This window comes from Streptomyces sp. SP18BB07, assembly GCF_036322545.1.
Taxonomy (GTDB): domain Bacteria; phylum Actinomycetota; class Actinomycetes; order Streptomycetales; family Streptomycetaceae; genus Streptomyces; species Streptomyces deccanensis.
The window spans coordinates 112,528-169,490 of the sequence record NZ_JAQYWT010000333.1 but is presented as its reverse complement, the minus strand read 5'-3'; the positions used below and the strand labels follow the sequence as shown (position 1 = coordinate 169,490).

The following is a 56,963-nucleotide window of genomic DNA, read 5'->3' as shown; positions in this document are numbered from 1 at the left end:
TCGCGCCGTGCGTCGGCCAGAGGCTGGTTCGGGGCCGGTTCGAGTGCGAGGTGGGAGGCCGGAGGAGGAGCGTCCACGATGAGGGGCGATGGCGAGCACATCGACGAGTTCGCGGCCTGGATGGAGGGCCTCATACGGGCGCGCGGCTACGACATCGACAGCCCGCGCGGTGGTGGCAAGACCCGGCTGGCCGAGGAGGCGGGGGTGCACCGGGCGGCCATCACCCGGCTGTTGCAACGGCGGAGCATGCCCGACCTGGAGACGATGCGCGGTCTGTCCCGGGCCCTCGGCGTCCCGCTGCGCGACGTCCTGATCCGCTCGGGCAAGCTGACCGAACAGGACCTGCCCCAGGCCCCGGCCCCGGCGCCCGAGACCGGCCCGCTCTCCCCAGAGCAGGCGGCGTCCGCCCTGGGCATCCCGGAACACCGCAGGACGGCCTTCATCCAACTCACCGAACGACTCAGACAGCCCCCGCCTCCCGCTTCCTGACCTCCCCTTCTCCGGAACTCTCCCGAGCCCGCCTCAAGGCCGCACGGCAGCCGCGCCGTGCGGCCTTGCGCATGCCCACGCTGGAACATCGTTCCGAGCTTGCGAACACTGTGCGCAATGCGTACGGTGTTCCATGTCGCCGCGCAGCACAGCGACAGCCCCTCACCACGCTCCCGGAGGACACGTCATGTCTCAGCCCACCGCCACCACCCCCGCCACCACCCCCGCCCCCTCCCTCGACCTCGACCACTGGCAGCGTCGGCTCGACACCCTCCGCGCCGCCCACGACGTGCCCGGCGCGAGCCTCGCCTTCGTCGTCGGCGGGGAGGTCCACGAACTCGCGAGCGGCGTGCTGAGCCGCGCGACCGGCGTGGAGGCCACCCCCGACTCCGTCTTCCAGCTCGGCTCGATCGCGAAGGTCTACACCGCCGCCCTCGTCATGCAGCTGGTGGAGTCCGGCGAACTCGACCTCGACGTCCCGGTGGTGAAGGTGCTGCCGGAGTTCGCGACCGTCGACCCGGCAGCCACCGAAGTCATCACGCCCCGCATGCTGCTCTCCCACACCAGCGGCCTGACCTGCGACTTCCACATCGACACCGGGCGCGGCGACGACGCGATCGCCCGGTACGTCGAGGCCGCGAAGGGCGTGGCGATGGACTGCCCGCCGGGCACGGCGGTGTCGTACAGCGGCATCGGCTACGTCGTCCTCGGCCGCATCGTCGAGGTGCTGACCGGGCTGACCTGGGACCAGGCGCTCAAGGAGCGGGTGTTCGCCCCGCTCGGCCTGACGCACTCCATGACCCTGCCGGAGGAGGCGCTGCCGTTCCGCGCGGCGATGGGCCACATGGCGGGCGAGGACGGAACGCAGATCCCGGCACCGGTCTGGGACCTGATGCCGCGCGCGGCCGGACCGGGCGCCCGCGTGCTCGCCACCGCCGGCGACGTCGTCCGGTACGCGAAGGCACACCTCGACGGAGGCGCCGGCATCCTCCGCCCCGAGACCGTGACGGCCATGCAGAACCGGGAGACCGACGTCCCCGACAAGTGGACGGTCAGCGCCGACGGCTGGGGTCTCGGCTGGACCCTGTACGACTGGGACGGCGTCCCGGGCTACGGCCACGACGGCGCCGCGACCGGCCAGTACGCCTTCCTCCGCGTGGTGCCCACCGAGGGTGTCGCCGTCGCGTTGCTCACCAACGGCGGCGCCTCCCGCCTCCTCTACGCCGACCTGCTGCGCGAGTTGCTGGCCGAGCTGGCCGGGATCACGCTGCCCGCCCCGTTCGCCCCGCCCGCCGAGCCGCCCACCGTCGACATCACGCCCTGGACCGGTACGTACAAGAGGGAGGGAGTAGTCATCACGATCGGCGAGAGGAACAGCACACCGCACCTCACGTACGCCTTCGTGGACGGCATGGTCGGCTATTCGCCGGACCTGGAGATGGAGCTCGTGCCCCTGTCGGAGACGGTGTTCGCCGGGGCGGGCGGCGGCGCCTCGTTCGCGGAGGACTGGATGCCTGTGGTCTTCGCCACGCTGAGCGACGGCACCCGATGCGCCTACATTGGCATGAGGGCCGCGCCGAAAGTGGCGTGACCACCAGGTATCCGCCAGGTATCCACCCGGTATGACGCCCTGCTCACCGATTCCTCACCGGCCGGGCGACCCGCTCGTGAGAGCAAAGTTCCTTTCCGGTCACCCAGTGCCACAGCCAGGAAACGCGCCCTCCCTACCTTCGGGACTCATCACCCCTCATCACCGCATCGCGACACCGGAGCCCGGAGAACGTGGAGGCGTCATGACAGCCCCGAGCACTGCCCCCGCATCGAGCAGGGGAGGCCGCTGGATTCAGCACTGGGACCCTGAGAACGAAGCCTTCTGGAACGAGACCGGCGAGAAGGTCGCCCGGCGCAACCTCTTCTTCTCGGTGCTCTCGGAGCACATCGGCTTCTCCATCTGGACCGTCTGGTCGGTGATGGTGCTCTTCATGGGCCCCGAGTACGGGCTCACCCCGGCCGACAAGTTCTTCCTCGTCTCGATGGCCACGCTGGTCGGCGCCATCGTCCGCATCCCGTACACCTTCGCGGTGGCGATCTTCGGCGGACGCAACTGGACGGTCGTCTCCGCGAGCCTGCTGCTGATCCCGACCGTCGCGGCCTTCGTCGTGATGGAGCCGGGTACCTCGTTCAACACGTTCCTGATCTGCGCGATGCTCGCCGGTATCGGCGGCGGCAACTTCGCCTCCTCCATGACGAACATCAACGCCTTCTTCCCGCTGCGGAAGAAGGGCTGGGCGCTCGGTCTCAACGCGGGCGGCGGCAACATCGGTGTCCCGGTCGTGCAGCTCATCGGTCTCGCCGTCATCGGTGCCGCCGGCGGCCCCCGCGTCCTGCTCGGGATCTACATCCCCTTCATCGTCATCGCCGCGGTCCTCGCCGCCGTCTACATGGACAACATCGCGTCCGTGAAGAACGACACCGGTGCCGCGAAGGACGCCGTGAAGGAGGGCCACACCTGGATCATGTCCTTCCTCTACATCGGCACCTTCGGCTCCTTCATCGGCTACAGCTTCGCCTTCGGCCTCGTCCTGCAGACCCAGTTCGGCCGTACGCCCCTGGAGTCCGCGTACGTCACCTTCATCGGCCCGCTGCTCGGCTCGCTGATCCGGCCGGTGGGCGGCGCGCTCGCCGACAAGTACGGCGGCGCCAAGATCACCCTGTGGAACTACGTCGGCATGGCCGCCGCCACCGGGATCATCGTCATCGCCTCCATGCAGAAGTCGCTGCCGCTCTTCACCACCGCGTTCATCGTGCTCTTCGTCCTCAGCGGCCTGGGCAACGGCTCCACCTTCAAGATGATCCCGGGCATCTTCCAGGCCAAGGCCCTCGCCAAGGGGCTGGAGGGCGAGGAGGCCGCGGCCTACGGGCGCCGTCTCTCCGGTGCCTCCATGGGCATCATCGGCGCGGTGGGTGCCCTCGGCGGCCTCGGCATCAACCTGGCCTTCCGCCAGTCCTTCCTCACGGTCGGCTCCGGCACCGGCGCCTTCGTCACCTTCCTCGCCTTCTACGGCGTCTGCTTCGCGGTGACCTGGGCCGTATACCTTCGCCGCCCGGCTTCGAACGCCTCTGCGACGACGACGGCGACGGACTCGAAGCCGCAGCTCAGCTACGCCGAGGTGTGACATCGCCCATGCCGTGACACGTGTGACGTAACACCAGCGACATCAAGCCGAACCGAGCCTGTCACGCACCGTTGACAGGCTCGTTCGGCATGTGGGCGCGCCAATCGGTGTACCCGCACGCACAGAGCTTCGACTGAGTGCAACGACTCGACTGCGGGACGAGAGCCATGTACGACGAACAGCAGCGACCCGAGCGATCAGATCGAGCCGATCGACCAGACAGGACGGTTCTGATGGATCGGATGGACCGGACGGACCCGACGGACCGGAATGAAGGTACGGACCGGGCGGCGCGGACGGAACACGGACCGCTCGCCGGGTTCACCGTGGGTGTCACCGCCGCCCGCCGGGCCGACGAGCTCGGGGCACTGCTCCAGCGCCGCGGAGCCGCGGTCCTGCACGCCCCCGCCCTGCGCATCGTGCCGCTCTCCGACGACAGCGAACTGCTCGCCGCGACCAAAAACCTGCTCGACCAGGCACCCGACATCGTGGTCGCGACGACGGCCATCGGCTTCCGCGGCTGGATCGAGGCGGCGGACGGCTGGGGCCTGGGCGAAGCCCTGCTCGACCGGCTGCGGGGGGTCGAGGTCCTGGCACGTGGACCGAAGGTGAAGGGCGCGATCCGTGCCGCCGGTCTGACGGAGGAGTGGTCCCCCTCCTCCGAATCCATGGCCGAGGTACTCGACCGACTGCTGGAGCACGGAGTCGAGGGCCGCCGGGTCGCCGTCCAGCTGCACGGCGAACCGCTCCCCGGTTTCGTGGAGTCCCTGCGCGCCGGGGGAGCGGAGGTGGTCGGCGTCCCCGTCTACCGCTGGATGCCGCCCGAGGACATCACCCCCGTGGACCGCCTCCTCGACTCGGCGATCGGCCGCGGCGTCGACGCCCTCACCTTCACCAGCGCCCCGGCGGCGGCGTCCCTGCTCTCCCGAGCGGAGGACCGGGGCCTGCTCCCGGAGCTGCTCAACGCGCTGAACCACGACGTCCTGCCCGCCTGCGTGGGCCCGGTGACGGCGCTCCCCCTCCAGGCCCACGGCGTGGACACGGTCCAGCCCCAACGCTTCCGCCTCGGCCCCCTCGTCCAACTCCTCTGCCAGGAACTCCCCGGCCGCGCCCGCACGTTGCCCATCGCCGGCCACCACGTGGAGATCCGCGGCCACGCGGTCCTCGTCGACGGAGCCCTGCGCCCCGTCCCCCCGGCCGGCATGTCCCTCCTCCGCGCGCTCTGCCGCCGCCCCGGCTGGGTCGTCCCCCGCTCCGACCTCCTCCGCGCCCTCCCCGGCGCCGGCCGCGACGAACACGCCGTCGAGACGGCGATGGCCCGCCTCCGCACGGCCCTGGGCGCACCGAAACTGATCCAGACGGTGGTCAAGCGTGGCTACCGCCTGGCTTTGGACCCGGCGGCGGACGCGAAGTACGACGCGTAGGGGTTTGAGCCGCGGAGTTCGACTGCGGCCCGGTGGGGCTATTCGCGCAGTTCCCCGCGCCTCTGAAAGGCCTCCGGCCTTTCGTGCCGAAAAAGCAGGGGCGCAGCCCGCTTTTTCAGGGGCGCGGGGAACTGCGCGACCAGCCCTCACCGGACGGACGCCTGGGGGTCAAAGGGGCGCAGCCCCTTGAGGACGGGGCGGGCGCACCCCCCTTCGGGTCACGGCTGTGCGACTTGCACGGCGTTGCCCGGATCCACGGCCGTCGGCGCGAGCCCACCACAGTGTCGACCAGTCATCGGCGTAGTGGTCGACCAGGACCGTCACCGAGGGGTTCGCGCGGATGTTGCGCAGCCGCCGCAACTGCCATGTGCTCTTGGGCTTGTGATCCACCGCGAAATACAGGAGGCCGTCCCGGACGGCGAACGTCACCGGCACCGCGTGCGGTACCCCGCTGGCGTCGGCGGTCGCCAGCCGGGCGACGGGAGCTGCGGCGAAGCGCTCCCGGGCGACAAGCGGCGAGAGTCTCATGCGCTCACCGTTGAGACCCCGGAAGGGCTGGATGCATGGGCGCTAGACGTGAAGTACGAAGTAGTTGTCAAGGCATGTGGATCGGGCGGAAGGAATTGAGTTGCCATGCCCGCATCGCAGCCCGAATGCTTGCGCCTTGTGACGACCACTGGAGAGAAGCCGCCGTTCGATGCTGCCAGGCCGGTCGCGTTGGTGACCGGGGTCGGCCGGTCCGTCGGCATCGGCGCGGGCATCGCTCACCGGCTTGCCGAGGCGGGCTGGAACGTCGCCTTCACCTACTGGACGCCGTATGACGCCCGCATGGCCTGGGGCGCCGAGACCGGTGCCGCGGACACCATCGCCAAGGCGCTGGGCGAACGAGGCGCCGACGGGGTGGCCGTGGAGGCGGACCTCGCCGATCCGGAGGCGGCGGAGCGTGTCTTTGATGAGGTCGAGCGTCGCCTCGGCGGCATCACCGCCTTGGTGATGTGCCACTGCGAGTCGGTCGACTCGGGCCTGCTCGACACCACGCTGGAGAGCTTCGACCGTCACTTCGCGGTCAACGCGCGTGCCACCTGGCTGCTGATCCGGGAGTACGGCCGTCGCTTCCATGCGGCTCCGGGGACCGGGCGCGTCATCAGCCTCACCAGCGACCACACCGTCGGCAACCTGCCCTACGGAGCGAGCAAGGGCGCGCTCGACCGCATCACCCTGGCAGCCGCCCACGAACTCTCCCACCTCGGGATCACCGCCAACGTGATCAACCCGGGGCCGGTGGACACGGGTTGGATGTCCGACGACATCCGGGAGCACGTACTGCGTCGGACGCCGCTGGGGCGTCTGGGCAGCCCGCGGGACACCGCTGATCTCGTGGAGTTCCTGTGCTCACCGCAGGGCCAGTGGATCAACGGGCAGCTACTGAAGAGCAACGGCGGGTTCGCCAACTGATCGGCGACCCGACTGCGCGGCCTCCACGTGTTGGACCAGCACGCCGTTCTTGAACCTGGCGCTGGAGCGGACCAGGGCAACCGGGGGCGCACACTCACCGGGCGAACAATTCCGGCCGGACCCCACCGAGTTCCACCCCCGGGTGCGGCCAGGCCCCGACACGGGTACGTACCCCTGAGGCGCACCCCCGCCCGGTCGTCCCCAAGGCGGTGACAGGCACATGGCACACCCCCACCCCCCTCGCTTCGACTGCGGTCACCTCTGCCTGGACTTCCTCACCACCACCCACCCCGAGGAACAACTCGACTCCCCGACCGCCCTGCGCACCTGGATCACCGCCGCCCGCCTGGTCCCCGAGGGCACCCCCCTCGACCACATCACCCCGCACTGGCTGGTCGGCTTCAGAGAACTCCGCGCCCACATAGCCCAGTTGGTACGCACCACCCCGGACCGAACCCCGGACCGAACCCCCGACCGGACCCCGGACCGCGCCTTCGACATCTCCCTCGCGAGGGTCAACGACCTGGCCCGCGCGGCGACTCCGGCCCTCCGCGCCGTCCGCGCCACCGACGGCACCCTCACCCGCGCACTGGACCGCACCCCCGAGTGCGCCGCCCTGCTCGCCCTCCTCGCCCGCGACACCGTGGAGCTGCTCACGGATCCCGTCGCCTGCGCGAGCCTGCGCCAGTGCGCCGGCGACAACTGCCCCGTGGTGTACGTCGACACCTCCCGCGGCCGGCGCCGCCGCTGGTGCTCCAGCGAGATCTGCGGCAACCGCGAACGCGTGGCCCGCCACCGCCGCCGAGCCGACCTGGCCCGCTCCCGCGCGTAGTTGGGGCTGATATGCCCACCCGCCCTACCCAGTCCAGGAGTTGGGCAAACCCCGGGTAGCCGTAAAGAAGCAGCAGTGCTGTTTTTCACATCGCGGTGCGGGTGTCTTCACAATTCCCGTCCATGGGTGCCGGTTTAAGCCCGGATATGGCCGCACTTGTCCCTCACCTGCCTCATCTTTCCCGCGTTTAATCGAGAAAGTTGTGGCTCAACTCTGAACACACAACTGGTTACCTACGTATCCCGATGTGAGCGACCGACTGGGGGAACCCCCGGACACCGGAGGTAGCCGTGCGCAAGGATTCCGCTGTGGCCGATGAACGCCCGCACAGGGCCCGACATCGCGCATCACAGCCCTCAGAGCCAGACGAGGAGCTGATGCGCGCGCTGTACCGCGAGCACGCTGGACCCTTGCTCGCGTACGTGCTGCGTCTGGTCGCGGGCGACCGCCAGCGTGCCGAGGACGTTGTGCAGGAAACTCTCATCAGGGCCTGGAAGAACGCCGGTCAGCTCAATCGAGCGACCGGATCGGTACGCCCCTGGCTGGTGACGGTCGCACGCCGCATCGTCATCGACGGCCACCGCAGCCGGCAGGCCCGGCCGCAGGAGGTCGACCCGTCGCCGCTGGAGGTCATCCCCGCGGAGGACGAGATCGACAAGGCGTTGTGGCTGATGACACTGTCGGACGCGCTGGACGACCTGACCCCTGCCCACAGGGAGGTCCTGGTCGAGACCTATTTCAAAGGGCGTACGGTCAATGAGGCGGCCGAGACGCTTGGCATCCCCAGTGGCACCGTCCGCTCCCGGGTGTTCTACGCCCTGCGGTCGATGAAGCTGGCTCTAGAGGAGCGCGGGGTGACGGCATGAGCAACATCTACGGGGGGTATGGACCGGGAATGCCCGGATCTGTGCAAGGAGCCCAAGGTTCCGGCGACAACATCCACGAGACCGTCGGCGCGTACGCCCTCGGGATACTGGACGACGCCGAGGCCACACAGTTCGAGATGCATCTCGCCACGTGCGAGTGGTGCGGACAACAGCTCGACGAGCTGGCCGGTATGGAACCGATGCTGGCCGCGCTCGCGGACCTGCCCGCCGCCCAGGGCACGCCCGCGATCGGCGAGTCCCTGTCGGCGAAACCGTCCACCGGGCTCGCGGACCGACTGGTCGGCGAGGTCGTCCAGCACCGCGCGAAGAAGAGCCGACGGAACTTCTTCATGCTGGCGGCCGGTGTCGCCCTGATCGTCGGCGGCCCGACGGCGGTGTTCGCGACGACGGGCGGCGGGGACGACACCCCGGAGAACCGGACGGTGGTCGCCAGCCCGGCCAAGGATTCCTTCATGCACATGGCCGCCAAGGACAAGGTCTCGTCCACCGACGCGTCCACCCAGGTCACCGCCACGGTCGGCATGGAGTCCAAGGCCTGGGGCACCCACGCGGTCCTGGAGCTGAAGAACGTCAAGGGTCCGGAGAAGTGCTCGCTCATCGCCGTCGGCAAGAACGGCGAGCGTGAGACGGTCACCTCCTGGTCGGTCCCGAAGTGGGGCTACGGCATCAAGAACGCCGAGACCCAGCAGGCCCGCGACCCGCTCTACGTCCACGGAGGCGCCGCCTTCACCCCCGAGGAGATCGACCACTTCGAGGTCCTGACCTTCAGCGGCAAGAAGCTCGTCTCGGTCAAGGCGTAGCCCGTCGAGGCGAAACGCCACTCCTCGCGGCAGGCAGCGGACGGACCCCGGTCGGGCACATAGCCTGACGGGGTCCTTTTCGCGTACGGTGGACGGCTGCCCAGCACGTCAGAAGGGGGCCCGGGTGGCCGTCCAGCAGGAAACGCTCGACTCCGCTCACGACTCGGTGCGTGAGAAGGAGATCGGCGTCGAACAGGAACATCTGGACCGGGTCTACCGGCGCCTCGAGGAGAAGATCCACGAGGCCGAGTTCCTGATGAACGACGCGGCCAAGCGCGGTCAGGTGGGCACTCCCGGCGCACTCGCCGAGCGGGACGCCCAGGTCTTCCGGGCGGGCATCCACCTCAACCGGCTGAACAACGAGTTCGAGGACTTCCTCTTCGGCCGGATCGACCTGCTGCTCGGCAAGGACGGCAAGAAGGGCCCGGACGGCGCGTACACCGCCGTCGAACCGGCCGAGGGCGCGGTCCGCCCCGACAACACCGCCGACATCGCCGAGACCCTCCACATCGGCCGCATCGGCGTCCTGGACTCCGAGTACGCGCCGCTGGTCATCGACTGGCGGGCCCCGGCGGCCGCCCCCTTCTACCGCTCGACCCCGGTCGACCCCGGCCGGGTCGTCCGCCGCCGGGTCATCCGCTCCAAGGGCCGCAAGGTGCTCGGTGTCGAGGACGACCTGATGCGCCCCGAGCTGAAGGCCTCCCTCGACGGCCACGAGCTGGCCGTCATCGGCGACGGTGCCCTCATGGCCGCCCTCGGCCAGGCCCGCAGCCACACCATGCGCGACATCGTCGCCTCCATCCAGGCCGAACAGGACCTGGTGATCCGCGCCCCCGCCGCCTCCGTCACGTACGTCGAGGGCGGCCCCGGCACCGGCAAGACGGCCGTCGCCCTGCACCGCGCCGCCTACCTCCTCTACCAGGACCGCCGCCGGTACGCGGGCGGCATCCTGATCGTCTCCCCGACCCCGCTGCTCGTCGCCTACACCGAGGGCGTCCTGCCCTCCCTCGGCGAGGAGGGCCAGGTCGCCATCCGCGCGATCGGCTCACTCGTCGACGGCGCCGAGGCCACGCTGTACGACTCCCCGGCCGTGGCCCGCGCCAAGGGCTCCTACCGCATGCTCAAGGTGCTGCGGAAGGCCGCCCGGGGCGCCCTGGAGTCGAGCGACGCGCCCACCCGCCTCCGGGTCGTCGCCTTCGGCCGACGCCTCGAACTGGAGGCCTCCGACCTGGACCGTGTCCGCCGCAACGCGCTCAGCGGCACCGCCCCGGTCAACCTGCTGCGCCCCCGCGCGCGCAAGCTGCTGCTGGACGCCCTCTGGGACCGGTCGGGGGCGGCGGGCCGCCACACCGACCCGGAGCTGGCCGCCGAACTGCGTTCCTCCTTCGACGAGGACATCTCGAGCGAGGACGAGTTCATCGCCTTCCTCGACGCCTGGTGGCCCGAGCTGACCCCGCGTGGTGTGCTCACCGCGATGGCCGACGAGCGCCGCCTCGGCCGCTGGGCCCGCCGCATCCTCAACCCGGGTGAGGTCCGCCGTGTCGCCCGCTCCCTGAAGCGGGACGGCCTCTCGGTCCACGACATCGCCGTGCTCGACGAACTCCAGGCGATCCTCGGCCTCCCGGCCCGCCCCAGGAAGAGACGCGAACTCGACCCGCTGGACCAGCTCACGGGCCTGGAGGAACTGATGCCCGTACGCGAGGAGACCCAGCGGGAACGGGCCGAGCGGCTGGCGCAGGAGCGCACCGAGTACGCGCACGTCATCGTCGACGAGGCGCAGGACCTGACGCCGATGCAGTGGCGGATGGTGGGCCGCCGCGGCCGCCACGCCACCTGGACGGTCGTGGGCGACCCCGCCCAGTCCTCCTGGTCCGACCCCGACGAGGCGGCCGAGGCCCGCGACGAGGCCCTCGGCACCCGCCCGCGGCGCCGCTTCACCCTCACCGTCAACTACCGCAACCCGGCCGAGATCGCCGAACTGGCGGCGAAGGTACTGGCCCTGGCCATGCCGGGCTCCGAGTCCCCGTCGGCGGTCCGCTCCACCGGGGTGGAGCCCCGCTTCGTCACGGCCGCCCGCGACACCCTCGCCCGCACGGCCCGCGCGGAGGCCGCCCGGCTGCTGGACCTCGTCGACGGCACGGTGGGCGTGGTGGTCGCCATGAACCGCCGGGAGGAGGCCGCCCGCTGGCTGGCCGGCCTCGGCGACCGGGTGGTGGCCCTCGGCAGCCTGGAGGCGAAGGGTCTGGAGTACGACGCGACGGTGGTCGTCTCCCCGGCGGAGATCGCGGACGAGTCCCCGGCGGGACTGCGTGTGTTGTACGTCGCACTCACCCGGGCGACGCAGCAGCTGACGGTCGTCTCGGCGGACCGCGACGACCCGGACCCGAACGGAGTCCCCGACCTGTTGCGGGACTGAGCTGAGAAGCAGGGGCCGCAGCCCCTGCTTCTCAGGGGCGCGGGGAACTGCGCGAGCAACCACGAACCACCCGCACCCGCCGACGCACCGGCAACTCCCCGAACTCCGAGGCGCCTGTTAGCCTTGGGGGTGGCACCGGCTCGATCCAAGCCCCCGGGCCCAACCTTCGTCGCTACGAGCGACCACTTGCCGCGAGGCGAGCATGGCGGGTCGGTGCCACTGAACTGAAGAGGAACACCGAAGAGGTCCACGTCACCTGTGACGTGGACCTCTTCGCGTCGAGAACAAAACGTTCATAACTTCCCGCGGCTAACGCCTACCCGGCGGTAGGTGCGACGATCGGACGGCAAAACGCAGCAAACGCAGTAGCAGAAGTACGCGAAAGCAGAGGAAGTCGGCCATGGCAACGGCGCCCAGCGTCTCCTACTCGATGACGGTCCGGCTGGAGGTGCCCGCGAGCGGAACCGCGGTCTCCCAGCTCACCGGAGCCGTCGAGTCCCACGGAGGCTCGGTGACCGGCCTCGACGTGACCGCGTCCGGCCACGAGAAGCTCCGCATCGACGTCACCATCGCCGCCACCTCCACGGCGCACGCCGACGAGATCGTCGAGCAGCTGCGCCACATCGAGGGCGTGACGCTCGGCAAGGTCTCCGACCGTACGTTCCTGATGCACCTCGGCGGCAAGATCGAGATGGCGTCGAAGCACCCCATCCGCAACCGTGACGACCTCTCGATGATCTACACCCCGGGCGTGGCCCGCGTCTGCATGGCGATCGCCGAGAACCCCGAGGACGCCCGCCGCCTCACCATCAAGCGCAACTCCGTTGCGGTCGTGACGGACGGCTCCGCCGTGCTGGGCCTCGGCAACATCGGCCCGAAGGCCGCGCTGCCCGTCATGGAGGGCAAGGCGGCCCTCTTCAAGCGGTTCGCCGGCATCGACGCCTGGCCGATCTGCCTGGACACCCAGGACACCGACGCCATCGTCGAGATCGTCAAGGCCATCGCCCCCGGCTTCGCGGGCATCAACCTGGAGGACATCTCCGCGCCCCGCTGCTTCGAGATCGAGGCCCGGCTGCGCGAGGCCCTCGACATCCCCGTCTTCCACGACGACCAGCACGGCACCGCGATCGTCGTCCTCGCCGCCCTCACCAACGCACTTCGCGTCGCGGGCAAGGCGATCGGGGACATCCGCGTCGTCATGTCGGGCGCCGGCGCCGCCGGTACGGCCATCCTCAAGCTGCTCCTCGCCGCCGGTGTGAAGAACGCCGTCGTGGCCGACATCCACGGTGTCGTGCACTGCGACCGCGACGACCTGGTGGACGCCGCCTCCGACTCGCCGCTGCGCTGGATCGCCGACAACACCAACCCCGAGGGCCTCACGGGCACCCTCAAGGAGGCGGTGCGCGGCGCCGACGTGTTCATCGGCGTCTCCGCCCCGAACGTCCTCGACGGCGACGACGTGGCCGCCATGGCCGACGACGCCATTGTGTTCGCGCTCGCGAACCCCGACCCCGAGGTCGACCCCGCCGTCGCCCGCCAGACGGCGGCCGTCGTGGCCACCGGCCGCTCCGACTTCCCCAACCAGATCAACAACGTGCTGGTCTTCCCGGGTGTCTTCCGCGGTCTCCTCGACGCCCAGTCCAGGACCGTCAACACGGAGATGATGCTCGCCGCCGCGACCGCCCTCGCAAACGTCGTCACCGAGGACGAGCTGAACCCGAACTACATCATCCCCAGCGTCTTCAACGACAAGGTCGCGGGCGCGGTCGCCGGCGCCGTCCGCGAGGCCGCGAAGGCGGCGGCCTCGGCCTGAACCCCCGCTGTGACGGTGGCCACGGCCCCGCGCCGTCGGCGCGTCGCGGGGCCGGAGTGCTTGCGCCGCCCTTTAGTGTGGCGGCCAAGCTCAGGCCTGCCACGACTCCCCATGGGCGTTCGTGTGACTCCCAAGGGTGTTCGTGTGACTCCCCAGGGGTGCCGGATTGGCTTTCCCGCCGCAGGTGAGTGCAGGATGCGTTTCTGGGCGCGAGGGTCTGACGACGGACCCGGGTCCGCCTCAACGGCAAGAAGAACACGGGAGTAACAACATGAACCGCAGTGAGCTGGTGGCCGCGCTGGCCGACCGTGCCGAGGTGACCCGCAAGGACGCCGACGCCGTGCTGGCCGCGTTCGCCGAGGTCGTCGGCGACATCGTCGCCAAGGGCGACGAGAAGGTCACCATCCCCGGCTTCCTGACCTTCGAGCGCACCCACCGTGCCGCTCGCACCGCTCGCAACCCGCAGACCGGCGACCCGATCCAGATCCCCGCCGGCTACAGCGTGAAGGTCTCCGCGGGCAGCAAGCTCAAGGAAGCGGCGAAGGGCAAGTAGCCTTGCCGTCCGTCCTTCCGGGGATGGTGTGGCGCGCGTAGAACGCCTGATGGGGGCGGCACCTGGTCTTCCAGGTGCCGCCCCCATCGTCGTGCGTGGGGCCTGCCGTACCGCTAGCCGAGAGCCTTGCCCGGCAGTTCGACCTTCGCGCCGAGCTCCATGAGCTTCTCCATGAAGTTCTCGTAGCCGCGGTTGATCAGGTCGATGCCGTGGACCCGGGAGGTGCCCTGGGCCGCGAGGGCGGCGATGAGGTACGAGAAGCCGCCGCGCAGGTCGGGGATGACCAGGTCGGCGCCCTGGAGGCGGGTGGGGCCGGAGACGACGGCGGAGTGCAGGAAGTTGCGCTGGCCGAAGCGGCAGTTCGAGCCGCCGAGGCACTCGCGGTAGAGCTGGATGTGCGCGCCCATCTGGTTCAGCGCCGAGGTGAAGCCCAGCCGGGACTCGTAGACCGTCTCGTGGACGATCGAGAGGCCGGTGGCCTGCGTCAGGGCGACGACCAGGGGCTGCTGCCAGTCGGTCTGGAAGCCGGGGTGGACGTCCGTCTCCAGCGCGATCGACTTCAGCTGGCCGCCGGGGTGCCAGAAGCGGATGCCCTCGTCGTCGATCTCGAAGGCACCGCCCACCTTCCGGTAGGTGTTCAGGAACGTCATCATCGAGCGCTGCTGGGCGCCCCGAATGTAGATGTCGCCTTCGGTCGCCAGCGCGGCGGACGCCCAGGAGGCGGCCTCCAGGCGGTCCGGGAGCGCCTTGTGGTTGTAGCCGCCGAGCGAGTCCACACCGGTGATGCGGATCGTGCGGTCGGTGTCCATCGCGATGATGGCGCCCATCTTCTGCAGGACGCAGATCAGGTCCTCGATCTCGGGCTCGATCGCCGCGTTCGCGAGTTCCGTCACGCCCTCCGCGAGGACGGCGGTCAGCAGCACCTGCTCCGTGGCGCCCACGGACGGGTACGGCAGCTGGATCTTCGTGCCCCGCAGCCGTCGCGGCGCCTCCAGGTACTGGCCGTCCTCCCGCTTCTCGATCTTCGCGCCGAACTGCCGCAGCACCTCGAAGTGGAAGTCGATCGGCCGGCCGCCGATGTCGCAGCCGCCGAGACCGGGGATGAACGCGTGGCCGAGGCGGTGCAGGAGCGGGCCGCAGAAGAGGATCGGGATGCGCGACGAGCCCGCGTGGGCGTCGATGTCGGCGACGTTCGCGCTCTCCACGTTCGTCGGGTCCATCACCAGCTCGCCCGGCTCGTCGCCCGGGCGGACCGTTACGCCATGCAGCTGCAGCAGTCCGCGCACGACCCGTACGTCGCGGATGTCGGGGACGTTGCGCAGCCGGCTCGGACCGCTGCCGAGCAGCGCGGCGACCATGGCCTTGGGTACGAGGTTCTTCGCACCGCGGACACGGATCTCGCCACTGAGCGGGGTGCCGCCGTGTACAAGCAGTACGTCGTCAGAGCCGTTGACGGTCATGGATCTCGCGTTCCGTGGAGTTGGGCAGAGGCGTGTGCGGCGTGTGCGGACGGCCGACGGACCCGTGGTGCGGGGGCCGGCGCGGCGCGAGCCGGAGAGCTAGCGTAATCGCCGCCCACCCCCCTTCCGTAAGCCCAAGTGCTTCTCAGCCACGTCATGGATTCGCCACAACACGAACCGTTCACCACCGGCCACGCGGGGTCACCGTGACGGCCGCGCGCCCCGTCGGCTCCCTGCGCGCCGTGAGCTGCGCGCACACCGCTGCGCGCATTGGCTCCCCGTACCCGGGCGGGATGCGGGATCATGTCTGGCATGACCGAGGTGTCCTCGCTCACAGGGCGGCTGCTCGTGGCCACGCCCGCCCTGGCGGACCCGAACTTCGACCGCGCTGTCGTGCTGCTCCTCGACCACGACGAGAAGGGCTCGCTCGGCGTGGTCCTCAACCGGCCCACCCCGGTGGGCGTCGGCGACATCCTGGAGGGCTGGGCGGATCTCGCCGGCGAGCCCGGGGTCGTCTTCCAGGGCGGCCCGGTGCAACTGGACGCGGCGCTGGGGGTCGCGGTGATCCCCGGCGGCGGCTCCGTGGACCGGGCCCCGCTCGGGTGGCGGCGTGTGCACGGCGCGATCGGCCTGGTCGACCTGGAGGCCCCGCCGGAGCTGCTGGCGTCCGCGCTCGGCTCGCTGCGGATCTTCGCCGGGTACGCCGGCTGGGGGCCCGGCCAGTTGGAGGACGAACTGGCGGAGGGCGCCTGGTACGTCGTCGAGTCCGAACCGGGCGACGTCTCCTCCCCCTGCCCGGAACGCCTCTGGCGCGAGGTCCTGCGCCGCCAGCGCAACGAACTGGCGATGGTGGCCACCTACCCGGACGACCCTTCGCTCAACTGATGCGTGTGCGCTTCAGTACCCTTGGCGTCATGAGCACTCTTGAGCCCGAGCGCGGGACTGGTACGGGGACCCTCGTCGAGCCGACGCCGCAGACGTCGCACGGCGATGGTGACCACGAGCGCTTCGCCCACTATGTCCAGAAGGACAAGATCATGGCGAGCGCCCTCGACGGCACGCCCGTCGTGGCGTTGTGCGGCAAGGTGTGGGTCCCGGGCCGCGACCCGAAGAAGTACCCCGTGTGCCCCATGTGCAAGGAGATCTTCGAATCCCTCGGCGCGGGCGGCGACGACCAGGGCGACGGCAAGAAGTAGCCCAGGACGCGATCGGCTCGGGAGCGCCCGTGCGGCGGGTGCCCCCGGGCTTTGTCGTGCCCTTTGTGCTGAACCCCGTTGCAGGGAACGCTTCTTCCGATCACAAGGTGGTGGAGACCTCTTGTGGTCATGTTCATGTACTCCATAGCCTCCGGTGTGTTGTGTAGAGCAGAACGCCCGTTGCAGAGAATGCAACGCTCCGCTCCCCCCTCCGGAGGATTCGCTCGATGAAGCTCGCCGCCCGACTTGCCGCGCCCGTAGCGGCACTGGCCCTCGCCGGGCTGACCGCCTGCGCCCCCCAGACCTCCGACAACTCCTCCTCCGGGGAGGACGAGAAGACCGGCACCCTCCGCGTCTGGCTCTTCCAGGAGGTGAGCAACGAGCCGAAGCAGAAGGTCGTCGACAAGGTGGTCGCCGCCTTCGAGAAGGCGCACGACGGCGCGAAGGTCAAGGTCGAGTACATCCCCGTCGAGACCCGCGCCCAGCGCATCAAGGCCGCCTTCAACGACCCCAAGAGCGCCCCCGACGTCATCGAGTACGGCAACACGGACACCGCCGGCTATGTGAAGGACGGCGGACTCGCCGACATCACCGCGGACTTCAACTCCTGGTCCGAGGCCAAGGACTCCGACCCGACCGCCAAGACGTCCGTGACCGTCGAGGGGAAGGTCTACGGGGCGCCGTTCTTCGTGGGCGTGCGCGCCCTGTACTACCGCACCGACGTCTTCGAGCAACTCGGCCTCGAACCCCCGAAGACCCTGGACGAACTGGCCACCACCGCCAAGCGGATCCGCGCGGCCGAGCCCGACCTGTACGGGCTCGTCGTCGGCGGCGCCTACACCTACGGCGCCATGCCCTTCGTCTGGGCCAACGGCGGCGAGATAGCCGAGGGTAAGGGCGGCTCCTACGCCTCCACCATCGACAGCGCGGCCGCCCAGAAGGGCATCGAGGCCTACACCTCGCTCTTCGGCGACGACAACTGCCCCGCCGCCAAGTGCGCGAGCATGGGCGGCAACGACACGGTCACCGCGTTCGCCGCGGGCAAGGCGGGCATGGCGATCGGCGGTGACTTCAGCCACGCCGCCGTGGAGGCCGGCAAGGTCAAGGGCAAGTACGCGGTCGTACCGCTGCCGGGCGTGAAGCCCGGCTCGGTGGCCCCGGCGTTCGCGGGCGGCAACAACGTCGGCGTCCTGAAGAGCACCACGCACCGCACGCTCGCCGTCGACCTGATGAAGCGGCTGGCGTCCAAGGAGACCCAGGGCGAACTCTTCGACGCGATGGGCTTCCTGCCGACGTACACGGATGTGCGGGCCGAGGCGGCGAAGGAGGAGCCGTTCATCGAGCCGTTCGTGAAGACGCTGTCGTCCGGCACGAAGTTCGTGCCCGCCTCGCCGGCGTGGTCGCAGATCGACGCCTCGCTGGTGCTGCCGACGATGTTCCAGGAGGTCGTCAGCGGCAAGAAGGACGTGGCCGAGGCGTCCAAGGACGCGGCGAAGCAGATGAACGATGCGTTCGGCTCCGCTGGTTGAGCGGGGGGCGCCCAGTGGGGTGGGGGGTGCTGAGCGTGGGCGGCCTCGGGTGCGTCGTGGTTTCTCGCGCCCGCGCGGCGGTAGCCGCAAATTCAACACAGCCCCGCGCCCCTATAGGGGCGCCACCCCTTGGCTCTACCTCGCCCCCGCACTCGTCGTCCTCGGTGGGCTGCTCGTCTACCCGATCTACCAGCTCGGGCTGATATCGCTCTTCGAGTACACGCAGGCGCAGGTCAGTGGTGGGGAACCGGCCACTTTCCAGGGGGTCGGGAACTACGCCGAGTTGTTCGGTGACGCCGAGTTCTGGCGGGTGCTGCTGGCCACGGTCGTGTTCGCGGCGGCCTGCGTGGTGTCCACGCTCGCCGTCGGGTGCGCGCTCGCCGTGCTGCTGACACGAGTACGGGCCGTGCCGCGGCTCGCGCTGATGCTGGCGGCGCTCGGGGCGTGGGCGACCCCGGCGATCACCGGGTCCACGGTCTGGCTGCTGCTGTTCGACCCGGACTTCGGGCCGGTCAACCGGATCCTGGGACTGGGCGATCACTCCTGGACGTACGGGCGTTACAGCGCCTTCGTCCTCGTCCTGCTCGAAGTGGTCTGGTGTTCCTTCCCGTTCGTGATGGTGACCGTCTACGCCGGTATCCGTTCCGTGCCCTCCGAGGTGCTGGAGGCCGCGGCTCTGGACGGCGCCTCGCAGTGGCGGATCTGGCGGTCGGTCCTCGCGCCGATGCTCCGTCCGATCCTCGTCGTCGTCACCATTCAGTCGATCATCTGGGACTTCAAGGTCTTCACCCAGATCTATGTGATGACGGGCGGCGGCGGAATCGCGGGCCAGAACCTCGTACTGAACGTGTACGCCTATCAGAAGGCCTTCGCTTCCTCGCAGTACAGCCTCGGTTCGGCGATCGGCGTGGTGATGCTGGTGATTCTGCTGGTGATCACCCTGGTGTATTTGCGACTGCTGCGCAGACAGGGGGAGGAGCTGTGAATTCGCCGGGTTTCGTACGGCGGCCCTGGCGGCTCGCCGCGGAGGCGTCCGCCCTGGTCATCGCGGTCGTGGTGGCGTTCCCGCTCTACTGGATGGTGCTGAGTGCCGTCAAGCCGGCGGGGGAGATCGAGTCGTCCGAGCCCCGGCCGTGGACCCTCGCGCCGACCCTGGATTCCTTCCGCCGCGTCTTCGGGCAGCAGGAATTCGGCCGCTACTTCGCCAACAGCCTTGTCGTCGCCTGCACGGTGGTCGTCGCCTCCGCGCTCATCGCGTTTCTCGCCGCGACGGCGGTCACCCGATTCCGCTTCCGATTCCGGACCACCCTGCTGATCATGTTCCTGGTGGCCCAGATGGTTCCGGTGGAGGCGCTGACCATCCCGCTCTTCTTCCAACTGCGGGACTTCGGCCAACTCAACACCCTGGGCGCGCTGATCCTGCCGCACATCGCCTTCTCGCTGCCGTTCGCGATCTGGATGCTGAGGGGCTTCGTGAAGGCCGTACCCGAGGCGCTGGAGGAGGCCGCCCACCTCGACGGGGCGAGCCGTTCCCGCTTTCTCTGGCAGATCCTTTTCCCGCTCGTCTTCCCGGGGTTGGTGGCCACCAGCGTCTTCTCCTTCATCTCGGCCTGGAACGACTTCCTGTTCGCCAAGTCGTTCATCATCAGCGACACCTCCCAGTCGACCCTGCCGATGGCCCTCCTGGTCTTCTACAAGCCGGAGGATCCGGACTGGGGCGGCGTGATGGCGGCGTCGACGGTGATGACCGTCCCGGTGCTCGTCTTCTTCGTACTCGTACAGCGACGGCTGGTCTCCGGACTGGGCGGCGCGGTCAAGGACTGATGTGCGCGACCCCGATCTGATTCCGACGCCCCGCGCCGTCGACGCCACCGCCGGCGAAGTGCGGCTGACGGCGCGCTCCCGGCTCCACGCCTGCGACGGGACCGAGGGCGTCGGCCGCTGGCTGGGCACCGTCCTGCGGGACGCCACCGGCCTGCCGCTGCGCGAGGGACGCGAGCTCGACGACACGGAGGGAGACGGCATCGGGCTCCGACTCGACCCCGGACTCGGTCCCGAGGAGTACCGCCTGGTCAGCGATGCCTCCGGCGTCCTGGTCGAGGGCGGCGGCGCGGCCGGTGTCTTCTGGGGCGCCCAGACGCTGCGCCAACTCCTCGGCCCCGGGGCGTACCGCAGGGCCCCGATCGACGGCGACCGCGTCTGGACCGTGCCGTACGTCACCGTCGAGGACGGCCCCCGCTTCCGCTGGCGCGGCCTCATGCTCGACGTCGCCCGGCACTTCATGCCCAAGGACGGGGTCCTGCGCTATCTGGACCTGATGGCCGCGCACAAACTCAACGTCCTCCACCTGCACCTGACGGACGACCAGGGCTGGCGGGTCGAGATCAGGAGGTACCCCCGGCTGACCGAGGTCGGCTCCTGGCGGGCGCGTACGAAATCCGGCCACCGCGCCTCGCCCCTGTGGGAGGAGAAGCCGCACGGGGGTCACTACACCCAGGACGACCTCCGCGAGATCGTCGCCTACGCGGCGGAGCGGCACATCACCGTGGTCCCCGAGATCGACGTCCCGGGACACAGTCAGGCCGCCATCGCCGCCTACCCGGAGCTCGGCAACACCGATGTCGTCGACACGGCCTCCCTCGGCGTCTGGGACACCTGGGGCATCAACAAGAACGTGCTCGCCCCCACCGACCACACCCTGCGCTTCTACGAGGGGGTGTTCGAGGAGGTCCTGGAGCTGTTTCCGGCCGATGCCGCCCCGTTCTCGGCGTTCGTGCACATCGGTGGCGACGAGTGCCCCAAGGACCAGTGGCGGGAGTCGGCCGCTGCGCAGGCCCGGATGCGGGAGCTGGGGCTCGCGGACGAGGACGCGCTCCAGTCCTGGTTCGTCCGGCACTTCGGCAACTGGCTGAGTGCGCGCGGGCGTCGCCTGATCGGATGGGACGAGATCCTGGAGGGCGGGGACGGGGCGACGGGATTCGGCCTGGCGCCGGGGGCCGCCGTGTCGTCCTGGCGGGGGTACGCGGGCGGGATCGCGGCGGCGCGCGCCGGCCACGACGTGGTCATGTGCCCCGAGCAGCAGGTGTATCTGGACCACCGTCAGGACGGCGGCCCCGACGAGCCGGTGCCCATCGGCTACGTGCGCACCCTGGAGGACGTCTTCCGGTTCGAGCCGGTTCCCCCGGAGTTGACGCGCGACGAGGCGCGGCATGTGCTCGGCGCCCAGGCCAATGTGTGGACCGAGGTGATGGAGGACCAGGGGCGCGTGGACTACCAGACGTTCCCGCGCCTGGCGGCCTTCGCCGAGGTGGCCTGGAGCCGGCTGCCGGCCCCCGCCGAGCGTGACTTCGGCGACTTCGAGCGGCGGATGACGGTCCACTACGCGCGCCTTGACGCCCTGGGGGTCGGTTATCGGCCGCCTTCGGGCCCGCGTCCGTGGCAACGGCGACCCGGTGTGCTCGGACGTCCGATCGAGGGGGCGCCCCCGAACGTGTGAGGAGGCGGCCAAGACGTAGGACCGAAAGCGCGTGCCCTGCGACGGTGGCCGCACGGGGGAACGAGTGAGACAAGAGGTGCGAGAGTCGGCCGAAGGAGCCAACGCGCACCTATGGGTGATGTCGCACCAAAACGGACCATCTCTCGGGTGACGTGGGCGAATGCCTCCTAGCGGACCCCCGCGTTCGGGCCTCGCGAGAATGTGCCAGAGTTGCCACGTCCGCCCTGTCAGCACGTACCGTACGGCAACACAGGCGGGGACCAGGTGGGGCAGCGGGAAGGGGCAGCCGGTTTGACCACGCACGCACCGCAGGCGGCGCAGGCCGTGACCCTGCCCGGCTCGCTGGACGAGGCCGTGGCGGCCCTCGCCGCCATGCCCTGGGCGGTTCCGGTGGCGGGCGGCACGGACCTCATGGCCGCGGTCAACTCCGGGCAGCTCAGGCCCGCCGCGCTGGTCGGCCTCGGCCGGATCAGCGAGATCCGCGGCTGGCAGTACCAGGACGGGCATGCCCTCCTGGGGGCGGGACTGACGCACGCCCGGATGGGGCGCCCGGATTTCGCGGCGCTCATTCCGGCGCTCGCCGCGGCGGCGCGCGCCGCCGGACCACCGCAGATCCGCAACGCCGGCACCCTCGGTGGCAACATCGCGACGGCCGCCCCCACCGGGGACGCGCTGCCCGTGCTCGCCGCCCTGGAGGCCACGCTGATCATCGCGGGCCCGGGCGGGGCCCGCCGTGAGATGCCCGTCTCGCACCTGCTGGCCGGCATGGAGATGCTGCGCCCCGGTGAACTCATCGGCTTCGTGCGCGTGCCGCTGCTGCACGCCCCCCAGGTCTTCCTGAAGGCCACCGGGCGCACCGGTCCCGGCCGCGCGGTCGCCTCCGTCGCCCTTGTCCTCGACCCCGCCCGGCGCGGGGTGCGGTGCGCCGTCGGAGCCATAGCGCCGATGCCGCTGCGCCCGCTGGACGCCGAGGCGTGGGTCGGTCAGCTGATCGACTGGGACGGCGAGCGCACCCTCGTGCCCGAGGCGCTCCAGGCCTTCGGCGAGTACGTCGCCGCCGCCTGCATCCCGGACCCGGCCCCCGAGGTCGACGGTTCCGTACCACCGCTTCCGCCCGCCGTACTGCACCTGCGGCGCACCGTCGCCGCGCTGGCCCGACGAGCACTGGGGAGGGCACTGTCGTGACCGACGACCAGCACGGAGAGGGCACCCCGCAGCAGGGGGGCCAGGGCGGCTGGGAGCGGCTGCCGCAGGGCGACTACGACGACGGCGCCACCACGTTCGTCCAGCTCCCCGAGGGGGGCATCGACGCGCTGCTCGCCGCCGACAGCCCGCTGGCCGCGCCCGGCCACGGCTATGTGCCGCCGCAGATAGCGACGAACTCCATCAACCCCGCCCAGCTGGGGCAGGTCGGTGACACGGCCCACACCGCCGGTACCGACCCGTCCGTGCCGGGCACCTGGGCGATGCCGGCCGGGGGTGCCGAATGGCACGACCCGAACGCCGGGCAGCCGTCGCCGCCGACGCAGCACGGGTTCACGTACAACCCCGGCTCGACCGGGCAGTGGACCTTCGAGGAGCCGGCCGCGCCGGAAGGCACCGCTCCCGGTCACGATGTGACCGGCGAGTGGTCGATTCCGGTCGCCGGTGGTGATCTTCCGGACGAATCCGGTGAGTTCAGTACGTCGGCTCTGGTCGAGCAGTGGGGCGGGACCCCGCCCGCCACGCTCCCCGGCGGCGCTTCCGCGCCCTGGGCGACGGAGGAGATCGGCACGGCCTGGACCGCGCCGCCGCCCCCCGCCCGGCCCGACGAGCACCCGGCCGACGAGCACCCCGACGACGGGCGCACGGCGGACGGGCGCACGGTCGAGGAGCGCCAGGCCGAGGGCCGCGCGGCGGCGGAGAGCACGCCGGGTACCGCCCCGGACGCCTCCGGGGAGGCCTCCGCGGCCTCTGGGGACGCGTACGCCGGTCGGGCTCCCGAGCCCGCAGGGGAGGCCCCGGAAGCCGCCCAGGAGCCCGCTGAGCCGGTCGGCGCGGCCGATCCGGACACCCAGGGCCCGGAGCGGACCGGGGAGCCGGAGACGGCCACCGACGCACCCGGGTTCGGGAAGCCCGCCGAGGCCGCCGACTCCGTCGAGCCCTCCGGGGCCGAGGGCGACCCGGCGGCGGCCGAGGAACCCGCCCCCACCCCGCCCCCGCACGACGACCACCCCCTCGCCTCCTACGTCCTGCGCGTCAACGGCACCGAGCGGCCCGTCAGCGACGCCTGGATCGGTGAGTCGCTGCTCTACGTGCTGCGTGAGCGGCTCGGCCTCGCCGGCGCCAAGGACGGCTGCTCGCAGGGCGAGTGCGGCGCCTGCAACGTGCAGGTCGACGGCCGGCTCGTGGCGTCCTGCCTGGTGCCCGGGGTCACCGCCGCCGGCAGCGAGGTACGCACCGTCGAGGGCCTCGCCGCCGACGGGCAGCCCTCGGACGTGCAGCGGGCGCTCGCCAAGTGCGGTGCCGTGCAGTGCGGTTTCTGCGTGCCCGGCATGGCGATGACCGTGCACGACCTCCTGGAGGGCAACCCCGCCCCCACCGACCTGGAGACCCGCCAGGCGCTCTGCGGCAACCTCTGCCGCTGCTCCGGCTACCGGGGTGTCCTCGCGGCCGTCCGTGACGTCGTCGCCGAGCGCGAGGCGCACGCGGCCGCCGAGAACGAGGCCGCCGCGGACACCGACGAGGCACGCATCCCGCACCAGGCGGGCCCCGGCGCGGGCGGCGTCAACCCGGCGGCGTACAACGCCCAGCAGGCGCCCCCACCGGCCCCGCACGACCCCGACCGGTCCTACGGCGGCCAGGGGCTGTCCTTCACCGGCCCGGACGACTCGTACGGCGGCCAGGGGCAGTCCTTCGGTGGTCAGGACCAGACGTTCGGGCAGGACCAGTCGTACGGCGGTCAGGACCAGTCGCTCGGCGGCCAGGACCAGACGTTCGGCGGCCAGGATCAGACGTTCGGCGGCCAGGACCAGTCCTTCGGTGGGCAGGACCAGTCGTTCGGTGGTCCGGGCGACACCTACGGCGGTCAGGGGCAGTCCTTCGCCGGGCAGGGAGACACGTACGGCGGCCAGGGCCAGTCATTCGGCGGCCAGGACGACTCGTACGGCGGTCAGGGCCGGTCGTTCGGCCAGGACGGAGGCCAGGCGTGAGCAACGAAACCGTCATCGCGACGCCCGCGGGCCCCGGCGAGACCGCACCCGCTCCCGAGCAACTGCCGCACGGCCTGGGCGTGTCCCTGCCGTCGGCCGACTCCCGGACCAAGTCGGAGGGCACCTTCCCGTACGCGGCCGACCTGTGGGCCGAGGGCCTGCTGTGGGCCGCCGTACTCCGCTCGCCGCACCCGCACGCGCGCATCGTGTCCATCGACACGTCCCACGCGCGCGAAATGCCCGGCGTACGGGCCGTCATCACGCACGAGGACGTCCCGGGCGTCGCCCTGCACGGCCGCGGCAAGGCCGACCGGCCCCTGTTCGCCTCCGAGGTCGTACGCCACCACGGCGAGCCCATCGCGGCCGTGGCCGCCGACCACCCCGACACCGCGCGGATGGCCGCCGCCGCCGTCATCGTCGAGTACGAGGTGCTCGACCCGGTGATCGACCCGGAGCAGGCCTTCGAGGCCGAACCCCTGCACCCCGACGGCAACCTCATCCGCCACATCCCGCTGCGTCACGGCGACCCGAACGCGGCCGGCGAGATCGTCGTCGAGGGCCAGTACCGCATCGGCCGCGCGGACCCGGCCCCCATCGGCGCCGAGGCCGGCCTCGCCGTGCCCCGCCCCGACGGCGGTGTCGAGCTGTACGTGGCCTCCACCGACCCGCACACCGACCGCGACGCGGCGGCCGCCTGCTACGGCCTGGCCCCCGACCGCGTCAAGATCGTCGTCACCGGCGTCCCCGGTGCCACCGCCGACCGCGAGGACCAGGGCTTCCAGCTCCCGCTCGGCCTGCTGGCCCTGAAGACCGGCTGCCCGGTCAAGCTGACGGCCACCCGCGAGGAGTCCTTCCTCGGCCACGCCCACCGCCACCCCACCCTCCTGCGCTACCGCCACCACGCGGATGCCGACGGCAAGCTGATCAAGGTCGAGGCGCAGATCCTGCTCGACGCGGGCGCGTACGCCGACACCTCCTCGGAGGCGCTGGCCGCCGCCGTCTCGTTCGCCTGCGGCCCCTACGTCATCCCCAACGCCTTCATCGAGGGCTGGGCGGTCCGCACCAACAACCCGCCCTCCGGCCATGTGCGCGGCGAGGGCGCCATGCAGGTGTGCGCCGCCTACGAGGCGCAGATGGACAAGCTCGCGAAGAAGCTGGGCATCGACCCGGCGGAACTGCGGATGCGCAACGTGATGTCCACGGGCGACGTGCTGCCGACGGGCCAGTCCGTGACCTGCCCGGCACCGGTCGCCGAACTCCTCCAGGCCGTCCAGGAGTTCCCGCTGCCCGCCCTGCCCAAGGACACCCCCGAGGACGAGTGGCTGCTGCCCGGCGGCCCCGAGGGCGCGGGCGAGCCGGGCGCGGTCCGCCGGGGCGTCGGCTACGGCCTCGGCATGGTCCACATGCTCGGCGCCGAGGGCGCGGACGAGGTCTCCACGGCCACCGTGAAGGTCCACGACGGCATCGCGACCGTCCTGTGCGCGGCCGTCGACACCGGCCAGGGCTTCTCCACCCTCGCCCGGCAGATCGTCCAGGAGACCCTGGGCATCGACGAGGTCCACATCGCGCAGGTCGACACCGACCAGCCTCCGGCGGGCCCCAGCTGCCGGGGCCGCCACACGTGGGTCTCGGGCGGCGCGGTGGAGCGCGCGGCGAAAATGGTCCGCACCCAACTCCTCCAGCCCCTCGCCCACAAGTTCGGCATGTCCACGGAACTGCTGCAGATCACCGACGGCAAGATCACGTCGTACGACGGTGTCCTGTCGACCACGGTCGCGGAGGCGCTGGACGGCAAGGAACTCTGGGCCACGGCCCAGTGCCGCCCGCACCCGACCGAGCCGCTGGACGAGGCCGGCCAGGGAGACGCGTTCGTGGGCCTGGCGTTCTGCGCGATCCGGGCCGTGGTGGACGTCGACATCGAACTCGGCTCCGTACGGGTCGTGGAGCTGGCCGTCGCCCAGGACGTGGGCCGGATCCTCAACCCGGACCAGCTCACCGCGCGGATCGAGGCGGGCGTCACCCAGGGCGTGGGCATCGCGCTGACCGAGAACCTGCGCACCCCCCGGGGCCTGGTCCGCCACCCCGACCTGACCGGCTACGCCCTGCCCACCGCCCTCGACGCCCCCGACATCCGGCTCGTCAAGCTGGTGGAGGAACGGGACGTCGTCGCCCCCTTCGGCGCGAAGGCGGCCAGCGCGGTGCCGGTGGTCACCTCCCCGGCGGCCATCGCGGCGGCGGTACGGGCGGCCACGGGCCGCCCCGTGAACCGTCTGCCGATCCGCCCGCAGGCGGCGGTGGTGACGGGGGCGTAGGGCCGGGGGAGGCGGCTGGCCCTCCAGGACCATCGGCCCGCCTCCGGCACAGCCCCTGAGGTGCGTGTTCGCGCGTACGGCGGGCGTTGTCAGTGGGGCGGCGTATGGTTCTCGGAAGTGGGGACGACGACCGCTCGGCGGTGCTGGGCTCCGCTGGGGGTAGCACGCTGAGAACCATGTGCCGGGGGGCGCCATGAGCACAATGACGATGGGGAATATGGGCCTGACGGACCTGAACGACCTGCGCGATCCGACGCGCATCGACGACCTGGCGGTGCTGACCGGGGGACCGGTCACCCGCTCCGGGCTGGCGCTCGACCTGCCGGCCCGGCTGCTGGACGAGGAGTTCGGCCGGAGCAGGGTGTGGCGCTTCGAGGACTTCGACTTCCCGGCCACGCTCACCCACGAGCCGACCCGCCGCTTCCTGCGGGACATGGGCCTGCCCGAGGACCACGGCTTCTTCCACCTCGACACGGACTTCCCGCTGCCGACGCTCGCCGAGTACTACGCGCACGACCGCGCCGACGCGTTCGCCGCCGACCGACTCCCCTCCGGAGCGGCCCACTTGATCCGCCTCGGCCACTTCGTCGAGGGCAGCAGCGTCGTCGTCGACGGCACCACGGGCGCGATCCTCAACTGGAGCGAACCGGAGTCCACCCTCAGCCCCCTCGACGCCGACCTCTCCACCCTCGCCTTCACCCTCTGGCGCCTCCACCGCGAGAAGCACGAGGGAACGGCAACGGGTTGCTGGGTGGAACGCCTGCGCAACGAGGCCTGCGCCGAGCTCTGACCGCGCTCGCGCGTCCGCTGCCGTGGCATGTCCAGGATGGGGCGAATAGGCTGGTCGAGGGGGTCGAGAACGCTTCGATCCCCAGGAGGTCCCCATGTTCCCCATGGTCCCCATGAGGAAGAACCGCAACGGCGTTTTCCGTGCGACAGGAGTCCTCTCCGCACTCGCCACGGCCGCCGCGATCGTCTGCGTCGGCCCGGCCCAGGCCCAGTCCACCGCTCAGCTGTCCGCGTGGGTCAGTGACGGCTGGGGCGGTGGCACCATCACCAGCCAGCCCGCCGGGATCAACTGCCACCAGTCCGCGTGGGACCCCTACGCGAGCAACGAACCGCAGCCGTACCCCACGGGCACCTGCACCGCCACGTTCGAGGTCGGCACGACGGTGACCTTCACCGCCACGCCCGACACCGGGTCCTCCGTCAACGACGGCCCCACACCGAACCCCGTGACCATACGAACCGGCTACAACTACACCTGGGTGATGTTCTGCCCCAACGACGGACTCTGCTCCGCGGGTTAGCGCCGCAGGTTCTTGTTCATGGGCGACGTGTCGCGTCTGTCACGTCCATCGTGCCCTGATGCGCCCTGATTGCGCCCTCCCTGTGCCCGAGGTGCGTGCGGACGCTGGAGCGATGGGGGACACGGACAAGCCGAGCATCGTCCCGTTGCCGAGCGCGGACGGACATCGCCAGCCACCGCCGGACACACCGCGGCCGTGGGAGAACATCGACCGCGCCCAAGCCGCTCGGGAAGGCGCCATGGGTCCCGAGCCCCCCGCCCCGCCCATCTGCCCCGACTGCGGGCTCACCGGTGAGCGGCGTCCCACGTACTACGACGCCCACGTCCTCCTGGAGCCCGACCTGTCCGCGCCGGCCCACATGGTGCCGGCCTGGCACCGCTGGTACGTCGACTCCCACGGCGTCGGCTGGAACAGCCGGGAGGACGAGCCCGAACCAGGCGCGGTCTGCCGAATCCCCCACCACATCGCCTGCCCGGGCCTGAAGTTGGAGGAGATCGGCCTGTGGCGCTGGCTGGACACCGTCCGCGCGGAGAACGCCCGCCGGGCGCGGCGAAGGGCGGACGAGGAAGGCATCCCGAACGCGGGATGACCGACAGCTACAGGCTGTCGAAGGCCCGCACGACGGCGTCCCAGAAGCGGTACCGGCGACGGTGCCGCTTGCTGCAGTACCGCCGCCTGCGCCACCGCCCTAGCGGCTGCCGCACCGGCACATGACACCACCTGCACGGCCGCGTGCGGATCACGGGTTCCCCTCCCATGCCCCACACCGTAACGGCCTGCCCCCGCGGACCCGCCAGGGAGCGTCGAGATAAACAGCACCAAAGGGCGGCGCCTCGCAAGAGGCGCCGCCCTTTGGTGCTGCCTGGCCAGGCAGGTGGAGGCCGTGGCGGGAATCGAACCCACGTAACTCGCTTTGCAGGCGAGTCCCTAAACCACTCGGGCACACGGCCGGGTTGGGGGCGGGGGCCGGGTGGGCTCTCGCTCCGAACTCGATGGGTTGACCGTAGGCGGGGGGCGGGTGGGGGCTCAAGGGTGGTGGGGGTGCTGCAACGGGACTGCCATACGCCGTTCATGAATGGGGGTGCGGGGCGGCGTACGGGGTGGGCGTACAGGGCGGGCGTACCTGTGGGCTTACGACCAAGGTCCTGGGTGGTGGGGGGCTTCGGACAGGGGCGAAAGTCCATCGTGCCCCTTACGCTGGCTCGCATGGTCGATTCCGAACCGCGTGGCGCGGGTGTCACGCAGAGCCCCGCCCCGACGTCGGTCGCCGACGGTGAGGCAAGCGTGCTGAGCCGTTCCTACCGGGGGCTCAGTATCGGGATCGTCTCGGTCGTGCTGCTGATCGCCTTCGAGGCCATGGCGGTCGGCACGGCCATGCCGGTCGCGGCGCGGGAGCTGAACGGGATCTCGGTGTACGGGTTCGCGTTCTCGGCGTACTTCACGACCAGCCTGTTCGGGATGGTGCTGTCGGGGCAGTGGGCGGACCGGCGGGGACCGCTGGGGCCGTTGACGGCGGGGATCGGTGCCTTCGCGGCCGGGCTGGTGCTGTCGGGGACGGCCGGTGCGATGTGGCTCTTCGTCCTCGGGCGGGCTGTGCAGGGGCTCGGCGGCGGGCTGGTGATCGTCGCGCTGTACGTCGTGGTCGGGCGTGCGTACCCGGAGCGGCTGCGGCCCTCCATCATGGCGGCCTTCGCGGCGAGTTGGGTCATCCCCTCCGTGGTCGGCCCCCTCGCCTCGGGCGCGGTGACCGAACAGCTGTGCTGGCGCTGGGTGTTCCTGGGGATCCCGGCGCTGGTGGTGCTGCCGTTGGGGCTGGCCCTGCCGCAGATACGGCGACGGGCCTCCGGGCCGGTCACCGCTGCTTCCGCCGTAGCCCCTGGTGCCTCCGCCTCGGCCTCCGTATCGGATTCGGTGTCCGCCCCAGCCCCCTCCTTCGACCGCCGACGTATCCGGCTCGCCTTCGGGATCTCCCTCGGGGCCGGGCTGTTGCAGTACGCGGCTCAGGATCTGTCGTGGTGGTCTCTGGTGCCGGCGGCCGCGGGAGCCGGGCTCCTCGTGCCGGCCGTGTCGGGGCTGTTGCCGAAGGGGACGTACCGGGCGGTGCGGGGGCTGCCGTCGGTGGTGCTGCTGCGCGGCGTGGCGGCTGGCTCGTTCGTGGCGGCCGAGTCGTTCGTGCCGCTGATGCTGGTGACCCAGCGGGGGCTGTCGCCGACGCTCGCCGGGTTCTCGCTGGCGGCCGGTGGGGGGACCTGGGCGCTGGGGTCGTGGGTGCAGGCGCGGGCGCGGGTGGAGCCGTATCGGGAGCGGCTGATGACGGTGGGGATGGTGCTGGTCGCGATGGCGATCACCACGCTGCCGGGGGTGCTGGTCGACTCCGTCCCGGTGTGGATCGTGGCCGTCGCCTGGGCCTTCGGGTGCTTCGGGATGGGGCTCGTGATCTCCTCCACCAGCGTGCTCCTGCTCGAACTCTCCGCCCCCGAGGAGGCGGGGACCGACTCCGCCGCGCTCCAGATCTCCGACGGTCTCACCAACGCGCTGCTCCTCGCGGCGGGCGGCGCCGCGTTCGCCGCGCTGGGTGGTGGCGCGGTCGGCCATACGGCCACCACGACCGGCGCCGCCACCTCCCACCCGGCCGCGTTCGTCGCGGTGTTCCTGCCGATGGCGGGGGTGGCGTTGGTGGGGGCTTGGGTGACCACGCGGTTGCGGGCGCCCACGGGTGGGTTGTCGGCGGAGAGGTCATGACACCGCGCGGTACCGCGTAGTACCGTTGTGTCATGGCTGGACTGAACCTGCGGTTTACGGAAGAAGAACTCGACGCCCTGCGCGACCGCGCCGCGGCGGAGGGGCGCAGCATGCAGGCCTTCGCGCACGACGCGGTGATCGCGGCCATAAACGAGCATTCGAGACTGTTCAACGAGGCGGCTGAGCATGTTCTGAAGGCCAGTGCCGAGTTGAACCGGAGGCTCGCCTGATGCACTACCTCACGCTGCCCGAGGTGCTGAATCTGGCGAAGCGGCTCGGTGCGGACGAGGTGCGCGACTACGGGCTGCTGGACTCGGCTCTGGCACGCCCCCAGTCGAGTGTGTTCGGGCAGGACGCCTACCCGGACGTGTGGCAGAAGGCCGCCGCGTTGATGGAGTCCCTGGCTCGCAATCACGCTCTGGTCGACGGGAACAAACGGATCGCCTGGTACGCGACCTGGGTTTTCCTGCACATGAACGGGCACCCCTTGGACGCCGACTTCGACGTGGACGAAGCGGAGCGCTTCGTGCTGGACGTCTGCCAGGGCGCGTTGGACGTGCCCAAGATCGCTGCGCAGTTGCCGCGCTTCGCGCGATGACGGCGGGCCGCCGTCGTGTGTGAGGTGGGTCCCACCTGAGGGCGCCCCCGCGCAGTTCGCGCGTTGGCGGAACCGGGGCGCCGGTAGGGTGGCCCGGTTGTCATACGTAGCCGTGGTGTCCGAGTCGCTGCGCGAGTCGCCCGGGGCTACCCGCCGAGCCGCTCGACCCCCAGACCGGAGACCGTGACTACCACCGCCACCTCCTCCTCGAATCACCACCTCTCGCCCGCCTTCCCGGGCCGTGCCCCCTGGGGTACCGCCAGCAAGCTGCGTGCCTGGCAGCAGGGGGCGATGGAGAAGTACATCCAGGAGCAGCCGCGGGACTTCCTCGCGGTCGCGACCCCGGGCGCCGGTAAGACGACCTTCGCGCTGACGCTCGCGTCCTGGCTGCTGCATCACCATGTCGTGCAGCAGGTGACGGTCGTGGCGCCCACCGAGCACCTGAAGAAGCAGTGGGCCGAGGCCGCGGCGCGGATAGGGATCAAGCTGGACCCGGAGTACAGCGCGGGCCCGCTCAGCAAGGAGTACGACGGGGTCGCGGTCACCTACGCCGGTGTGGGCGTACGGCCCATGCTGCACCGCAACCGCAGCGAGCAGCGCAAGACCCTGGTGATCCTGGACGAGATCCACCACGCCGGCGACAGCAAGTCCTGGGGCGAGGCATGCCTGGAGGCGTTCGAGCCGGCCACCCGCCGGCTCGCGCTCACCGGTACGCCCTTCCGCTCCGACACCAACCCCATCCCCTTCGTCACGTACGAGGAGGGGGCGGACGGCATCCGGCGGTCCTCCGCCGACTACACCTACGGCTACGGCAACGCGCTCGCCGACAACGTCGTGCGGCCCGTCATCTTCCTCTCCTACAGCGGCAACATGCGCTGGCGGACCAAGGCGGGCGACGAGATCGCCGCGCGCCTCGGCGAGCCCATGACCAAGGACGCGGTCAGCCAGGCCTGGCGTACGGCGCTCGATCCGCGCGGTGAGTGGATGCCGAGCGTGCTGCGCGCCGCCGACCAGCGGCTCACCGAGGTCAGGAAGGCCATCCCGGACGCCGGCGCCCTCGTCATCGCCACCGACCAGGACTCCGCGCGCGCCTACGCCAAGCTGATCCGCGAGATCACGGGGACGAGCGCGACGGTCGTCCTCTCCGACGACTCGGGCGCCTCGGACCGTATCGACGAGTTCGCCGGCAGCACCGACCGCTGGATGGTCGCCGTGCGGATGGTGTCCGAGGGTGTCGACGTGCCCCGGCTCGCCGTCGGGGTCTACGCCACCACCATCTCCACCCCGCTCTTCTTCGCCCAGGCCGTGGGACGGTTCGTACGGTCCCGGAGGCGCGGCGAGACCGCGTCCGTGTTCCTGCCGACCGTGCCCGACCTGCTCACCTTCGCCAACGAGATGGAGGTCGAGCGGGACCACGCCCTCGACAAGCCGAAGAAGGCGGGCGAGGAGGACCCGTACGCCGAGGAGGACAAGCTTCTCGCGGAGGCGGAGAAGCAGCAGGACGAGGACACCGGCGACCAGGACATGCTGCCGTTCGAGGCGCTGGAGTCCGACGCCGTGTTCGACCGGGTCATGTACAACGGCGCCGAGTTCGGCATGCAGGCCCACCCCGGCAGCGAGGAGGAGCAGGACTACCTCGGCATTCCGGGGCTGCTGGAACCCGACCAGGTGCAATTGCTGCTGCAGAAGCGGCAGGCACGGCAGATCGCGCACAGCCGCAAGAAGCCCGACGCCGAGGCCGACCTGGTGGAACTGCCGGCCGACCGGCGGCCCGTGGTCACCCACAAGGAACTGCTCGAACTGCGCAAGCAGCTCAACGGCATGGTCGGCGCGTACTCCCACCAGAGCGGCAAGCCGCACGGTGTCATCCACACCGAGGTACGCCGGGTGTGCGGCGGACCGCCGAGCGCGGAGGCCACGGCGGGGCAGCTACGACAGCGGATCGCCAAGGTGCAGGAGTGGGCGACCCGGATGAAGTGACGCCGGGGAGCGCACTCCGGGGCGCGTATCGAGAGCGCGCTCCGGGGTGCGTGAGGGCGTGTTCCGGGGAGCGTGCCGCGCGTGGTGCGCTCGCACATTTCATGACAAAGCAAAGTAGTCCGTACCGGTCACTGCCCGGATTCTGGACGTAGTCTTCCGCTCAGCGAACCCCCTCGTCTACTGTCCCGCTACGCACACGCCCCGTGGCAGCGCCGCCGCGGAGCGCAGCCGTGAAGCGACTCCGCCCGGACCATCCGGGTTCAGCCGATCGGCGGCCTCTGTAGCGCGTCGCCGACGGGACCGGTGACGCATCAGCCGTGACAGAGGTCGCCGCCCTCACCACGAAGGAGTGGGCGTCGTGACCGCGGAGACCTCTCAGACGCTTGATCGGGGACTGCGTGTCCTCAAGCTGCTCGCCGACACCGACCACGGGCTGACCGTCACCGAACTGTCCAACAAGCTCGGGGTCAACCGGACCGTCGTCTACCGCCTGCTCGCCACCCTGGAGCAGCACTCCCTCGTCCGTCGTGACCTGGGCGGACGTGCCCGGGTGGGGCTGGGCGTGCTGCGGCTCGGGCGGCAGGTGCATCCGTTGGTGCGGGAGGCCGCGCTGCCCGCGTTGCGCTCGCTGGCCGAGGACATAGGGGCGACCGCCCACCTCACGCTCGTCGACGGCACCGAGGCGTTGGCCGTCGCCGTCGTCGAGCCGACGTGGACGGACTACCACGTGGCGTACCGGGCCGGGTTCCGGCACTCGCTGGACCGGGGGGCCGCGGGGCGGGCCATCCTGTCGGGGCGGCAGCAGCCGGGGGACTGGCCGGGGTACGCGCTCACGCACGGCGAGCTGGAGGCGGGGGCGAGCGGGGCCGCCGCCCCGCTGCTCGGGGTGACGGGGGTCGAGGGCAGTGTGGGTGTGGTGATGCTGGCCGACGCGGTGCCGGAGCGGGTGGGCCCGCGGGTGATGGACGCGGCACGGGAAGTCGCCGACGCGCTTCGGTGAGACGCCCTCGCCCCCGCGCGACACCCCCCGGGTGACACGCCTCCCCAGTCACACAGGGCGCGCCGGTCAGGGGCGAAGGTCCAGTGAGTCCAGCCACTTCAGCAGGTGTGCGGTGAAGGTGTCCGGCTGCTCCATGTTCACGTAGTGGCCGGCGCCCTCGATGGTGATGGTCCGGCCCTTCGCAGCGACCGTGGTGACCAGGCGTTCGGCCATGGCGATGAGGTCGGGGGCGTCCAGGGCGCCGTTGACGGCGAGGGTGGGGGCGGTGATGCCGGCGGCGCGGGCCCAGGTGTCCGTGACCGGGACGTGCCAGTCCGTCTCGCCGACGGTGTGCTTGAGGGCGGTGGCCCGGCTCATCTCCCGTACCCGCCGGACGATGTCGGGGTCCACGTCCTCGACCGCGCGGTGCGGACCGGCGACGGCCTCACCGACCACGTCGAGCCAGCCCTCGAGGTCGCCCGACATCAGCGTGCCGTAGTACCGGGCGACGCTGTCCTTGGTCCACGGGTCCGTGAACTCGGGCTCGCTGGTGCCGACGCCGCTGACGACGAGGGCACGTACCAGTTCGGGATGTTCCAGGGCCGTGTCGACCGCCGTGCCCCCGCCCATCGACATGCCGACCAGGATCGCCGGGCCCGTGTCCAGGTGGCGCAGCAGCGCGGCGAGGTCGTCGGTGAAGCGGAACGGCTTGCTCGCGTTGGCGGAGGCGCCGTGCCCGCGCGCGTCCGGGGCGATGACCCGGTGGCCCGCCGCCGTCAGGGCGGGTACCAGATCGCGCCACATGGTGTGGTCCGTGAAGCCGCCGTGCAGCAGCACGAGCGGGGTGCCCGAGCCGGTGTCCTGGTAGGCGAGGGGGCCGTCGTCGGACGGGAAGGTGTGCGTGAGGACCTGCGACGCATCAGTCATGACAACTAAGGTGTCATATTGCGTCAAGGATGACAACCCAGTTGTCATCCTGCGGTGGTGTGGGGCGTGGACGACACAATGAGCCCGTGACAGAGACCAATGAGCCGCTGCCGCCCGACGCGCTCGCCGGGCGGCTGTCCGAGGTGTTCGCCGTCCTGGGACCCCTGTACCGGCGGACGACCCGCGCGCTGGAACTGAAGGAACGGAAGGAGGGGTTCCCTGTCGGCGTACGCGCTGTCCTGGAGCTGTTGCGCATGGCCGAGCGGCCCATGACCGTGCCGCAGATGGGGCGGACCCTGGCGTTGAGCAGGCAGTTCGTGCAGCGGATGGTGAACGAGGCGGCCGGGCGGGACCTCGTCGAAGCCATCCCCAACCCCGCCCACCAGCGCTCCTCCCTGATCCGGCTGACCGACACCGGCCGCGAGGCCATCGACGCGCTGGTCGCCCGGGAGAGCGCGCTGCTGAAGCAGGCCGGAGGCGATCTGACGGCGGCCGACGTCGACTCCTGTGTGCGGGTCCTCACCCAGCTCCTCGCGCTCTTCGAGGACGTGGACGTCAACTGAGACCCGCGTCGGCAGACGGACCCGGCCGTCGCCGACCGTCGGCCCCGGCCGTCGCCGGCGGTCCTCGGGGTACCACCGCCCCCTGGCCGGAACTACCCCTCACGTTAGATTGATCCCGTGCTCTCTCGTCTCTCCAGCCTTTCGCGTCCCATCGCCGTAGCCGTCGGCGCCCTGCCGGTGGTGGGGCTGCTCGCCACGGTGGCGTTCGCGCCGTTGCCGTTCTCCGTGGCGCAGCCCGGGATGACGGCGAACGTGCTCGGCGAGAACAAGGGCGAGCCGGTGATCACGATCAGCGGCGCGGAGGCCCGGAGGACCAGCGGCCAGCTGCGGATGACGACGATCGAGGCGACGGGGCCGGATGCCCGTATCGGCCTCGGCGACGTGCTCGACGGCTGGTTCCGTACCGACCAGGCCGTCATGCCGCGCGAGGCGGTCTACCCCAGCGGCGACACCACCGAGGAGATCCAGGAGCACAACGCGGCCGAGATGAAGGAGTCCCAGGACACCGCCACCGAGGCCGCGCTCGCCTACCTCGGCGAGGACTCCGGTGACATCGAGGTCACCCTGCGGCTCGCCGACGTCGGCGGCCCCAGCGCGGGCCTCCTCTTCTCCCTCGGCATCATCGACAAGCTCGATGGCGACGGCAGCGGCGGCGACCTCACGGGTGGCCGGGTCATCGCCGGTACGGGGACCATCGACACCTCGGGCAAGGTGGGCGCGGTCGGCGGCGTCGCCCTCAAGACGCAGGCCGCCCGTCGCGACGGCGCGACCGTCTTCCTGGTCCCCAAGGCCGAGTGCGCCGACGCCAAGGCCGAACTGCCCAAGGGGCTGCGGCTCATCCCGGTGACGACCCTGAAGGGAGCGGTCGGCTCCCTCGTGGCGCTGGAGACGGGCAAGGGGTCCGTACCGAGCTGCTGACCTGCGCCTGACGGGCTCCCGGCTCGATCATGGCGAGGAGGGCGGTCAGGAGGACGGTCAGGAGGGCGGCGGAGGTGGTCCGCGTCAGCCGTCGGCGCGTTCGCGCAGCGCCTCCTGCTCCACCAGCGGGATGATCCGCAGCGGAACGGGGTTCTCCATGACGATCGCCGTGGCGGCCCGGACGATGCCGTCGAAACCGACGACCCGGTCGATCACCCGCTGGAGATCGGCGTTCGAGCGGGCCACCAGCCGGCACAGCATGTCCCCGCTGCCGGTCGTCGTGTGCAGTTCCAGCACCTCCGGCACGGTCGCCAAGTGCGCCCGTACGTCCGCCCCTTGGCCCTGCCGGATCTGCAGGGTCGCGAACGCGGTGACCGGATAGCCGAGCGCGGCCGGATCCACCTCGGGGCCGAACCCGCGGATGACGCCGTTCGACTGCAGCCGGTCGAGCCGGGCCTGCACCGTGCCCCGCGCGACCCCCAGCCTCCGCGACATCTCCAGCACCCCGATCCGCGGCTCGCGCGCGAGCAGGACGATCAACCGCCCGTCCAGATGATCGATCGCCACCGGACCTCCCGAGCTGGTCATGCTGTGCGGAACACCGCGCATGAGGGGCATGTCGCTAAACAGATTGTCCAGCGGATACGCCAACTGTTGCACACCTTGTGAGTGCGGAGCACTCTGCGGTCATGGCAGCCACCTCCGCGCACACGCACGACACGCACGACACGCACGGCACACACGACGTCCCCGGCGCCGCACGGCAGGCGGACCCCTTCCCGGTCAAGGGAATGGACGCGGTCGTCTTCGCGGTGGGCAACGCCAAGCAGGCCGCCCACTACTACTCCACGGCGTTCGGCATGCGCCTCGTCGCCTACGCCGGCCCCGAGACCGGCAGTCGCGAGACGGCGAGCTACGTCCTGGAGAACGGCTCGGCACGGTTCGTCCTCACCTCGGTCGTCAAACCCGCTACCACCTGGGGACACTTCCTCGCCGAGCACGTCGCCGAGCACGGCGACGGCGTGGTCGACCTCGCCATCGAGGTCCCGGACGCCCGCCGCGCGTACGCCTACGCCGTCGAACACGGCGCGCGGTCCGTCACCGAGCCGTACGAGATGAAGGACGAGCAAGGAACCGTCGTCCTCGCCGCGATCGCCACGTACGGCACGACCCGGCACACCCTCGTCGAGCGCACCGGCTACGACGGCCCGTACCTCCCCGGCTACGTCGCCGCCGAGCCCCTCGTCGAGCCGCCCGCCCAGCGGACGTTCCAGGCCATCGACCACTGCGTGGGCAACGTCGAGCTCGGGCGCATGAACGAGTGGGTGGAGTTCTACCGCCGCGTCATGGGCTTCACCAACATGAAGGAGTTCGTGGGCGACGACATCGCCACCGAGTACAGCGCGCTGATGTCGAAGGTCGTGGCGGACGGCACGCTCAAGGTCAAGTTCCCCATCAACGAGCCCGCCATCGCCAAGAAGAAGTCCCAGATCGACGAGTATCTGGAGTTCTACGGCGGCGCGGGCGTCCAGCACATCGCGCTCAACACGAACGACATCGTGCGGACGGTACGGACGATGCGGGCGGCCGGGGTCGAGTTCCTCGCCACGCCGGACTCGTACTACGACACGTTGGGGGAGTGGGTCGGCGACACGCGGGTGCCCGTCGACACCCTCCGCGAACTCAAGATCCTCGCGGACCGGGACGAGGACGGGTACCTGTTGCAGATCTTCACCAAGCCGGTGCAGGACCGGCCGACGGTGTTCTTCGAGATCATCGAGCGGCACGGTTCGATGGGGTTCGGCAAGGGGAACTTCAAGGCGCTGTTCGAGGCGATCGAGAGGGAGCAGGAGAAGAGGGGCAACTTGTGAGGGCGCGAGGGCGCCTCATGGCTCGGGGGCGCGGTTTCGTCGGCGACCGCGGCTCCGGTGAGGCTTCTCGCGCAGTTCCCCGCGCCCCTGAAAAGCCGGGGCTGCGCCCCGCGCTTTTCAGGCCCGCAGGGCCTGGTCTTTGTCTTTTAGGGGCGCGGGGAACTGCGCGAGCAACCACGAATCACCCGCACCCGACGAAACAGGCACCCCCACCCCCTCCCGCGCCTCACCCACCCCCCACCACATACGGATTCAACCGCCGCGCCTCCTCCAGATGCCGCCGCCCCGCCGCCTCCAACCCCACCGCCCGCTCGATCACCCCCCGGTGATACGCGTACACCGCACTCCGCACCTCCCCACCCCGCGCCCGATCCGTCGCCCGCCGCGCGAACCCCAGCGCCCTCTCGTCCTCCCCGGCCCGATGCAACGCCCATCCCAGCGCATCGGCCACCCGCAACCCCGGCTGCTGCTCCCACTCGGCCCGCAACGCCCGCACCGCCACCGTCGGCGACCCGTGGTCCGCCTCCAGCACCCCGAGGACGAGCGTCTCGTTCACCCCGGCCGCGGCGGACCGCGCCACCAGCGCCCGCACCACGCCGTACTGCTCCCGCGCCTCCCTCGCCCGCCCCAGCGACTCGTACAGCTCACCCAACCGCAGGGCCACTTCGGCGGACGGCCGCCGCGACAGCGCCGACCGGTACGCCCGCACCCCCTCCGCCGTCCGCCCCAGCGCGGCCAGCGCACGCCCCCGGCACGCCCCGGCCTCCGGCTCGCCCCCGGACGGGCCGGAGCCGCCGGCCTCGCAGTACCGCAACGACAGCTCCGCCTCCCCCCGCTCCCAGGCCAGCTCCCCGGCCCGTACCCACCACGCCGCACCCGCGGCCGACGGCCCCGCGGCCGAGGTCTCGGCGGCCGCCGCGTCGGAGAGCGCCGCGGCCGCGTCCTCGCGTGCCCCCTGGTCCCAGGAGACCCGTGCGGCCCGCGCCCTGGCCGCCGGCCCGGAGTCGACGGCGAGCATCCTGTCCCGGGTCGCGCGGGCGGCCTTGTACCGGCCGAGCCCGTCGTACGCGTCGATGAGCAGCGCGTACGAGGTCCAGCGCCCCGGCGCCACCCGTACGGCCTCCTCGCCCCAGCGTTGCGCCGCCCGGAAGTCGCGGCGGGCGACGGCGAGGGCGGTGAGACCTTCGAGGGCGTCCGCGTTGCCGCTCGGCCGGAGCCGCAGCGAGGTGCGCAGGGCGCGTTCGGCCCGGGGGTAGTCGCTGACGCGGCCGGTCCGGCGGGCCCGTTCGACGTACGCCACACCGAGCACCGCCCACGAGGCGTGGTCACGCGGGCGGGCCCGCACCCGGGCCTCCCGCTCCCGCACGACCGAGGCCACCTCGGACGACGCCGCGGGCACGCCGGCCGTCACGGTCGCCGTCACCCGCGCCCCCGCCTCGGCCCCCGCCGCACCCGCCACCCGCGCCTCCCGTCCGCCGCCACCGTCACCCCCGTCCGGCGGCACCACCATCAGCACACCCCCGAGCACGAAACACCCGACGACGGCCCAGACCACCCGCCGCCCCCGCCCGCCGGCCCGCCACCCGGCGGGCCACCGCCGCACCGCCCGCTCCTCGTTCTCCACAGACATGCCGTCACTGTGCGTCAATACGACGACCACATCCGGCACCCGAACGCTCGCGCCGACGGGTTCACACCGATGGCCGCGAGTGCGAACCTGTGATCATGAGCCGTATCCAAGCCCCGTCCGACGAGACGACCGGCAACCTCGTCGACCGACTGCTCAGCGGCCTGCCGCCGGAGGCGGTCCTCGTCGATCCGGACGTCACCACCTCCTACGCCAACGACATGGCGAGCTTCTGCGAGGCCGGCGTCCCCGCGGTCGTCGCCCTGCCGCGGACCGTCGAACAGGTGCAGCACGTCATGCGCACCGCCACCGAACTGCGCGTCCCGGTGGTCCCGCAGGGCGCCCGTACCGGCCTGTCCGGCGGCGCCAACGCCTCCGAGGGCTGCGTCGTGCTGTCCCTGACGAAGATGGACCGGATCCTCGAGATCAACCCGGTCGACCGGATCGCCGTCGTCGAACCCGGCGTCGTCAACGCCACCCTCTCCCGGGCGGTCAACGAACACGGCCTGTGCTACCCGCCGGACCCCTCCAGCTGGGAGATGTGCACGATCGGCGGCAACATCGGCACGGCCTCCGGCGGCCTGTGCTGTGTGAAGTACGGGGTGACCGCCGAGTACGTCCTCGGCCTGGACGTCGTGCTCGCCGACGGCCGGCTGATGTCGACCGGTCGGCGCACCGCGAAGGGCGTCGCCGGCTACGACCTGACCCGGCTCTTCGTCGGCGCGGAGGGCTCGCTCGGCATCGTCGTCCGCGCGACCCTCGCCCTGAAGCCGCAGCCGCCCCAGCAACTGGTGCTGGCGGCGGAGTTCGCGTCGGCGGCCGCAGCCTGCGACGCGGTGTGCCGGATCATGGCCGGCGGGCACGTCCCGTCACTGCTCGAACTCATGGACCGTACGACGGTCAAGGCCGTCAACGACCTGGCGCACATGGGGCTGCCGGAGACCACCGAGGCACTGCTGCTCGCCGCCTTCGACACCCCGGACCCGGCCGCCGACCTCGCCGCCGTCGGCGCCCTGTGCGAGGCGGCGGGCGCCACCCAGGTCGTCCCGGCGGACGACGCGGCCGAGTCCGAACTGCTGCTCCAGGCACGCCGGTTGTCCCTCACCGCGCTGGAGGCGGTGAAGGGCACGACGATGATCGACGACGTGTGCGTGCCACGCTCGAGGCTCGGCGAACTGCTCGACGGCGTCGACCGCATCGCCGAGAAGTACGACCTGACCATCGGGGTCTGCGCCCACGCCGGCGACGGCAACACGCACCCCACCGTCTGCTTCGACGCGGCGGACCCCGACGAGTCCCGGCGCGCCCGCGAGTCCTTCGACGAGATCATGGCCCTCGGTCTGGAACTCGGCGGCACGATCACCGGCGAGCACGGTGTGGGCATCCTCAAGAAGGAGTGGCTGGCGCGGGAGCTGGGCCCGGTGGGGCTGGAGATGCAGCGGGCGGTGAAGTCCGTCTTCGACCCGCTGGGCATCCTCAACCCGGGCAAGCTGTTCTGACGCCCGCGTTCCCGGGACACGCCCCTCACTGGGCGAGGAGTTCGGCCAGGCCGTCGTCGATGCCCAGCATGTCGAACTCCGAGCCCGGCGGGACCATCCGCAGGGTCCGCTCCAGCCAGGCGGAGACCGCGGCGGCGGGCGCTTCGAGCAGCGCGTCCCCGTCCGGCGAGCTGAGCGCCATCAGGACGACGCTGCGGCCCGACACCTTCGTCGGCCACACCCGCACGTCCCCGTGCCCGCACGGCCGGAACACCCCCTCGACGAGCAACTCCCGCGCGAACGTCCAGTGCACCGGCCGGTCGGAGTTGACGTGGAAGGTGATGTGGACGGCGTACGGGTCGTCGCTGCGATAGCCCAGCTTGGCCGGAACGGGGACGCTGCGCTCGGGCGACAGGACGAGTCTGAGCTCCAGTTCGCGCTCCACGACGGTGTGCCGCATGGTGATCGTTCCTCTCTCGTGGCGGGGCCCCGTGGGCGGGCCCGTACGAGTGAGAGGGGCGGGGGCGCCAAAGCATTACGCGGGTTCGCGAAACTTTTTTCCGATGAGCCCACCGACCGTCCTGCCGCGTCCGGCGGGCCGCCGCGCCCGTAGCAGATCCGTGCGCGAATGGGGCGGGTCCGGAGGCAGCGGTCATGGACCGTGCCGACGTCTGGTAGATCTGGATGCCTCCACCCAACCCACGAGCAGATACGGGACGACGGACATGAGCGCCCCAACCCCGGCCCCCGGCGACGACAGGCCCCGCGAAGGGTATTACCCGGACCCGTCCATTCCTGGATATGTCCGGTACTGGAACGGCGCCGCCTGGGTGCCGGGTACGAGCCGTCCGGCGCCCTCCGACGGTGAGCCGCTCGCCCCGCCGCCCGGCTCCGGCCCGTCCGGCGCCGTGGAGGAGACGGGCCCGCACTTCTTCGACGAGGACCCCGCGGGCGACGGCGACGCGGCCAGGCCGGCCGGCGACAACTCCCTGCACGGCATCCGCCCCGAGCCCGCCTCCGCGTGGGGCGCCGACCGCTCCCGCCAGACCGGGTTCGGCGGCGCCAAGGACCGCCGGGTGTCCTGGGGTTCCGCCCCCGGCGCCGACCCGCGTCTCTCCCTCTCGGCCGGCACGGGTGGTACGGGGGACACGGGCGGCACCGCCGAGGGGACCGGCGGCCCGGCGGGCCCCACCGGCCCGACGGGTTTCGGTGACCCCGGGCGGACGGCGAGCACGGACGGCACGGCGACCATCCCGCCGGCGGACAGCGACGACGAGGCCGGATCCACGCCGGGCACGGTGGTCTTCCGGCGCCCAACCGGCCCCGGGCGCCCGGAGCCGACGGCCGACGGCGCCGAACCGCCGCCGTCGGACGGCACCATGACGTTCCGCCCGTCCTCCTCGCGCACGGGGCAGCAGGACGGCGCCGCCCCCGCCGCCTTCGGCGCGCCCCTGACCCCGGCGCAGATCGCCGCCCAGCAGGCCCTGGGCCTCGCCCCGCAGTCCGCCGCGTCTGCGTCGGCACCGTCCGGCCCGCAGCAGGGCCCGCAGGCACCGCCCGGCGCGCGGGACCCCTCGGTGCCGCAGGGGCCGCAGGGTCCGCAGTCGGGCGGTACGGCCCCGGCGGCGGCCTCCGCCCCGGCCCCGGCTGCCTCGGCGGTCGCGCCGGCGGCCCCCGCCACCCCGGCCGTCCCGGTCCCGCAGCAACCACAGCCGCAGCAGCCCGCGTTCGGTGGCGCCTTCCCGCCGGCCCCGCAGGCCGACAGGTCCCCGCAGGCCGCGTCCGCCCCGCACCTCGCGCCGGGCGTGCCCCAGCAGGCCGCGGCCCCGCAGTCCGCCGACACCCCGATGGCCGTCGGCATCGGCGGCGGGCAGCCCTCCTGGGCCCAACAGGTGCAGCTGCTGGCCGGGGGCGACGGGGAGCAGCCGGTCGCGCCGTGGAAGCCGGTCGTCGAGGACCCCTTCCAGGCGGCCGCGCGGCGGCAGGCCGAGGCGAGGCCCGCGGGGCTCGGCAGACGGCTGGGCGCCCGGCTGGTGGACAGCCTGGTCGTCGGCGGTGTCACGGCCGCGGCCGCCGTGCCGTTCGGCACCAAGGCGCTCGACCACATCGACGGGAAGATCGACGCGGCCAAGCTCTCCGGCGAGAAGGTCACCGTCTGGCTGGTCGACGGCACGACCTCCGTCTACTTCGGCATCATCCTGGGCGTCCTGTTCCTCGTCAGCGCCCTGTACGAGGTGCTGCCCACGGCCAGGTGGGGCCGCACGCTCGGCAAGCGGCTCTTCGGCATCGAGGTCCGGGACATCGAGGGCCACGAGCCCCCGTCCTTCATGGGCTCACTGCGGCGCTGGCTCGTCCACACCGTCTCCGGACTGCTCGGCATCGGTGTGATCGGTGTGCTGTGGTGCGTGTGGGACAAGCCGTGGCGCCAGTGCTGGCACGACAAGGCGGCCCACACGTTCGTGGCGGGCGACTAGCGGCACCCCCGCCCACCGGCCCCGTCTCCGCCGTACTCCGGACGGCCCTCTGCCGGATGCGGAGGCGGGGGGTTCGCGGTCGACTCGGGCCATGAGTACCGAACCGCCGCCCTTCGGCTCCGGTCAGTCCCCGGACGACGACCCGTTCAGGAAGCAGCAGCCTCCGCCGCAGCAGGGCGGCGGCTCCCCGTACGACCCGCCGCCCCGGCAGCCGCCGTACGACAGCCAGCCGCCTCCCTCAGGCGGCGGCCCCTACGGCGGCGGTCCCTACGGCGGTGACCCGTACGGCGGTGGGGCGTACCCCAACGACCCGCTCTCCGGCATGCCGCCGCTCGCCGACAGCGGCAAGCGGGTGCTCGCGCGGATCATCGACATGATCCTGGTGGGCATCGTGGTGGGCCTGCTGGCCTGGGCGTTCCGGATCAGCCAGTACACGGTGGACTCGGACGACTTCGAGTTCGGCAAGTCCTTCGCCCAGGAGGCGCTCGCGGCGGTCCTCTACATCGCCTACGACACGTACTTCACCGTCAAGAACGGTCAGACCCTCGGCAAGAAGCTGATGAAGCTGCGGGTGGCGGACCTCAACGACGGCTCCACGCCCTCCGTGCGGACCGCGCTGATCCGCGCGGCCGTGCTGTGGATCCCCTTCGCCTTCTGCTGCGCCTGCATCTGGACGGCGATCGCGGGCGGCTGGAGCTTCTTCGACAAGCCCTACAAGCAGGGCCTGCACGACAAGGCGGCCAAGACGGTGGTGGTCAGCACCGGTTGAGCACGGGGGGCGCACGCACGACGACGGCGGGTCCGTGACGCACGGGCCCGCCGAAGCGTTTCATCAAGCTGTCACCCAGTGCCGGGTCAGGAACCCATCCGCTCGTGCACGGGCTCCCGTACCGCCTCGGACCGCGCGGCCACCCGGCTGCGGGCCGGGACGGCGGCGGCCTTGGGGCGTGCGGCGGGACGGGCGGAGGCGCCTGGCGCGGACTTGGGTACCGGCACCGTCAGTGCGACGAGCAGGCCCAGGGCCAGGGCGGACAGGGCGATCACCGCGATGCCCGCGCCGGAACTCGTCTGTGACAGCAGCAGCATGGCGAGGGTGGACAAGATCACGGTGCAGGAGCCGTAGGCGAGCTGTGCGGTCGTCGGACGAGGCATGGCAATCGTGTCCTCGGGTGGGAATCAAAGGTGAAGCAGTGCAGTCGGCTTGGCTTCTGCCGACCTCCGGCGCTCCGCCAATCGACTCTATTCGCCAGGGTGCCCGAGTGGAACGACGGGTAAGCGTGACCTGACACACGGTGCCGGGTGCACAGGGGGCGCACGGGTTCATGGGGTCCGGCAAGTGGACGCATATGCGCGCCGGTTCGAGAGGCGGGCGGGAGACGGGCGAGCCGTGCGCGTAACGACCGGATAACGAACAAGCGCTTCCTCTGGACGTCGATAATCCACTTGACCTGTCCAAGTCAAGATCTGTTTTTTATGTCGAAACTCCGATCGAATGACGCCACTTGACTACACGCGTATACCGCGCGCGGACTCCTCCACGTTCGGGGCCATCCCCCTTCCGCGCGAACGGTACGCGGGGGAGGAACTCAAGTGACCAGTAGACCCTGGACGTATCGAGCTGCGGCGATCGGTGTCGCACTCGCCACAGCGGCGGCGACCATGTCCGCCCTGACCGTGGCGCAGGCCGCGGACACCGCTCCGGCGGCGGCCGTCGACCGGCACGACCCGGCGGACCACGAGCACGCCGACGACCACGACCTCGAAGGCCCCCTGAGCAAGACGCAGGAGGCTCAGCGCGAGGAGGCCCTGCAGCAGGTCATATCCGGCGACGCCACGGTCAAGAACCGCGAGGGTTCGCAGGTCGTGCAGCTGAAGAGCAAGAAGGGCAAGAGCAAGTACGTCGAGCTCGGCCGCGAGAAGACCGACAAGATCTTCACGATCCTCGTCGAGTTCGGCGACGAGATCGACAGCCGCTACGGCGGCACCCCCGGCCCGCTGCACAACCAGATAGCCGAGCCGGACCGCACGCAGGACAACTCCACGGCCTGGCAGGCGGACTACGACCAGGCGCACTTCCAGGACCTGTACTTCGGCACCGGCAAGAAGACCGAGTCGATGAAGAAGTACTACGAGAAGCAGTCCTCGGGCCGCTACTCGATCGAGGGCGAGGTCTCGGACTGGGTCAAGGTCCCTTACAACGAGGCCCGCTACGGCAACAACGCCTGCGGCGACACCAACTGCGCCAGCGTGTGGAACGTGGTCAGCGACGGTCTCGACTCCTGGGTCGCCCAGCAGAAGGCAGCGGGGCGCACCGACGCGGAGATCAAGGCCGACGTGGCCGAGTTCGACCAGTGGGACCGCTACGACTTCGACGGCGACGGCGACTTCAACGAGTCCGACGGCTACATCGACCACTTCCAGATCGTGCACGCCGGTGAGGACGAGTCCGCCGGCGGCGGCGCGCAGGGCGAGGACGCCATCTGGGCGCACCGCTGGTACGCCTTCGGCACCGACGCGGGCGCGACCGGTCCCGAGGGCAACAGGCTCGGCGGCGCCAAGATCGGTGACACCGGCATCTGGGTCGGCGACTACACCATCCAGCCGGAGAACGGCGGCCTCGGTGTCTTCGCCCACGAGTACGGCCACGACCTCGGTCTGCCGGACCACTACGACACCCAGGGCGGCGACAACTCCACCGGCTTCTGGACCCTGATGTCCTCCGGGTCCTGGCTCGGCACCGGCAAGGAAGCCATCGGCGACCTGCCCGGCGACATGACCGCCTGGGACAAGCTGCAGCTCGGCTGGCTCGACTACGACACGGCGAAGGCCGCGACGAAGTCGAAGCACAAGCTCGGCGTGGCGGAGTACAACACCAAGGACAAGCAGGCCCTGGTGGTCGAGTTGCCGAAGAAGGCGGTCGCCACCGAGATCGTCCAGCCGGCGCAGGGCTCGACCCAGTGGTGGAGCGGCAGCGGTAACAACCTCTCCCACACGCTGACCCGTTCCGTGGACCTCACGGGCAAGTCCTCGGCCGCGCTGACCCTCGACGGCTGGTACGACATCGAGGCCGAGTACGACTACCTCTACACCGAGGTGTCGACCGACGGTGGCGCCAACTGGACCGCGATCGACGGCACGGTGGACGGCGCGGCGATCCCGCGCGACGCCAGCGGCAAGCCCGCGCTGACCGGTTCCTCGGCCGCGCACAAGAAGCTGTCGTACTCCCTGGACGCCTACGCCGGCCAGAAGTTCGACCTCCGCTTCCGCTACGCGACGGACGGCGGCCTGGCGCTGAAGGGCTTCGCGGCCGACTCGATCGCGGTGACCGCCGACGGTTCCGTCCTCTTCTCGGACGACGCGGAGAGCGCGGACGCGGCCTGGACCGCCAAGGGCTTCTCCCGCGTCGGTGCTTCCTTCACCAGGGATTACGCGCAGTACTACATCGCCGAGAACCGTCAGTACGTGTCGTACGACAAGACGCTGAAGGTCGGCCCGTACAACTTCGGCTTCTCGACCACGCGTCCGTCCTGGGTGGAGCACTTCCCGTACCAGAACGGTTTGTTGATCTGGAAGTGGGACACCTCGCAGGCGGACAACAACACCAGCGTGCACCCCGGTACGGGTCTCGTCCTGCCGGTCGACTCGCACCCGGCGGCGCTGAAGTGGGCCGACGGCACGGTGATGCGCAGCCGGATCCAGTCCTACGACTCGCCCTTCAGCCTCTACCGCACCGACGGTCTGAAGCTGCACAAGGCGGACGTCCTGACGAAGATTCCGTCGTCGAAGGGTGTGTCCACGTTCAACGACCGGACCAGCACCTACTACGACGAGGCGACCCCGCTCGCCGGTGTCAAGATCACTGACACCAACACCAAGATCAAGATCGTCAAGGAGGCCAAGGACGGCTCCACGATCTCGGTCCAGGTGGGCCCCGCGGTGAAGTAAACGACATTTCCGCAGGTCAGAGCACGTCCGGCCGTGACCCTCTTGGCGGGTCGCGGCCGGACGTGTTTAGGTGCGTGGTGTGGTTTTCTTATTGACACTGACGCTCACGGGGGTGTGACCTGCATGGCCGCTGGAGGTTTCTGCAAACTACCGGACGGCAATGTCGTCGTCGCCCTGAACCTGCCCGGGGCGACCACTCCGGGCACGTCGTGGGCTCCGCAGGACGACGGCTCCGTGCGGGTTCTCGTCCTGGCCGCGAACCGTGCCCGGGCCCTGACCCGGCTGCGCAACCTGGGCATGCGGGCGATCTACCTCCGCGGCAACGCGGCGCCCCCGACACTGGACGAGATCACGGCCGTGCTGCACCACCCGGACGGCCTGATATGGCGCACGTCCCCGGTCTGCCCGGCCTCGACCACCCCGGAGCTGTGGCACCCGATCAGAGCGCTCCTGAGGAGGCCGGCGGCCCGGGTGTGACCCGACATGGCCCCCTCAGGGGCTACACGACCGGCTTGCCCGACAGCTCCACGCCCGCCTCGCGCAGCTCCTCCAGGGCCCGCTCGGTGGTCTCCTCGGCCACACCGGCGGTCAGGTCCAGCAGGACCTGGGTGCGGAAGCCCTCGCGTGCGGCGTCCAGGGCGGTGGCGCGTACGCAGTGGTCCGTGGCGATGCCGACGACGTCGACCTCGGTGATGTCACGGGCCCGGAGCCAGTCGGCGAGCGAGGAGCCGTTCTCGTCGGCGCCCTCGAAGCCGCTGTACGCCGCCGCGTACGCCCCCTTGTCGAACACGGCGTCCACCGCGCCGGAGGCGATCGCCGGGGCGAAGTTCGGGTGGAAGCCCACCCCCTCCGTGCCGGCGACACAGTGTGCCGGCCAGGAGTGGACGTAGTCGGGGTTGTCGGAGAAGTGGCCACCGGGTGCGATGTGGTGGTCACGGGTGGCCACCACGTGCTGGTAGCCGGGGCCGGCCGCCTGGCCGATCAGCTCGGTGACGGCGGCGGCCACATCGGCACCGCCGGCCACCGCGAGGCTGCCCCCCTCGCAGAAGTCGTTCTGCACGTCGACGACGATCAAGGCGCGGCGCATGGTGTCGGTGTCCTTCGACTCTTCGGTGCTCGGCTGTGGGTGTGGATGCGGATGCGGTGGGAAACTGCGAACTTCCGAGCCTAGAGACTTCGAGAGCTGTTCGGGAGGGGGCATCCGGCGCTCGCCCGTGGCGCGGGCCGGAGCACGGACCCACCACGCGGGCGCTCGGGGGCTCGCGGGAGAGCGCGCCGGGCACATTCACTCCGGCCCACCCCCAGCGTGCACCCGCCCGCCCTCCCGCACGTCCCCGAGCGGCTCAGACGTACTCCGTCGGGATGACCGCCTCGCCGCGCGACAGCTGCGTCGCCGACAGCGGCAGCTTGGCCCGCGCGGTCGTGTGCCGTTCGCGTACGACGTCCAGGGGCTCGCGGTGGAGCACCCGGCCGCCCTCGACCAGCGGGACGAGCAGCTGACGCTCCTGGAGGTCGTCCGGCACGGGCCCGGTGCCGATCACCTCGGCCTCCGCCACGCCGTGCTCGTCCAGCCGCCGGGCCGCCCACTTGCGGCCCCCCACGGACGTCTTCCCGCCGCTGGACTTCTTCGCCACCGGCACCAGCGGGTCCGTGGGGTCCGCGGACTCCGCCCGGGCGACGAGCTTGTAGACCATCGAGCAGGTGGGGTGCCCCGAGCCGGTCACCAGCTGGGTCCCGACGCCGTACGCGTCCACCGGCGCCGCCGCCAGCGAGGCGATGGCGTACTCGTCGAGGTCCGAGGTCACGATGATCCGGGTGTCCGTCGCGCCCAGCTCGTCCAGCTGCTGCCGCACCCGGTGGGCGACGAGGAGCAGATCACCGGAGTCGATGCGCACGGCGCCGAGCTCGGGCCCGGCGATCTCCACGGCGGTGCGTACGGCCTCGGTGACGTCGTACGTGTCGACGAGCAGCGTGGTGTTCCGGCCCAGCGAGTCCACCTGGGCCTGGAAGGCGTCCCGCTCGCGGTCGTGGAGCAGGGTGAAGGCGTGGGCGCTGGTGCCGACGGTCGGGATGCCGTAGCGGAAGCCGGCCGCCAGGTCCGAGGTGGAGGTGAAGCCGCCGACGTACGCGGCGCGCGAGGCGGCCACGGCGGCCAGCTCGTGCGTGCGCCGGGCGCCCATCTCGATCAGCGGGCGCCCCTGGGCGGCGCTGGACATCCGGGAGGCGGCGGCCGCGATCGCCGAGTCGTGGTTGAGGATGGACAGGATCACGGTCTCCAGGAGCACGCACTCCGCGAAGGTGCCCTCGACCCGCAGGATCGGCGAGCCCGGGAAGTACACCTCGCCCTCCTGGTAGCCCCACACGTCACCGGCGAAGCGGTAGCCGGCGAGCCAGTCGAGGGTCTCGGCGTTGACGATGGAGCGCTCGCGCAGGAAGCCGAGGACGCCCGGGTCGAAACGGAAGTTCTCCACGGCGTCCAGCACCCGTCCGGTGCCGGCGACCACGCCGTACCGGCGTCCCTCCGGCAGCCGCCGGGTGAAGACCTCGAACACCGATCGCCGCTCGGCCGTGCCGGCCTTCAACGCGGCCTGCAGCATCGTGAGTTCGTACTGGTCCGTGAAGAGCGCGGTCGAGGGGACGTCGACCGGCAAACCGAGGTCCGCTGTGTTCATGGCAAGAGATCGTACTCCCATTTCGTCAGTCTGACGATTTCTGGTGGGATCTTCAGCGGATCCTCGGCGGATCCTTGGTGGACCGTTCCCGGTCGGCCCTGGTCGGAGGCTCGCATTTGTGCGGGCACCCCCCTGTGGTGGCAGCATGGGCCGTGTGACGGCAGCCGTACCCATGGAGATCGAGAAGACCGAGTCGGCGGAGGAGGTCTTCGCCGTACCCGAGCCCGACGTGCCGTGGGTGACGATCGTCCACAACGATCCGGTGAACCTCATGAGCTATGTGACGTATGTCTTCCAGTCGTACTTCGGGTACCCGAAGGACAAAGCCACCAAGCTCATGCTCGACGTCCACCACAAGGGCCGCGCGGTCGTCTCCAGCGGAACACGCGAGGAGATGGAACGCGACGTGCAGGCCATGCACGGCTACGGTCTGTGGGCCACCCTCCAGCAGGACCGGAAGTAGCGACGCACCTGATGCCAGGACAATTCGAATCGCTCCCCGGCGGCGGCGCGGCCGTCGCGCTCGACGAGGTCGAGATCTCCATCATCCGCTCGCTGGCGGTGCAGCTCCTGGAGCTGATCGGCCCGGGGCCCGCCGAGGACGCCGGCGACGACCCGCTCGCCGAGCTCTTCGCCGAGGGCCCGAGCGAACCGCCCAAGGACCCCGTCCTGCTCCGGCTGTTCCCGGACGCCTACAGCGACCCCGAGGGCACCCCGACGGCCCGGGAGGCGGAGGAGCAGCGGGCGTACTCCTCGGAGTTCCGCCGCTTCACCGAGAACGACCTGCGGGCCGGCAAGCGCGACAACGCCCTCGCGGTGATCCACTCCCTGGACGCGCTGGCCGCGACCGGCGAGGGCGGGGCCGTGCTCAAGCTGTCGGCGGAGGAGTCCCGGCGGTGGCTCGGCTGCCTCAACGACCTACGTCTGGCCATCGGCTCCCGGCTCGACGTCGTCGACGAGGAGGACACCGACCTTCTCTACCGCCTGCCGGACGAGGACCCGCGCAAGCCGATGGTGATGGCGTACCTGTGGCTGGGCGGCCTCCAGGACTCGCTCGTCGCGACGCTGATGCCCTGAGGAGCCCGTGATGTGCCCCTGACGTGGCCGTTCGGTGTTCGCCAGGTGTTCGCTCAGAGGACACTCAAATCCGGATAACGATCGCGTCACCGCGCCCGCGAGGGATGCCCTCGCGGGTGTCGTTTGTCCGGTTCTCCCTGTGCGGTGCGCCACACGACGTCCGATCGATCACTGTGGCGGCCGTGTTAAATCTTCACGACCGCCCGACGGACGCCACCCATGTCCGCTCGGGTGCGCCACCGAGTCGGCCATCTCCGACCAGGCACTGCTCCATCACATCCGGGGGGATCGGAACCCGATCCGGGGTCGACGAACGGCTCGGATCGGCCCAGCGTGGAGAAAGGCGCACCACACATGACCTCCGCTCAGGTCAACAAGAACGGCGACGAAGCCGTGCGCGGCGACGCACCCGAAGAGGGGTACGAGCGCGGGCTCGGCAGCCGTCAGGTCCAGATGATCGCGATCGGCGGCGCCATCGGCGTCGGCCTCTTCCTGGGAGCCGGGGCGAACATCGCCAAGGCCGGCCCCAGTCTGATCTTCATGTACGCCCTCGCCGGCGTCATCATCTTCTTCATCATGCGCGCCCTCGGCGAGCTGCTGCTGTACCGCCCGGTCTCGGGCTCCTTCGCGGAGTACTCCCGCGAGTTCCTCGGCCCGTTCTTCGGCTACTTCACCGGCTGGACGTACTGGCTGATGTGGGTCGTCACCGGCATGGCCGAACTCACGGCCGCCGCGATCTACGTCAACTACTGGTGGCCGGAGATCCCGCGGTGGGTCACCGCCCTGGTCTTCCTGGTGGTCCTGTTCGGCGCCAACCTGATCTCGGTGAAGATCTTCGGCGAGATCGAGTTCTGGTTCTCGATGGTCAAGGTCACCGCCCTGCTCGGCATGATCGTGGTCGGCCTCGGCGTCCTCACCTTCGGCTTCAGCGCCGCCGGCGACACCGCCGCCGTCTCCAACCTGTGGGCCTTCGACGGCTTCTTCCCCAAGGGCATCGGCTCCTCCCTGATGACCCTCCAGGGCGTGATGTTCGCCTACCTCGCCGTCGAGCTGGTCGGCGTCACCGCCGGTGAGTCGGAGAACCCGGAGAAGACCCTCCCCAAGGCCATCAACACCCTGCCCTGGCGGATCGCGCTCTTCTACGTCGGCGCCCTCACCGTCATCCTCTGCGTGGTGAAGTGGACCGAGTTCGCGCCCGGCGTGAGCCCCTTCGTCGCCGCCTTCGCCAAGATCGGCATCCCGGCGGGCGCCGCGATCGTCAACTTCGTCGTGCTGACGGCGGCCCTGTCCTCCTGCAACTCGGGCATGTACTCCACCGGCCGCATGCTGCGCACCCTCGCGGACAACGGCGAGGCCCCGCGCGTCTTCAGCAGGCTGTCGTCGACGAAGACCCCGGCGTTCGGCATCACCGTCTCCGTGCTCTTCATGGGCATCGGCGTGATCCTGAACTACATCGTCCCGGAGAAGGCCTTCGGCTACGTCGTCTCCGTCGCCACCGCCGCCGGCATCTGGACCTGGCTGATGATCCTGATCAGCCACGTCCTCTACCGCCGCGCGGTCGACGCGGGCCGCCTGCCCGCCTCGTCCTTCCCGGCCCCCGGCGGCGCGAAGTGCAGCTGGGTCGCCATCGTCTTCCTGCTCTTCGTCACCGGCCTCATCGCCTACGACGCCGAGTCCCGCGTCTGCCTCTACGTCATGGCGGGCTGGGCGGCGGCCCTCGGCATCGGCTGGGCCGTGCTGAAGACCCGAAGCCCCGAGGTCACCGAGCGCCGCGACCCGGAGTTCGAGAAGGTCGGCTGACCCGACACGCCCCAGGGCGGGTCCCAGCATGTGGGCTGTTCCGTACCACCCCCCGGTACGGAACAGCCCTTCTGCTTATGCTGACGAGCATGCTGACCATCACCCAGGACCTCGTCGACCGGATCGTCGCCCACGCGCGCAAGGACCACCCCGACGAGGCGTGCGGCGTCGTCGCCGGACCGGCGGGCTCGGACCGCCCCGAGCGCTTCATCCCGATGCTGAACGCGGCCATGTCGCCCACGTTCTACGAGTTCGACTCGGGCGACCTGCTCAAGCTCTACCGCGAGATGGACGACCGCGACGAGGAGCCCGTGGTCATCTACCACTCCCACACCGCCACCGAGGCCTACCCCTCGCGCACCGACATCTCCTACGCCAACGAGCCGGGCGCCCACTACGTCCTGGTCTCCACCGCCGACACCGACGGCCTCGGCGACTTCCAGTTCCGCTCGTACCGGATCGTCGAGGGCGAGGTCACCGAGGAGGAAGTGAAGATCGTCGACGCGTACTGAACCGTCGGCGGCCCGGGTTCGCGGCTACGGTGGTGATGCCCATGCGTACGCACGCGCACGCACCCAACGGCCCGCGACGGAGACGGTGTTGACACAACAGACGCGACGACTGCCCGGCCGGCGCCCCACCCTCGACGACGTGGCACGCGGCTCGGGGGTCTCGAAGTCGACCGTCTCACGGGTGATCAACGGCGAGGACAAGGTACGCGCGGAGGTCGTCGAACGGGTCCGGGAGGTCATCGCCGAACTGGGCTACGTACCGAACTCCGCCGCCCGCCAGCTGGTCACCCGCCGCAACAACGCCATCGCCGTCGTCGCCAGCCAGCCGCAGAACCGGCTCTTCATCGACCCCTTCTTCGACCTCCACCTCCGCGGCATCCGCAAGGAACTGGTGGCCCACGGCGCCCAGCCCGTCCTGCTCTTCCTGGAGGAGCCCGAGGAGTACCCGAGGGTCGGCGACTTCCTGGGCGGCGGCCACGTCGACGGCGCCCTGCTGTTCTCTTTGCGCGCCGACGACCCGCTGCCCGGCATGATCGACCGACTCGGTCTGCCCGCCGTCTTCGGCGGCCGGCCGCTGGTCCGCGACGGCGAACCCGCGCACGACCGGGTGTACGTCGACGCCGACAACCGGGGCGGCGCCCGCGCGGCCGTCCGCCACCTGGTCGCCCTGGGCCGCGAACGCGTCGCGACGATCACCGGCCCGGTCGACCAGGAGGCCTCGGCCCTCGACCGCCTGGACGGCTACCGGGACGTCCTGCCGGACGCGTCGCCCCTCCTGGTCGAACACTCCGACTACACCCGACAGGGCGGTGTCGACGCCATGACCGCGCTCCTCGACCGCCGCCCCGACCTGGACGCCGTCTTCGTCGCCTCCGACCTCATGGCCTCCGGCGCGCTCCAGGTGCTGCGCGAGCGGGGCCGACGGGTGCCGGACGACGTGGCCGTCGTCGGCTTCGACGACCTCGCGCCCATCGCCGAGCACACCGATCCGCCGCTGACCACCGTCCACCAGGACATCGAGGGCATGGGCCGACTGATGGCCCGGCTGCTGTTCGACCACACGGACGACGGCCCGGCGGCCGGCGGGGCCACGGCACCCGGCCCCCAGTCCTCGGTGGTCACCCCGACCCGGCTGGTCGTACGGCGCTCCGCCTGAAGCCGTACGGCAGTCCGCCCGAGCGGGTGACCGTACGGCCGCTGAGGTGCGCGGTCTCACTCCCCGGCCCGAAACCGTCCGGCATGTGGGATCACACTCCGGGACCCGGACCGGGAATCGATACGATGAGCGCATGGTTTTTGACGACGTGAGCGAGAAGACGCCGGGCGCACTGCTCGTGGCGCGGCTGCACGTCGACCTGTGCAGGCTTGCCAGCGCCATCTGTTGACGCCGATCCTGCCGCCGTACGGCCGTGAGCCGCGGCGCCCTCACCCGTGTGACCACGCACCTCGCACATCGCGCCGCCGCGCGCCCACCGACCCGACCACTCCCGACAGGAGCCGCACACCATGGCCATCGAGGTCCGCATCCCCACCATCCTCCGCCAGTACACCGACGGTCAGAAGGCGGTGGAGGGGGCCGGTGCCACCCTCGCCGACCTGTTCACCGACCTGGAGACCCGGCACACGGGCATCCACGCCCGCATCGTGGACGGCGGTGAACTGCGCCGCTTCGTCAACGTCTACCTCAACGACGAGGACGTCCGCTTCCTGGAGGGCATCAACACCAAGCTGTCCGACGGCGACAACGTGACGATCCTGCCGGCCGTGGCCGGCGGTATGGCCTGAGCACCCATGCGCTACGACTCCCCGCTGGCCGCGGTGGGCAACACCCCTCTGGTGTGCCTGCCGCGGCTGTCGCCGTCCGCCGACGTCCGGATCTGGGCGAAGCTGGAGGACCGCAACCCGACGGGTTCGGTCAAGGACCGTCCTGCCCTGCACATGATCGAACAGGCGGAGAAGGACGGTCGGCTGACCCCCGGCTGCACGATCCTGGAGCCCACCTCGGGCAACACGGGCATCTCCCTGGCCATGGCGGCCAAGCTCAAGGGCTACCGCATGGTCTGCGTCATGCCCGAGAACACCTCCCAGGAGCGGCGTGAGCTGCTCGCCATGTGGGGCGCCGAGATCATCCCGTCCCCGGCCGCCGGCGGCTCCAACACGGCCGTACGCGTCGCCAAGGAACTCTCCGCCGAGCACCCCGACTGGGTGATGCTCTACCAGTACGGCAACCCGGACAACGCGGGCGCCCACTACGCCACGACCGGCCCGGAGATCCTCGCCGACCTGCCCTCCATCACGCACTTCGTGGCGGGCCTCGGCACCACCGGCACCCTGATGGGCGTCGGCCGCTTCCTGCGCGAGCAGAAGCCGGACGTCAGGATCGTCGCCGCCGAGCCGCGCTACGACGACCTCGTGTACGGCCTGCGCAACCTCGACGAGGGGTTCGTGCCGGAGCTCTACG

53 protein-coding genes and 1 tRNA gene (1 of these 54 running past the window's edge) are annotated in these 56,963 nt (G+C 71.0%); 44 read left to right on the top strand and 10 right to left on the bottom strand.

The window, feature by feature from the left end:
• Nucleotides 1-78: 78 nt before the first annotated feature.
• The 4 genes from PUR53_RS26420 (at nt 79) to PUR53_RS26405 (ending at nt 5,089) form a co-directional block, all read left to right on the top strand.
• Nucleotides 79-489, top strand: a complete 411-nt coding sequence (locus PUR53_RS26420; RefSeq protein WP_329895305.1) for a helix-turn-helix domain-containing protein — start codon at nt 79-81, stop codon at nt 487-489.
• 187 nt (nt 490-676) lie between these two features.
• Nucleotides 677-2,080: a serine hydrolase domain-containing protein gene (locus PUR53_RS26415; RefSeq protein ID WP_329909836.1), complete on the top strand. Its 1,404-nt coding sequence runs from the start codon at nt 677-679 to the stop codon at nt 2,078-2,080.
• A 202-nt stretch (nt 2,081-2,282) separates the two neighbouring features.
• Nucleotides 2,283-3,665: a nitrate/nitrite transporter gene (locus PUR53_RS26410; protein ID WP_329895303.1), complete on the top strand. Its 1,383-nt coding sequence runs from the start codon at nt 2,283-2,285 to the stop codon at nt 3,663-3,665.
• Nucleotides 3,666-3,907: 242 nt separating this feature from the next.
• On the top strand, nt 3,908-5,089 hold the full coding sequence (locus tag PUR53_RS26405; protein WP_329895334.1) for a uroporphyrinogen-III synthase: 1,182 nt from the start codon (nt 3,908-3,910) through the stop codon (nt 5,087-5,089).
• A 168-nt stretch (nt 5,090-5,257) separates the two neighbouring features.
• Here PUR53_RS26405 and PUR53_RS26400 read toward each other — a convergent pair whose 3' ends face one another.
• A complete protein-coding gene (locus PUR53_RS26400) occupies nt 5,258-5,617 on the bottom strand; it encodes a TIGR03668 family PPOX class F420-dependent oxidoreductase (protein WP_329909834.1) in 360 nt (119 codons plus the stop codon).
• A gap of 138 nt (nt 5,618-5,755) precedes the next feature.
• Here PUR53_RS26400 and PUR53_RS26395 point away from each other — a divergent pair, with 138 nt between their 5' ends.
• From PUR53_RS26395 to PUR53_RS26365, 7 genes are all read left to right on the top strand, one after another.
• Complete coding sequence (locus tag PUR53_RS26395) at nt 5,756-6,544, top strand: SDR family oxidoreductase (RefSeq protein ID WP_329909833.1); 789 nt, start codon at nt 5,756-5,758, stop codon at nt 6,542-6,544.
• 220 nt (nt 6,545-6,764) lie between these two features.
• Nucleotides 6,765-7,376, top strand: a complete 612-nt coding sequence (locus PUR53_RS26390) for a CGNR zinc finger domain-containing protein (protein ID WP_329902407.1) — start codon at nt 6,765-6,767, stop codon at nt 7,374-7,376.
• A 290-nt stretch (nt 7,377-7,666) separates the two neighbouring features.
• On the top strand, nt 7,667-8,242 hold the full coding sequence (locus PUR53_RS26385) for a sigma-70 family RNA polymerase sigma factor (protein WP_013003188.1): 576 nt from the start codon (nt 7,667-7,669) through the stop codon (nt 8,240-8,242).
• Nucleotides 8,243-8,271: 29 nt separating this feature from the next.
• Nucleotides 8,272-9,063, top strand: coding sequence for an anti-sigma factor family protein (locus PUR53_RS26380; protein ID WP_329902408.1), 792 nt, complete (start codon nt 8,272-8,274; stop codon nt 9,061-9,063).
• Between the two features lie 124 nt (nt 9,064-9,187).
• Nucleotides 9,188-11,479 carry a HelD family protein gene (locus PUR53_RS26375; RefSeq protein WP_329902409.1) on the top strand — a complete coding sequence of 764 codons (2,292 nt, stop codon included), beginning with the start codon at nt 9,188-9,190 and terminating at the stop codon, nt 11,477-11,479.
• Between the two features lie 400 nt (nt 11,480-11,879).
• Nucleotides 11,880-13,292: an NAD-dependent malic enzyme gene (locus PUR53_RS26370; RefSeq protein ID WP_329902410.1), complete on the top strand. Its 1,413-nt coding sequence runs from the start codon at nt 11,880-11,882 to the stop codon at nt 13,290-13,292.
• A gap of 271 nt (nt 13,293-13,563) precedes the next feature.
• Nucleotides 13,564-13,845, top strand: a complete 282-nt coding sequence (locus PUR53_RS26365; RefSeq protein ID WP_005486790.1) for an HU family DNA-binding protein — start codon at nt 13,564-13,566, stop codon at nt 13,843-13,845.
• A gap of 113 nt (nt 13,846-13,958) precedes the next feature.
• On the opposite strand, the gene murA is transcribed toward PUR53_RS26365, so the two are convergent.
• Nucleotides 13,959-15,305, bottom strand: a complete 1,347-nt coding sequence (gene murA / locus PUR53_RS26360; protein ID WP_046915072.1) for a UDP-N-acetylglucosamine 1-carboxyvinyltransferase — start codon at nt 15,303-15,305, stop codon at nt 13,959-13,961.
• Between the two features lie 312 nt (nt 15,306-15,617).
• On the opposite strand from murA, the gene PUR53_RS26355 reads away from it, so the two are divergent.
• The 12 genes from PUR53_RS26355 (at nt 15,618) to PUR53_RS26300 (ending at nt 28,928) form a co-directional block, all read left to right on the top strand.
• Complete coding sequence (locus PUR53_RS26355) at nt 15,618-16,190, top strand: YqgE/AlgH family protein (protein WP_329902411.1); 573 nt, start codon at nt 15,618-15,620, stop codon at nt 16,188-16,190.
• Between the two features lie 29 nt (nt 16,191-16,219).
• The gene (locus tag PUR53_RS26350) at nt 16,220-16,501 is read left to right on the top strand and encodes a DUF3039 domain-containing protein (RefSeq protein WP_005486786.1); all 282 of its coding nucleotides are present in this window, start codon (nt 16,220-16,222) and stop codon (nt 16,499-16,501) included.
• A 227-nt stretch (nt 16,502-16,728) separates the two neighbouring features.
• Complete coding sequence (locus PUR53_RS26345) at nt 16,729-18,030, top strand: extracellular solute-binding protein (RefSeq protein WP_329902412.1); 1,302 nt, start codon at nt 16,729-16,731, stop codon at nt 18,028-18,030.
• Nucleotides 18,008-19,015 (top strand): carbohydrate ABC transporter permease, encoded by a 1,008-nt coding sequence (locus PUR53_RS26340; protein WP_329909831.1) that lies wholly within the window; start codon nt 18,008-18,010, stop codon nt 19,013-19,015. The genes PUR53_RS26345 and PUR53_RS26340 overlap by 23 nt, the downstream gene beginning before the upstream one ends.
• The gene (locus tag PUR53_RS26335; RefSeq protein WP_329902414.1) at nt 19,012-19,854 is read left to right on the top strand and encodes a carbohydrate ABC transporter permease; all 843 of its coding nucleotides are present in this window, start codon (nt 19,012-19,014) and stop codon (nt 19,852-19,854) included. Before PUR53_RS26340 ends, PUR53_RS26335 begins: the two co-directional genes overlap by 4 nt.
• Before the next feature lies 1 nt (nt 19,855).
• Nucleotides 19,856-21,526 (top strand): beta-N-acetylhexosaminidase, encoded by a 1,671-nt coding sequence (locus PUR53_RS26330; protein WP_329909830.1) that lies wholly within the window; start codon nt 19,856-19,858, stop codon nt 21,524-21,526.
• A 291-nt stretch (nt 21,527-21,817) separates the two neighbouring features.
• A complete protein-coding gene (locus PUR53_RS26325; protein ID WP_329902416.1) occupies nt 21,818-22,711 on the top strand; it encodes an FAD binding domain-containing protein in 894 nt (297 codons plus the stop codon).
• Complete coding sequence (locus tag PUR53_RS26320; protein ID WP_329909829.1) at nt 22,708-24,717, top strand: 2Fe-2S iron-sulfur cluster-binding protein; 2,010 nt, start codon at nt 22,708-22,710, stop codon at nt 24,715-24,717. The genes PUR53_RS26325 and PUR53_RS26320 overlap by 4 nt, the downstream gene beginning before the upstream one ends.
• A complete protein-coding gene (locus PUR53_RS26315; protein ID WP_329909827.1) occupies nt 24,714-27,029 on the top strand; it encodes a xanthine dehydrogenase family protein molybdopterin-binding subunit in 2,316 nt (771 codons plus the stop codon). Before PUR53_RS26320 ends, PUR53_RS26315 begins: the two co-directional genes overlap by 4 nt.
• A gap of 217 nt (nt 27,030-27,246) precedes the next feature.
• Nucleotides 27,247-27,819 (top strand): SUKH-4 family immunity protein, encoded by a 573-nt coding sequence (locus PUR53_RS26310; RefSeq protein ID WP_329902419.1) that lies wholly within the window; start codon nt 27,247-27,249, stop codon nt 27,817-27,819.
• A 94-nt stretch (nt 27,820-27,913) separates the two neighbouring features.
• Nucleotides 27,914-28,339: a hypothetical protein gene (locus PUR53_RS26305; RefSeq protein WP_329902420.1), complete on the top strand. Its 426-nt coding sequence runs from the start codon at nt 27,914-27,916 to the stop codon at nt 28,337-28,339.
• A 112-nt stretch (nt 28,340-28,451) separates the two neighbouring features.
• Nucleotides 28,452-28,928 (top strand): DUF6083 domain-containing protein, encoded by a 477-nt coding sequence (locus PUR53_RS26300; RefSeq protein ID WP_329909826.1) that lies wholly within the window; start codon nt 28,452-28,454, stop codon nt 28,926-28,928.
• Between the two features lie 286 nt (nt 28,929-29,214).
• Here PUR53_RS26300 and PUR53_RS26295 read toward each other — a convergent pair.
• Nucleotides 29,215-29,289: transfer RNA gene (locus PUR53_RS26295), tRNA-Cys, on the bottom strand.
• A 256-nt stretch (nt 29,290-29,545) separates the two neighbouring features.
• Between PUR53_RS26295 and PUR53_RS26290 the strand changes: the two genes are divergently transcribed.
• The 5 genes from PUR53_RS26290 to PUR53_RS26270 all read left to right on the top strand — a co-directional run bounded on the left by PUR53_RS26290 (nt 29,546) and on the right by PUR53_RS26270 (nt 34,659).
• Nucleotides 29,546-31,081, top strand: coding sequence for an MFS transporter (locus PUR53_RS26290; RefSeq protein WP_329909825.1), 1,536 nt, complete (start codon nt 29,546-29,548; stop codon nt 31,079-31,081).
• 32 nt (nt 31,082-31,113) lie between these two features.
• The gene (locus PUR53_RS26285) at nt 31,114-31,311 is read left to right on the top strand and encodes a hypothetical protein (protein ID WP_329902423.1); all 198 of its coding nucleotides are present in this window, start codon (nt 31,114-31,116) and stop codon (nt 31,309-31,311) included.
• Nucleotides 31,311-31,679, top strand: a complete 369-nt coding sequence (locus tag PUR53_RS26280; protein WP_329902424.1) for a type II toxin-antitoxin system death-on-curing family toxin — start codon at nt 31,311-31,313, stop codon at nt 31,677-31,679. The genes PUR53_RS26285 and PUR53_RS26280 overlap by 1 nt, the downstream gene beginning before the upstream one ends.
• A 183-nt stretch (nt 31,680-31,862) precedes the next feature.
• A complete protein-coding gene (locus tag PUR53_RS26275) occupies nt 31,863-33,659 on the top strand; it encodes a DEAD/DEAH box helicase (RefSeq protein ID WP_329902425.1) in 1,797 nt (598 codons plus the stop codon).
• A gap of 358 nt (nt 33,660-34,017) precedes the next feature.
• Complete coding sequence (locus tag PUR53_RS26270) at nt 34,018-34,659, top strand: IclR family transcriptional regulator (RefSeq protein WP_033525002.1); 642 nt, start codon at nt 34,018-34,020, stop codon at nt 34,657-34,659.
• Nucleotides 34,660-34,725: 66 nt separating this feature from the next.
• Here the strand turns inward: PUR53_RS26270 and PUR53_RS26265 are convergent, their stop codons facing one another.
• Nucleotides 34,726-35,565, bottom strand: coding sequence for an alpha/beta fold hydrolase (locus PUR53_RS26265; RefSeq protein WP_329902426.1), 840 nt, complete (start codon nt 35,563-35,565; stop codon nt 34,726-34,728).
• Between the two features lie 86 nt (nt 35,566-35,651).
• On the opposite strand from PUR53_RS26265, the gene PUR53_RS26260 reads away from it, so the two are divergent.
• On the top strand, nt 35,652-36,128 hold the full coding sequence (locus tag PUR53_RS26260) for a MarR family winged helix-turn-helix transcriptional regulator (protein WP_329902427.1): 477 nt from the start codon (nt 35,652-35,654) through the stop codon (nt 36,126-36,128).
• A gap of 117 nt (nt 36,129-36,245) precedes the next feature.
• Nucleotides 36,246-37,046: a S16 family serine protease gene (locus PUR53_RS26255; protein ID WP_329902428.1), complete on the top strand. Its 801-nt coding sequence runs from the start codon at nt 36,246-36,248 to the stop codon at nt 37,044-37,046.
• 84 nt (nt 37,047-37,130) lie between these two features.
• Here the strand turns inward: PUR53_RS26255 and PUR53_RS26250 are convergent, their stop codons facing one another.
• The gene (locus PUR53_RS26250; RefSeq protein WP_177262086.1) at nt 37,131-37,613 is read right to left on the bottom strand and encodes an Lrp/AsnC family transcriptional regulator; all 483 of its coding nucleotides are present in this window, start codon (nt 37,611-37,613) and stop codon (nt 37,131-37,133) included.
• A gap of 122 nt (nt 37,614-37,735) precedes the next feature.
• On the opposite strand from PUR53_RS26250, the gene hppD reads away from it, so the two are divergent.
• Entirely contained in the window at nt 37,736-38,917 is a 1,182-nt protein-coding gene (hppD, locus tag PUR53_RS26245; protein ID WP_443078355.1) for a 4-hydroxyphenylpyruvate dioxygenase, read from the top strand.
• 226 nt (nt 38,918-39,143) lie between these two features.
• Here hppD and PUR53_RS26240 read toward each other — a convergent pair whose 3' ends face one another.
• Entirely contained in the window at nt 39,144-40,547 is a 1,404-nt protein-coding gene (locus PUR53_RS26240) for a tetratricopeptide repeat protein (RefSeq protein ID WP_329909824.1), read from the bottom strand.
• Between the two features lie 89 nt (nt 40,548-40,636).
• Here PUR53_RS26240 and PUR53_RS26235 point away from each other — a divergent pair, with 89 nt between their 5' ends.
• Nucleotides 40,637-42,043 (top strand): FAD-binding oxidoreductase, encoded by a 1,407-nt coding sequence (locus tag PUR53_RS26235; protein WP_329909823.1) that lies wholly within the window; start codon nt 40,637-40,639, stop codon nt 42,041-42,043.
• Between the two features lie 25 nt (nt 42,044-42,068).
• Here PUR53_RS26235 and PUR53_RS26230 read toward each other — a convergent pair whose 3' ends face one another.
• Nucleotides 42,069-42,482 (bottom strand): SsgA family sporulation/cell division regulator, encoded by a 414-nt coding sequence (locus PUR53_RS26230; RefSeq protein ID WP_329896391.1) that lies wholly within the window; start codon nt 42,480-42,482, stop codon nt 42,069-42,071.
• 265 nt (nt 42,483-42,747) lie between these two features.
• Between PUR53_RS26230 and PUR53_RS26225 the strand changes: the two genes are divergently transcribed.
• Together PUR53_RS26225 and PUR53_RS26220 are read left to right on the top strand one after the other, a co-directional pair.
• A complete protein-coding gene (locus PUR53_RS26225) occupies nt 42,748-44,496 on the top strand; it encodes an RDD family protein (RefSeq protein ID WP_329909822.1) in 1,749 nt (582 codons plus the stop codon).
• Nucleotides 44,497-44,587: 91 nt separating this feature from the next.
• Entirely contained in the window at nt 44,588-45,265 is a 678-nt protein-coding gene (locus PUR53_RS26220) for an RDD family protein (RefSeq protein ID WP_329909821.1), read from the top strand.
• Nucleotides 45,266-45,351: 86 nt separating this feature from the next.
• Here the strand turns inward: PUR53_RS26220 and PUR53_RS26215 are convergent, their stop codons facing one another.
• Entirely contained in the window at nt 45,352-45,648 is a 297-nt protein-coding gene (locus tag PUR53_RS26215) for a hypothetical protein (protein WP_329896388.1), read from the bottom strand.
• Between the two features lie 438 nt (nt 45,649-46,086).
• Between PUR53_RS26215 and PUR53_RS26210 the strand changes: the two genes are divergently transcribed.
• Nucleotides 46,087-48,441, top strand: a complete 2,355-nt coding sequence (locus tag PUR53_RS26210) for an immune inhibitor A domain-containing protein (protein ID WP_329909820.1) — start codon at nt 46,087-46,089, stop codon at nt 48,439-48,441.
• Nucleotides 48,442-48,564: 123 nt separating this feature from the next.
• Nucleotides 48,565-48,918: a hypothetical protein gene (locus PUR53_RS26205; RefSeq protein ID WP_329896386.1), complete on the top strand. Its 354-nt coding sequence runs from the start codon at nt 48,565-48,567 to the stop codon at nt 48,916-48,918.
• Between the two features lie 22 nt (nt 48,919-48,940).
• Here the strand turns inward: PUR53_RS26205 and PUR53_RS26200 are convergent, their stop codons facing one another.
• Together PUR53_RS26200 and PUR53_RS26195 are read right to left on the bottom strand one after the other, a co-directional pair.
• A complete protein-coding gene (locus tag PUR53_RS26200; RefSeq protein WP_329896385.1) occupies nt 48,941-49,528 on the bottom strand; it encodes an isochorismatase family protein in 588 nt (195 codons plus the stop codon).
• Between the two features lie 256 nt (nt 49,529-49,784).
• The gene (locus PUR53_RS26195; RefSeq protein ID WP_329909819.1) at nt 49,785-51,113 is read right to left on the bottom strand and encodes a nicotinate phosphoribosyltransferase; all 1,329 of its coding nucleotides are present in this window, start codon (nt 51,111-51,113) and stop codon (nt 49,785-49,787) included.
• Between the two features lie 145 nt (nt 51,114-51,258).
• Here PUR53_RS26195 and clpS point away from each other — a divergent pair, with 145 nt between their 5' ends.
• From clpS to PUR53_RS26155, 8 genes are all read left to right on the top strand, one after another.
• Entirely contained in the window at nt 51,259-51,576 is a 318-nt protein-coding gene (clpS, locus tag PUR53_RS26190; protein WP_329896383.1) for an ATP-dependent Clp protease adapter ClpS, read from the top strand.
• Between the two features lie 11 nt (nt 51,577-51,587).
• Entirely contained in the window at nt 51,588-52,190 is a 603-nt protein-coding gene (locus tag PUR53_RS26185; protein ID WP_239754777.1) for a DUF2017 domain-containing protein, read from the top strand.
• 354 nt (nt 52,191-52,544) lie between these two features.
• Nucleotides 52,545-53,990 carry an amino acid permease gene (locus PUR53_RS26180; RefSeq protein ID WP_329896382.1) on the top strand — a complete coding sequence of 482 codons (1,446 nt, stop codon included), beginning with the start codon at nt 52,545-52,547 and terminating at the stop codon, nt 53,988-53,990.
• An 89-nt stretch (nt 53,991-54,079) separates the two neighbouring features.
• Nucleotides 54,080-54,502: a Mov34/MPN/PAD-1 family protein gene (locus PUR53_RS26175; protein ID WP_239754775.1), complete on the top strand. Its 423-nt coding sequence runs from the start codon at nt 54,080-54,082 to the stop codon at nt 54,500-54,502.
• Nucleotides 54,503-54,590: 88 nt separating this feature from the next.
• Nucleotides 54,591-55,658, top strand: coding sequence for a LacI family DNA-binding transcriptional regulator (locus PUR53_RS26170; RefSeq protein ID WP_329909818.1), 1,068 nt, complete (start codon nt 54,591-54,593; stop codon nt 55,656-55,658).
• 133 nt (nt 55,659-55,791) lie between these two features.
• Nucleotides 55,792-55,887, top strand: a complete 96-nt coding sequence (locus PUR53_RS26165; protein WP_020115562.1) for a putative leader peptide — start codon at nt 55,792-55,794, stop codon at nt 55,885-55,887.
• A gap of 121 nt (nt 55,888-56,008) precedes the next feature.
• The gene (locus PUR53_RS26160) at nt 56,009-56,287 is read left to right on the top strand and encodes a MoaD/ThiS family protein (protein WP_037703545.1); all 279 of its coding nucleotides are present in this window, start codon (nt 56,009-56,011) and stop codon (nt 56,285-56,287) included.
• Between the two features lie 6 nt (nt 56,288-56,293).
• On the top strand, nt 56,294-56,963 hold the 5' portion of the coding sequence (locus PUR53_RS26155; RefSeq protein WP_013003251.1) for a PLP-dependent cysteine synthase family protein. Its footprint extends 281 nt past the window's final position; 670 of the gene's 951 nt are visible here — the first part of the coding sequence; its start codon is at nt 56,294-56,296; its stop codon lies beyond the right edge, outside the window.

Bases quoted from the DNA above. Each gene is read 5' to 3' on its own strand.
- PUR53_RS26380 (WP_329902408.1), top strand. From the start codon at position 8,272: ATGCCCGGATCTGTGCAAGGAGCCCAAGGTTCCGGCGACAACATCCAC.
- PUR53_RS26205 (WP_329896386.1), top strand. From the start codon at position 48,565: ATGGCCGCTGGAGGTTTCTGCAAACTACCGGACGGCAATGTCGTCGTC.
- PUR53_RS26195 (WP_329909819.1), bottom strand. From the start codon at position 51,113: ATGAACACAGCGGACCTCGGTTTGCCGGTCGACGTCCCCTCGACCGCG.
- PUR53_RS26340 (WP_329909831.1), top strand. From the start codon at position 18,008: ATGCGTTCGGCTCCGCTGGTTGAGCGGGGGGCGCCCAGTGGGGTGGGG.
- PUR53_RS26355 (WP_329902411.1), top strand. From the start codon at position 15,618: ATGACCGAGGTGTCCTCGCTCACAGGGCGGCTGCTCGTGGCCACGCCC.
- PUR53_RS26165 (WP_020115562.1), top strand. From the start codon at position 55,792: ATGGTTTTTGACGACGTGAGCGAGAAGACGCCGGGCGCACTGCTCGTG.
- PUR53_RS26365 (WP_005486790.1), top strand. From the start codon at position 13,564: ATGAACCGCAGTGAGCTGGTGGCCGCGCTGGCCGACCGTGCCGAGGTG.
- PUR53_RS26160 (WP_037703545.1), top strand. From the start codon at position 56,009: ATGGCCATCGAGGTCCGCATCCCCACCATCCTCCGCCAGTACACCGAC.
- PUR53_RS26350 (WP_005486786.1), top strand. From the start codon at position 16,220: ATGAGCACTCTTGAGCCCGAGCGCGGGACTGGTACGGGGACCCTCGTC.
- hppD (WP_443078355.1), top strand. From the start codon at position 37,736: ATGGCAGCCACCTCCGCGCACACGCACGACACGCACGACACGCACGGC.
- clpS (WP_329896383.1), top strand. From the start codon at position 51,259: ATGGGCCGTGTGACGGCAGCCGTACCCATGGAGATCGAGAAGACCGAG.
- PUR53_RS26420 (WP_329895305.1), top strand. From the start codon at position 79: ATGAGGGGCGATGGCGAGCACATCGACGAGTTCGCGGCCTGGATGGAG.
- PUR53_RS26175 (WP_239754775.1), top strand. From the start codon at position 54,080: ATGCTGACCATCACCCAGGACCTCGTCGACCGGATCGTCGCCCACGCG.
- PUR53_RS26390 (WP_329902407.1), top strand. From the start codon at position 6,765: ATGGCACACCCCCACCCCCCTCGCTTCGACTGCGGTCACCTCTGCCTG.
- PUR53_RS26280 (WP_329902424.1), top strand. From the start codon at position 31,311: ATGCACTACCTCACGCTGCCCGAGGTGCTGAATCTGGCGAAGCGGCTC.
- PUR53_RS26200 (WP_329896385.1), bottom strand. From the start codon at position 49,528: ATGCGCCGCGCCTTGATCGTCGTCGACGTGCAGAACGACTTCTGCGAG.
- PUR53_RS26180 (WP_329896382.1), top strand. From the start codon at position 52,545: ATGACCTCCGCTCAGGTCAACAAGAACGGCGACGAAGCCGTGCGCGGC.
- PUR53_RS26225 (WP_329909822.1), top strand. From the start codon at position 42,748: ATGAGCGCCCCAACCCCGGCCCCCGGCGACGACAGGCCCCGCGAAGGG.
- PUR53_RS26290 (WP_329909825.1), top strand. From the start codon at position 29,546: ATGGTCGATTCCGAACCGCGTGGCGCGGGTGTCACGCAGAGCCCCGCC.
- PUR53_RS26345 (WP_329902412.1), top strand. From the start codon at position 16,729: ATGAAGCTCGCCGCCCGACTTGCCGCGCCCGTAGCGGCACTGGCCCTC.
- PUR53_RS26400 (WP_329909834.1), bottom strand. From the start codon at position 5,617: ATGAGACTCTCGCCGCTTGTCGCCCGGGAGCGCTTCGCCGCAGCTCCC.
- PUR53_RS26310 (WP_329902419.1), top strand. From the start codon at position 27,247: ATGGGCCTGACGGACCTGAACGACCTGCGCGATCCGACGCGCATCGAC.
- PUR53_RS26305 (WP_329902420.1), top strand. From the start codon at position 27,914: ATGTTCCCCATGGTCCCCATGAGGAAGAACCGCAACGGCGTTTTCCGT.
- PUR53_RS26215 (WP_329896388.1), bottom strand. From the start codon at position 45,648: ATGCCTCGTCCGACGACCGCACAGCTCGCCTACGGCTCCTGCACCGTG.
- PUR53_RS26405 (WP_329895334.1), top strand. From the start codon at position 3,908: ATGGACCGGACGGACCCGACGGACCGGAATGAAGGTACGGACCGGGCG.
- PUR53_RS26185 (WP_239754777.1), top strand. From the start codon at position 51,588: ATGCCAGGACAATTCGAATCGCTCCCCGGCGGCGGCGCGGCCGTCGCG.
- PUR53_RS26415 (WP_329909836.1), top strand. From the start codon at position 677: ATGTCTCAGCCCACCGCCACCACCCCCGCCACCACCCCCGCCCCCTCC.
- PUR53_RS26230 (WP_329896391.1), bottom strand. From the start codon at position 42,482: ATGCGGCACACCGTCGTGGAGCGCGAACTGGAGCTCAGACTCGTCCTG.
- murA (WP_046915072.1), bottom strand. From the start codon at position 15,305: ATGACCGTCAACGGCTCTGACGACGTACTGCTTGTACACGGCGGCACC.
- PUR53_RS26300 (WP_329909826.1), top strand. From the start codon at position 28,452: ATGGGGGACACGGACAAGCCGAGCATCGTCCCGTTGCCGAGCGCGGAC.
- PUR53_RS26410 (WP_329895303.1), top strand. From the start codon at position 2,283: ATGACAGCCCCGAGCACTGCCCCCGCATCGAGCAGGGGAGGCCGCTGG.
- PUR53_RS26240 (WP_329909824.1), bottom strand. From the start codon at position 40,547: ATGTCTGTGGAGAACGAGGAGCGGGCGGTGCGGCGGTGGCCCGCCGGG.
- PUR53_RS26220 (WP_329909821.1), top strand. From the start codon at position 44,588: ATGAGTACCGAACCGCCGCCCTTCGGCTCCGGTCAGTCCCCGGACGAC.
- PUR53_RS26285 (WP_329902423.1), top strand. From the start codon at position 31,114: ATGGCTGGACTGAACCTGCGGTTTACGGAAGAAGAACTCGACGCCCTG.
- PUR53_RS26370 (WP_329902410.1), top strand. From the start codon at position 11,880: ATGGCAACGGCGCCCAGCGTCTCCTACTCGATGACGGTCCGGCTGGAG.
- PUR53_RS26265 (WP_329902426.1), bottom strand. From the start codon at position 35,565: ATGACTGATGCGTCGCAGGTCCTCACGCACACCTTCCCGTCCGACGAC.